At 73.1% G+C, this 57,517-nt stretch carries 43 protein-coding genes, 4 tRNA genes and 1 pseudogene (2 of these 48 cut by a window edge); 20 read left to right on the plus strand and 28 right to left on the minus strand.

Annotated elements, in window-relative coordinates:
- Window positions 1–554, minus strand: partial view of an endo alpha-1,4 polygalactosaminidase gene (locus ACHZ99_RS11195; protein ID WP_420304313.1) — the 5' portion only. The gene continues 286 nt to the left of window position 1, outside the view; 554 of the gene's 840 nt are visible here — the first part of the coding sequence; it begins with the start codon at window positions 552–554; its stop codon lies off the left edge, out of view.
- 7 nt (window positions 555–561) lie between these two features.
- Window positions 562–1,458, minus strand: a complete 897-nt coding sequence (locus ACHZ99_RS11200) for a class I SAM-dependent methyltransferase (protein WP_420304314.1) — start codon at window positions 1,456–1,458, stop codon at window positions 562–564.
- 200 nt (window positions 1,459–1,658) lie between these two features.
- Between ACHZ99_RS11200 and ACHZ99_RS11205 the strand changes: the two genes are divergently transcribed.
- Complete coding sequence (locus ACHZ99_RS11205; RefSeq protein ID WP_420304315.1) at window positions 1,659–2,705, plus strand: LacI family DNA-binding transcriptional regulator; 1,047 nt, start codon at window positions 1,659–1,661, stop codon at window positions 2,703–2,705.
- A gap of 46 nt (window positions 2,706–2,751) precedes the next feature.
- Here the strand turns inward: ACHZ99_RS11205 and ACHZ99_RS11210 are convergent, their stop codons facing one another.
- The 3 genes from ACHZ99_RS11210 to ACHZ99_RS11220 form a co-directional block, all read right to left on the minus strand.
- Window positions 2,752–3,492, minus strand: a complete 741-nt coding sequence (locus ACHZ99_RS11210; protein ID WP_420304316.1) for a hypothetical protein — start codon at window positions 3,490–3,492, stop codon at window positions 2,752–2,754.
- 54 nt (window positions 3,493–3,546) lie between these two features.
- Window positions 3,547–3,933 (minus strand): peptidase inhibitor family I36 protein, encoded by a 387-nt coding sequence (locus tag ACHZ99_RS11215; protein ID WP_420304317.1) that lies wholly within the window; start codon window positions 3,931–3,933, stop codon window positions 3,547–3,549.
- Window positions 3,934–4,051: 118 nt separating this feature from the next.
- Window positions 4,052–4,966 (minus strand): aromatic prenyltransferase, encoded by a 915-nt coding sequence (locus ACHZ99_RS11220; protein WP_420304318.1) that lies wholly within the window; start codon window positions 4,964–4,966, stop codon window positions 4,052–4,054.
- A gap of 840 nt (window positions 4,967–5,806) precedes the next feature.
- Between ACHZ99_RS11220 and ACHZ99_RS11225 the strand changes: the two genes are divergently transcribed.
- A complete protein-coding gene (locus tag ACHZ99_RS11225; RefSeq protein ID WP_420304319.1) occupies window positions 5,807–7,852 on the plus strand; it encodes a 4-hydroxy-3-methylbut-2-enyl diphosphate reductase in 2,046 nt (681 codons plus the stop codon).
- A 59-nt stretch (window positions 7,853–7,911) separates the two neighbouring features.
- On the opposite strand, the gene ACHZ99_RS11230 is transcribed toward ACHZ99_RS11225, so the two are convergent.
- The 3 genes from ACHZ99_RS11230 to ACHZ99_RS11240 all read right to left on the minus strand — a co-directional run bounded on the left by ACHZ99_RS11230 (window position 7,912) and on the right by ACHZ99_RS11240 (window position 10,148).
- Complete coding sequence (locus ACHZ99_RS11230; RefSeq protein WP_420304320.1) at window positions 7,912–8,421, minus strand: DinB family protein; 510 nt, start codon at window positions 8,419–8,421, stop codon at window positions 7,912–7,914.
- 148 nt (window positions 8,422–8,569) lie between these two features.
- Window positions 8,570–9,253, minus strand: a complete 684-nt coding sequence (locus tag ACHZ99_RS11235) for a class I SAM-dependent methyltransferase (RefSeq protein WP_420304321.1) — start codon at window positions 9,251–9,253, stop codon at window positions 8,570–8,572.
- A 100-nt stretch (window positions 9,254–9,353) separates the two neighbouring features.
- Window positions 9,354–10,148 (minus strand): SAM-dependent methyltransferase, encoded by a 795-nt coding sequence (locus ACHZ99_RS11240; RefSeq protein ID WP_420304322.1) that lies wholly within the window; start codon window positions 10,146–10,148, stop codon window positions 9,354–9,356.
- Window positions 10,149–10,251: 103 nt separating this feature from the next.
- Between ACHZ99_RS11240 and ACHZ99_RS11245 the strand changes: the two genes are divergently transcribed.
- Window positions 10,252–11,631, plus strand: a complete 1,380-nt coding sequence (locus ACHZ99_RS11245) for a cytochrome P450 (protein WP_420304323.1) — start codon at window positions 10,252–10,254, stop codon at window positions 11,629–11,631.
- 142 nt (window positions 11,632–11,773) lie between these two features.
- Entirely contained in the window at window positions 11,774–13,309 is a 1,536-nt protein-coding gene (locus tag ACHZ99_RS11250; protein ID WP_420304324.1) for an AAA family ATPase, read from the plus strand.
- Window positions 13,310–13,983: 674 nt separating this feature from the next.
- Here ACHZ99_RS11250 and ACHZ99_RS11255 read toward each other — a convergent pair.
- The 9 genes and pseudogenes from ACHZ99_RS11255 to ACHZ99_RS11295 all read right to left on the minus strand — a co-directional run.
- Window positions 13,984–14,130, minus strand: a pseudogene (locus ACHZ99_RS11255) (Txe/YoeB family addiction module toxin); the annotation flags it as partial.
- 842 nt (window positions 14,131–14,972) lie between these two features.
- The gene (locus ACHZ99_RS11260) at window positions 14,973–16,973 is read right to left on the minus strand and encodes an N-6 DNA methylase (RefSeq protein ID WP_420304325.1); all 2,001 of its coding nucleotides are present in this window, start codon (window positions 16,971–16,973) and stop codon (window positions 14,973–14,975) included.
- A complete protein-coding gene (locus ACHZ99_RS11265) occupies window positions 16,970–17,572 on the minus strand; it encodes a restriction endonuclease subunit S (protein ID WP_420304326.1) in 603 nt (200 codons plus the stop codon). The genes ACHZ99_RS11260 and ACHZ99_RS11265 overlap by 4 nt, the downstream gene beginning before the upstream one ends.
- 116 nt (window positions 17,573–17,688) lie before the next feature.
- Window positions 17,689–17,832, minus strand: a complete 144-nt coding sequence (locus ACHZ99_RS11270) for a hypothetical protein (protein ID WP_420304327.1) — start codon at window positions 17,830–17,832, stop codon at window positions 17,689–17,691.
- 668 nt (window positions 17,833–18,500) lie between these two features.
- The gene (locus ACHZ99_RS11275) at window positions 18,501–19,406 is read right to left on the minus strand and encodes a nucleotidyl transferase AbiEii/AbiGii toxin family protein (protein ID WP_420304328.1); all 906 of its coding nucleotides are present in this window, start codon (window positions 19,404–19,406) and stop codon (window positions 18,501–18,503) included.
- Window positions 19,406–20,020, minus strand: coding sequence for a type IV toxin-antitoxin system AbiEi family antitoxin domain-containing protein (locus ACHZ99_RS11280; RefSeq protein ID WP_420304329.1), 615 nt, complete (start codon window positions 20,018–20,020; stop codon window positions 19,406–19,408). The genes ACHZ99_RS11275 and ACHZ99_RS11280 overlap by 1 nt, the downstream gene beginning before the upstream one ends.
- 407 nt (window positions 20,021–20,427) lie before the next feature.
- Window positions 20,428–20,500 (minus strand) — tRNA-Glu (locus ACHZ99_RS11285).
- Window positions 20,501–20,651: 151 nt separating this feature from the next.
- Window positions 20,652–22,058 (minus strand): GntP family permease, encoded by a 1,407-nt coding sequence (locus tag ACHZ99_RS11290; protein WP_420304330.1) that lies wholly within the window; start codon window positions 22,056–22,058, stop codon window positions 20,652–20,654.
- Window positions 22,059–22,237: 179 nt separating this feature from the next.
- Window positions 22,238–22,768 (minus strand): gluconokinase, encoded by a 531-nt coding sequence (locus ACHZ99_RS11295; protein ID WP_420304331.1) that lies wholly within the window; start codon window positions 22,766–22,768, stop codon window positions 22,238–22,240.
- 93 nt (window positions 22,769–22,861) lie between these two features.
- Here ACHZ99_RS11295 and ACHZ99_RS11300 point away from each other — a divergent pair, with 93 nt between their 5' ends.
- On the plus strand, window positions 22,862–23,689 hold the full coding sequence (locus ACHZ99_RS11300) for a FadR/GntR family transcriptional regulator (RefSeq protein WP_420304332.1): 828 nt from the start codon (window positions 22,862–22,864) through the stop codon (window positions 23,687–23,689).
- Between the two features lie 124 nt (window positions 23,690–23,813).
- On the opposite strand, the gene ACHZ99_RS11305 is transcribed toward ACHZ99_RS11300, so the two are convergent.
- Window positions 23,814–25,988: an MMPL family transporter gene (locus ACHZ99_RS11305; RefSeq protein ID WP_420304333.1), complete on the minus strand. Its 2,175-nt coding sequence runs from the start codon at window positions 25,986–25,988 to the stop codon at window positions 23,814–23,816.
- Between the two features lie 156 nt (window positions 25,989–26,144).
- On the opposite strand from ACHZ99_RS11305, the gene sigJ reads away from it, so the two are divergent.
- Window positions 26,145–27,080: an RNA polymerase sigma factor SigJ gene (gene sigJ, locus ACHZ99_RS11310; RefSeq protein WP_420304334.1), complete on the plus strand. Its 936-nt coding sequence runs from the start codon at window positions 26,145–26,147 to the stop codon at window positions 27,078–27,080.
- A gap of 145 nt (window positions 27,081–27,225) precedes the next feature.
- Here sigJ and ACHZ99_RS11315 read toward each other — a convergent pair whose 3' ends face one another.
- Window positions 27,226–28,668 (minus strand): M28 family metallopeptidase, encoded by a 1,443-nt coding sequence (locus tag ACHZ99_RS11315; protein ID WP_420304335.1) that lies wholly within the window; start codon window positions 28,666–28,668, stop codon window positions 27,226–27,228.
- 52 nt (window positions 28,669–28,720) lie between these two features.
- Here ACHZ99_RS11315 and ACHZ99_RS11320 point away from each other — a divergent pair, with 52 nt between their 5' ends.
- Window positions 28,721–28,939, plus strand: coding sequence for a hypothetical protein (locus tag ACHZ99_RS11320; RefSeq protein WP_420304336.1), 219 nt, complete (start codon window positions 28,721–28,723; stop codon window positions 28,937–28,939).
- A gap of 135 nt (window positions 28,940–29,074) precedes the next feature.
- Here ACHZ99_RS11320 and ACHZ99_RS11325 read toward each other — a convergent pair whose 3' ends face one another.
- Complete coding sequence (locus tag ACHZ99_RS11325) at window positions 29,075–30,361, minus strand: DUF6745 domain-containing protein (protein WP_420304337.1); 1,287 nt, start codon at window positions 30,359–30,361, stop codon at window positions 29,075–29,077.
- Window positions 30,361–30,687 (minus strand): hypothetical protein, encoded by a 327-nt coding sequence (locus ACHZ99_RS11330; RefSeq protein ID WP_420304338.1) that lies wholly within the window; start codon window positions 30,685–30,687, stop codon window positions 30,361–30,363. Before ACHZ99_RS11330 ends, ACHZ99_RS11325 begins: the two co-directional genes overlap by 1 nt.
- A 200-nt stretch (window positions 30,688–30,887) precedes the next feature.
- Here ACHZ99_RS11330 and ACHZ99_RS11335 point away from each other — a divergent pair, with 200 nt between their 5' ends.
- The 5 genes from ACHZ99_RS11335 (at window position 30,888) to ACHZ99_RS11355 (ending at window position 36,294) form a co-directional block, all read left to right on the plus strand.
- Window positions 30,888–31,844, plus strand: coding sequence for an STM4015 family protein (locus ACHZ99_RS11335; RefSeq protein ID WP_420304339.1), 957 nt, complete (start codon window positions 30,888–30,890; stop codon window positions 31,842–31,844).
- Window positions 31,841–33,019: an STM4014 family protein gene (locus tag ACHZ99_RS11340; RefSeq protein ID WP_420304340.1), complete on the plus strand. Its 1,179-nt coding sequence runs from the start codon at window positions 31,841–31,843 to the stop codon at window positions 33,017–33,019. The genes ACHZ99_RS11335 and ACHZ99_RS11340 overlap by 4 nt, the downstream gene beginning before the upstream one ends.
- Window positions 33,020–33,107: 88 nt before the next feature.
- The gene (locus tag ACHZ99_RS11345; protein ID WP_420304685.1) at window positions 33,108–33,920 is read left to right on the plus strand and encodes an STM4013/SEN3800 family hydrolase; all 813 of its coding nucleotides are present in this window, start codon (window positions 33,108–33,110) and stop codon (window positions 33,918–33,920) included.
- Window positions 33,917–35,293 (plus strand): STM4012 family radical SAM protein, encoded by a 1,377-nt coding sequence (locus ACHZ99_RS11350; protein WP_420304341.1) that lies wholly within the window; start codon window positions 33,917–33,919, stop codon window positions 35,291–35,293. Before ACHZ99_RS11345 ends, ACHZ99_RS11350 begins: the two co-directional genes overlap by 4 nt.
- Before the next feature lie 14 nt (window positions 35,294–35,307).
- The gene (locus ACHZ99_RS11355; protein WP_420304342.1) at window positions 35,308–36,294 is read left to right on the plus strand and encodes an STM4011 family radical SAM protein; all 987 of its coding nucleotides are present in this window, start codon (window positions 35,308–35,310) and stop codon (window positions 36,292–36,294) included.
- On the opposite strand, the gene ACHZ99_RS11360 is transcribed toward ACHZ99_RS11355, so the two are convergent.
- Window positions 36,255–38,414 carry a glycoside hydrolase family 6 protein gene (locus tag ACHZ99_RS11360; protein ID WP_420304343.1) on the minus strand — a complete coding sequence of 720 codons (2,160 nt, stop codon included), beginning with the start codon at window positions 38,412–38,414 and terminating at the stop codon, window positions 36,255–36,257. The two genes, ACHZ99_RS11355 and ACHZ99_RS11360, sit on opposite strands and share 40 nt — an antisense overlap.
- Window positions 38,415–38,754: 340 nt before the next feature.
- Between ACHZ99_RS11360 and ACHZ99_RS11365 the strand changes: the two genes are divergently transcribed.
- Window positions 38,755–40,185, plus strand: a complete 1,431-nt coding sequence (locus tag ACHZ99_RS11365) for a sulfotransferase family protein (protein ID WP_420304344.1) — start codon at window positions 38,755–38,757, stop codon at window positions 40,183–40,185.
- On the plus strand, window positions 40,182–41,378 hold the full coding sequence (locus tag ACHZ99_RS11370; protein WP_420304345.1) for a glycosyltransferase family 4 protein: 1,197 nt from the start codon (window positions 40,182–40,184) through the stop codon (window positions 41,376–41,378). Before ACHZ99_RS11365 ends, ACHZ99_RS11370 begins: the two co-directional genes overlap by 4 nt.
- A 99-nt stretch (window positions 41,379–41,477) precedes the next feature.
- Here the strand turns inward: ACHZ99_RS11370 and ACHZ99_RS11375 are convergent, their stop codons facing one another.
- From ACHZ99_RS11375 to ACHZ99_RS11395, 5 genes are all read right to left on the minus strand, one after another.
- On the minus strand, window positions 41,478–44,810 hold the full coding sequence (locus ACHZ99_RS11375; protein WP_420304346.1) for a S8 family peptidase: 3,333 nt from the start codon (window positions 44,808–44,810) through the stop codon (window positions 41,478–41,480).
- Window positions 44,811–45,003: 193 nt separating this feature from the next.
- Window positions 45,004–47,115 carry an ATP-binding SpoIIE family protein phosphatase gene (locus ACHZ99_RS11380; protein ID WP_420304347.1) on the minus strand — a complete coding sequence of 704 codons (2,112 nt, stop codon included), beginning with the start codon at window positions 47,113–47,115 and terminating at the stop codon, window positions 45,004–45,006.
- 52 nt (window positions 47,116–47,167) lie between these two features.
- On the minus strand, window positions 47,168–48,439 hold the full coding sequence (locus tag ACHZ99_RS11385) for an RNA polymerase sigma factor (protein ID WP_420304348.1): 1,272 nt from the start codon (window positions 48,437–48,439) through the stop codon (window positions 47,168–47,170).
- Window positions 48,440–48,442: 3 nt separating this feature from the next.
- On the minus strand, window positions 48,443–48,904 hold the full coding sequence (locus tag ACHZ99_RS11390; protein WP_420304349.1) for a YciI family protein: 462 nt from the start codon (window positions 48,902–48,904) through the stop codon (window positions 48,443–48,445).
- Window positions 48,901–49,398, minus strand: coding sequence for a VOC family protein (locus ACHZ99_RS11395; protein ID WP_420304350.1), 498 nt, complete (start codon window positions 49,396–49,398; stop codon window positions 48,901–48,903). Before ACHZ99_RS11395 ends, ACHZ99_RS11390 begins: the two co-directional genes overlap by 4 nt.
- Window positions 49,399–49,503: 105 nt before the next feature.
- On the opposite strand from ACHZ99_RS11395, the gene ACHZ99_RS11400 reads away from it, so the two are divergent.
- The 4 genes from ACHZ99_RS11400 (at window position 49,504) to ACHZ99_RS11415 (ending at window position 52,213) form a co-directional block, all read left to right on the plus strand.
- Window positions 49,504–50,388 (plus strand): amidohydrolase family protein, encoded by an 885-nt coding sequence (locus tag ACHZ99_RS11400; RefSeq protein ID WP_420304351.1) that lies wholly within the window; start codon window positions 49,504–49,506, stop codon window positions 50,386–50,388.
- Between the two features lie 140 nt (window positions 50,389–50,528).
- Window positions 50,529–50,606, plus strand: a tRNA-Asp gene (locus tag ACHZ99_RS11405).
- A gap of 55 nt (window positions 50,607–50,661) precedes the next feature.
- Window positions 50,662–50,735: transfer RNA gene (locus tag ACHZ99_RS11410), tRNA-Phe, on the plus strand.
- 161 nt (window positions 50,736–50,896) lie between these two features.
- Window positions 50,897–52,213: a serine/threonine-protein kinase gene (locus tag ACHZ99_RS11415; RefSeq protein ID WP_420304352.1), complete on the plus strand. Its 1,317-nt coding sequence runs from the start codon at window positions 50,897–50,899 to the stop codon at window positions 52,211–52,213.
- Between the two features lie 18 nt (window positions 52,214–52,231).
- Here the strand turns inward: ACHZ99_RS11415 and ACHZ99_RS11420 are convergent, their stop codons facing one another.
- Window positions 52,232–53,278: an ABC transporter permease gene (locus ACHZ99_RS11420; RefSeq protein WP_420304353.1), complete on the minus strand. Its 1,047-nt coding sequence runs from the start codon at window positions 53,276–53,278 to the stop codon at window positions 52,232–52,234.
- A gap of 100 nt (window positions 53,279–53,378) precedes the next feature.
- On the opposite strand from ACHZ99_RS11420, the gene hrpA reads away from it, so the two are divergent.
- The gene (hrpA, locus tag ACHZ99_RS11425) at window positions 53,379–57,404 is read left to right on the plus strand and encodes an ATP-dependent RNA helicase HrpA (RefSeq protein WP_420304354.1); all 4,026 of its coding nucleotides are present in this window, start codon (window positions 53,379–53,381) and stop codon (window positions 57,402–57,404) included.
- Window positions 57,405–57,473: 69 nt separating this feature from the next.
- Window positions 57,474–57,517: transfer RNA gene (locus ACHZ99_RS11430), tRNA-Asp, on the plus strand; it runs 31 nt beyond the window's last position.

Genomic DNA, 57,517 nt, shown 5'->3' on the forward strand with positions numbered 1-57,517 from the left:
TCGCTGAGGAGGGCGGCGTACGCCCGGGCGTGCGCGGCGGTGAGGAGGCGGGGGAAGCGGGTGTACGTGTCCAGGTTGTCGGGCTCGACGGCCTGGTAGCCGCGCTCGGCGCAGCCGTCGATCCAGCGGCCCACCCGCGCCGCGATGCGCTCCCGCTTCGCCGCGGTGCGCAGGTCGAGCACGGCCTCGCCCCAGTCCTCGTCGTAGACGACGTTGCCGTCGGCGTCGCGCAGCAGCAGGTCGGGGTCCCACTCGTCCTCGGCGCCCGGCTGGGCCTGGAAGGCGTTGACGTAGCAGACGTTGTACGCGCCGGGGGCGGGGGCGTCGCCGCGGTCGCGGACGACGACGCGGACGCCGGGGGGCGGGTCGTAGGCGCCGCCGATCTGGTAGTCGAACCCGGCGCCCGCCGGCGGCAGCCGCGGCCCCGGGGTCCCGTCCCCGTCGCCGTCCCCGCCCCCGTCTCCGTCCCGCCACGGCGCGAGGAGCAGGACGGCGGCCACGGCGGCGGCACCGGCGAGGACCGCGAGGACCCGGCGCACTCGTACACGATTCACCGCCCCACTATCGCCTCCGCAGGAACGCGCTCGTCGAGGCCACCCCCACCAGCTCGAACGCGGTGTCCCCGGCCAGGTGGGCGTCCGCCGCCTCCTGCACCCCCGGCCAGGTGCGGTCCCCGTAGTCGTCCACGACCACCACCCCGCCCGGCGCGACGACCTCTTCGACCCACTCCAGGTCCGCGCGCACCCCCTCCGCGGAGTGGTCGCCGTCCACGATCACCGTGCCGTACGGACGGTCGGACACCGCGCGGCGGATGGCGGGGTCGCCGGAGAACCCGCGGTGCAGCCGCACCCGGTCGGCCGGCACGCCGGCCAGCTCCAGGTTCGTCCGTACGACGGCCTCGCTGACCGGCGTGCCCGAGGGGTCCGCGGTGTTGGCGGTGCCCGGCTGGAGCTGCACGTCGGCCAGCGGGTCCACGATCGTCAGCGAGGACCGCCGCCCGGCGCGCGCGAACTGGCGGGTGAGCGCGGCGGAGAACAGACCGTAGAGGGTGCCGATCTCCAGCACGTCGTCGTTCGGCGGGTCGAGGAGCGGCGGGACGGTGAGCTTGCCGAGGATGTTCGGCGTGCCGCCGGCGATGCGGCCGACGCCGCGCAGCTCCACCTCCACCAGCGTGCGGAACGCGGCGACGACGTGCGGGCGGGCGTCCCGCTCCCCCGTCGCCGCCTCGACCTGCGCGACCAGGGTGTCGACCGACCCCTTCGTCGGCATCCGCCCCTTGCGGCCGTCGTGTCCGCTGTCGAAGAGCAGCTCAAGCGTGTACCGGGCGACGCGGGCGTCCCGGAGCTCCTTCTCCAGCGCGTTCACGCGCGCGTGGAGTTCGCCGTCGGCGGTGGCGGGCCTGCGGGCCGCGCGCCCGAGGCGGCGTCCCAGGGGTTGGAGAGGGCGGGAGTTCGGCATACCCGGCACCCCATCAGACGCGCGGCGGGCGGGACAGGGGCGAGCCGGGGTCCGCAGCGGCCCGACACGAAGAGTTCATCTCCCGCTCATCGGATCCCACCGCGCGTCCCCGCCCGGCCACGCGGTGTCCGTACCCGTCCGGTACGAACCTAGAATCGGCCGCAAGGGCGGCGGGCGGACGGGGGAGCGGAGGGAGCGGCATGGCGCGGCAGCGGCCGGGGGACACCGGGGCGCCGACGATGCGTGACGTCGCCGGCCGCGCCGGGGTCAGCACCATGACGGTCTCGCGGGTGCTGAAGGACGACGCCCGCGTCAGCGACGCCACCCGGCGGCGCGTCCTGGCCGCCGTCGACGCCCTCGGCTACCGGCTCAACGCGACCGCGCGCAGCCTGCGCCTCGGCGGCAGCGGCATGATCGGGCTGATCGTCACCAACCTCGCCAACCCCTTCTACTCGCGACTCGCGCTCGGCGTGCAGGAGGTCGCCTCGCAGCACGGGCTCAGCGTGCTGCTGAGCAACACCGGCGAGCAGCTCCAGCGGGAGCGGGGGCTGGTGGAGGACCTGGCGTCGCGCCAGGTCGCGGGCATGATCGTGGTGCCGGCGGGCGGCGGCCAGAGCCACCTCACGCCCGCGGCGCTGCGCGACACGCCGGTGGTGCTGGCGTCCCGGCCGCCGGCGGGGTGGGCGGCGGACCACGTCCTCGTCGACGACTTCGGCGGCGCCCGGGACGCCACCGCCGAGCTGATCGCCCGCGGCCACCGCAGGATCGGCTTCCTCGGCAACCCGCCGGCCATCCACACCGGCGCCGAGCGCTACCGGGGCTACCGCGCGGCCCACGAGGCGGCCGGGCTGACGCCGGACGAGCGGCTGGTGCGGCGCGGGCTGACGGACGTGGCGACGGCGGAGCGGGCGGCGCGGGACCTGCTGACCCCGGACCCGCCGGACGGCGCCCCGGACCCGCCGGACGGCGCGCCCACCGCGCTCTTCTGCACCAACAACCGCCTCACCCAGGGCGCGATCCGCGCCGTCCGCGCCCTCGGCCCGCCCGTCGCGCTCGCCGGGTTCGACGACTTCGACCTCGCCGACATCCTCGGGATGCCGCTGACCATCGTGTCGTACGACGCCGACGAAATGGGCCGGCAGGCCGCCCGCCTGCTCGTCGAGCGCGTCGGCGGCGGCCCCGCCGCCGCCGGGCCGCCGCGCCTGACGGTGCTGCCCACGCACGTCATCCGCTACGGGCCGGACTGACCCGGCGCCGCCGCCGGGTCGCGGCGGCCGGGTCGCGGCGGCGCCGTCAGACCTCGACGTCGTACGAGATGCCGGGTTCCGCCTTCCCGGCGAACCGCAGCGGCACCCGCATCGCCGGGTTCAGGCTGTCGTCGACCGCCAGCAGGCTCGCCCGCAGGTCGGCCGGCGGCGACTGCGTGTAGTAGTCGAAGCCCTCGTCGAGCACCGCGCGCACCCCCGGCGCCTCGCACACGTAGGGCAGCACCCGGTCGTGGGTGGTGTGCTCGATGTGCAGCTCGACGGTCTCCGTGTCGTACGCGGCCCGCAGGAACTCCTGCACGTTGCCCTCCCGCAGGAGCATCCCCACGTCCAGGTCGACGGACAGTGCGGGCAGCAGGAGCGAGGCGCGCAGGAAGCCCTCGTGCGCGTCGAGGTACAGCTCCGCGCCGTCGGCGACGATCGCCTCGCCCAGGCCGTGCAGGTCGGCGCGCAGCTGCGGGGTGAGGCGGACGACGATCGCGGCCCGGCCGGCGAGGCCCATGAAGACCACGCCGCCGTCCTCGGCGAAGAGGCCGTGCCGCACGACCACGGCCACCGGGCCGGTGCCGGGCGCGTGGCGGGCGCGGGTGTGCGCCGCGAGCAGGTCGGTGAAGCTGGAGCCGGTGATGCGCGGCAGCCGGCGCTCGCCGAGGAGCAGCCCGGGCCGGTCGACCGGCACCTGCCGCCGGGGGTCGAGCACGTCCATCGAGACTCCGCCGCCGCCCCCGGTCGTCCCCGTACGCCTGCGGTTACGCGCCCAGAACGCCATGCGGCGACGCTAGCGCGCCCGCGCCGGGAGGGGACCCGGCGCGGGCTGACTTCCTCAGCAGGACATGCCGTTGGGCTCGTCGACCTCGACCGAGCTGAAGAAGTCCCGGAAGGACGAGAAGAAGTTGCCCTTGCCGCCGGGGCTGGTCACGGCCATGCAGCCGGAGTAGCCGGCGTCCGACCAGAGGTTGATCCAGTGGTCCGTCCGGTTCCAGTCCGACTTGGCGCGGTCGTCCATGCCGACGGCGGCCAGGTCCGGGGTGTCGTCCCGGAGCGCGACCATGTCGCCCGTGCCGTCCAGGCCGGAGAACAGGCAGTAGTGGTCGGCCGGACAGCGGTCGTAGCCGTCGGCCGCCGTCGAGGCGGACGCGCCCGGCGCGGCCAGCAGGGCGGCGGCGGCCGCGGCGGCAGTGACGAGGGCGGCGTGGAGCTTCTTGGTCATCTCTCTCCTCGGTGGGGGGGCAGAACCCGGCGGTCGCGGCATGTGGCGGCACATGCCGAACGCCCCCGCCGCCCACGGACGTTCCCGGGGCGGCGGGGGAGCAGGCGGGCGGACGGGGTCAGTCCAGGGCCTCGAAGGCCTTGACCAGCGTCCGCTGGAGGTCCGTGATCTGGTAGTACGAACCGAGCTTGTAGTACTCCTCCTTGGACGTCAGCGTGACGCCGTAGACGAGGGTGCGGTTCTCCCCCGCGTAGGCGTACGGGGCGGAGGTCGCGTACCGCGCGAGCTGCGAGACCTCCGGCTCCGACGTCGTCGGCGCCAGCGTCGGGTCGACGCTGATGACGGCGTACGTGATGCGGTCGACGACGTCGGAGTCGTAGCCCAGCGTCGGGTACACGGCGAACGAGCCGCTGGCGAAGTCCAGCGCCATGTCGGTCGGCTCCACCAGGCCCGTCTCGCGCGAGAGCGACGTGACGTGCTCCGGCTTGAGGTAGTCCATGTCCAGCTCGCTGAAGTACAGGTTGACCTGCTTCTTCGGGTAGTCCACCGAGACCATCTGGACCTTGTCCAGGCCGTAGCGGGCGAAGAGTTCGGCGTTCGCCCGCGCGCTCTCCGGCATCGACGGCACGTCGAGCAGGGCGCTGAGCGGCTGCGGCTCGTTCGTGGGGAACGAGGCGTAGGTCTTCTTGAAGCCGGTGGTGACCATGCCGTCGATGGCGTACATGCCGAGCGGGAATCCGTCGCGCAGGTCGGCGAGGAGGTTGTCGACGGGGTGGTTCGTCTTCTCGGTGAGGCCGCGCTCCAGCGCGGTCGTGAACGGGTCGCCGTGGTCCGTGGGCACCGAGATGCTGAAGTCGAGCTCCGTCGCGCGCCGGCCGCCGGCCATGGAGAAGACGACGACGGCGTCCGCGAGCGCGTCCTGATAGGCGGTCAGCACCGGCCAGATCTTGTCGCGCGCGACCGGCACGTTCAGCAGCCCGGCCGCTTCCTCCATCGCGGAATAGACACGTTCGACGTCGTTAGCCCCGGACATGGAATCCTCCGCTTGTCGATCACGAGCGAGTATGTGGGGGCCAGGTCAGAATTCGTCGGCGCCTCGAAAGGTTGCGTGGCGTGGGCGCCCCGGGAGCGTCACCGACCGTGGCCGCTACCTGCTGCTCCACTTGCCCGAGTATCGGCGGTCCGGCTTGCGCGCGACTGTACGACCGCTTGGCGCCGGCTTGGCGGCGGGCGTGAGCGGCGACGACGGCCCGCGGCACGGCTTCGGCCTGGCATTATGTACCGGCCGCCGCCCCGGGGGGAGACCCAAGTCGGCGCCAATTCAATCCTCAGTGCCGCACAAGTCCCCTGGCCGATGCTGATCGGGTGCCGGGCGCACGCCGACGCGCCGCCGGCTTGTCCACGGGTTCGTCCGAGAGCTTCGTTCCGGCAGGGGGAAGGGGCGATACGTGAGGGTTGCTGCGGCGGGCACGCCGGAAACCGCACCGGAATCCACACGGCACGTCACGCGATGCGCGATCCGCACCGCCGGGGCACGCGCATTCCCCTTCAGCCGCGCCGCGGGCTTACCCGACCGGCCGCCCCCACCCCGGCCGGAGATCCGCGCCCGCCCCCTCCTCCTCAGCCCCGGTTCGTGACCCCGCGGACCGCGCCGGGCGGCCCGCCGCCGCGACGCCGTCGTCGTCGGTGACCACCGGTCCGTACCCGAGCGTCCTCCCGCCCCCCGGGGGTGCGGGTGCGTACCCGATTCGAAGACCGTCGATGTGGATGTCGACGAGCCATGCGCAGCCCGAACGGACGGGACCGTCCCGCAACCGATCCGATCCGCGTCGGCCGCGAAGATGTTCCGTACTAAGGATATTGAGAGGCAAACATGCCAACTCCCCGAGGCAGAGTCCTCCTGGCCGCGCCCCGCGGCTTCTGCGCCGGAGTCGACAGGGCGATCGAGATCGTGGAACGCGCGCTGGAGATCCACGGCGCGCCGGTGTACGTGCGCAAGCAGATCGTGCACAACGAGCACGTGGTACGTGACCTGGAGGAGCGCGGCGCGATCTTCGTCGACTCCGAGACGGAGGTGCCCGAGGGCGCGGTGTGCATCTTCTCGGCGCACGGGGTCTCGCCCCAGGTCCGCAGCAACGCCGCCGGCCGGCAGCTGAACGTGATCGACGCGACCTGCCCGCTGGTGTCGAAGGTGCACCAGGAGGCCATCCGCTTCGCCCGGGACGAGCGGACGCTGCTGCTGATCGGGCACGCGGACCACGAGGAGATCGAGGGCACGTACGGCGAGGCGCCGGACCGTACCGTGATCGTGGAGGACGCGGACCAGGCGCGGCGCGTGGAGCTGCCGGAGGGCACGCAGGCGGCGTTCCTGACGCAGACGACGCTGTCGGTCGACGACACCTCGGAGATCGTCAATATTCTGCGGGAACGGTTCCCCGGGATCGTGGGCGCGGGCAGCGAGGACATCTGCTACGCCAGCCAGAACCGGCAGAACGCCATCAAGGCCATCGCGGTGGAGAGCGACTTCGTGCTGGTCATCGGCTCGACGAACTCCAGCAACAGCGTGCGGATGGTCGAGGTCGCCGAGGCCCTCGGGACGCCCGGCCGGCTGCTGCCGTCCGTCGAGCAGCTCGACCCGGGCTGGCTGGAGGGCGTGGAGACGGTGGGCGTCAGCTCGGGCGCGAGCGCGCCGGAGGAGCTGGTGGAGCAGGTCGTCGCACGGCTGGCGGAACTGGGCTACGGGGAGGTCGACTCGGTCGTGACCGCGGAGGAGAACGTGGTGTTCCGCCCGCCGGCGGGGCTGGAGCGCTCGAAGGGCGAGAGGTCCGGCGGGGCGTCCGGCGGAACCTCCGGCGCGACGTCCGGCGGGACGTCCGGGCGGGACCTGAGCGGGACCACGAAGGGCCTCCTCACCCGGGTCACCGCCCGGATCGAGGACCTGCTGGCGGCGGAGCGCAAGCAGTGGGGCGACGTCGACTCCCGGATGACGCAGCCGATCGACGCGATCGCGCAGCTCGTCTCCGCGGGCGGCAAGCGGCTGCGGCCGACGTTCTGCATCAGCGGCTACCTCGCCGCCGGCGGCGGCGCCGACGGCTCGGAGGCGGAGGACGCGGTCGTCTCCGCGGGCGCCGCCCTGGAGCTGCTGCACGCCTTCGCCCTGATCCACGACGACGTGATGGACAACTCCCCCACCCGCCGCGGCCGCCCCACCGCCCACATGCAGCACGCCGGCATCCACGCGGAACAGGGCTGGGCGGGCGAGTCCCGCCGGTACGGCGAGGGCGTGGCGGTCATCGCCGGCGACCTGGCGTTCGGCTACGCCCACACCGTCACCGAGGACCTGCCGGGCCCGGCGCGGAAGGTGTGGAACCACCTCGGTACGGAGATGATCGTCGGCCAGCAGCTCGACATGGCCCTGGCCGCCGAACTCGCCCCGGACCCGGACATGGCCCGCTACGTCGCGGTCTGCAAGTCCGGCCAGTACACCATCCACCGCCCCCTCGCGCTCGGCGCGACGATCGCCGGCCGCGACGACCTGCACGCGGCCTTCGAGACGTACGGCGTGGCGGCGGGCGAGGCGTTCCAGCTCCGCGACGACCTCCTCGACGCCTTCGGCGACCCGGAGGTCACGGGCAAGCCGGCGGGCCTCGACCTCAGCGAGCACAAGATGAACCTGCTGCTGGCGCTGGCCGCGACGAAGGACCCGGAGGTGGCGCGGCTGGTGGCCGACGGCCAGAACTGGGACGCCGAGCGGCTCCGCGCGGCGATGCTGGCGTCGGGCGTGCGGGAGGAAGTGGAGAAGCGGATCGACGAGCTGGTGGAGACGGCGCACAAGGCGCTGGAGAAGGCCCCGCTGGCGCCGGGCTGGCGGGAGCGGCTGGGCGAGATGGCGATGCAGGTCGCGTACCGCGACCGCTGACGCGGGCTCCGGGCCGCCGCCTCCGCGCGGGGGCGGCGGCCCGGGGGCGTGCGCAACTCCTAGTAGTAGCCCTTCGTGCCGTCGACGAGCTCCCGGACGAGGTCCGCGTGCCCCGCGTGCCGCCCGGTCTCCTCGATGAGGTGGAGGAGGATCCAGCGGAGGCTGGCCTGCTGCCGGGGGTGGCGCGCGACGTCGTCCAGGGAGGCGGCAGCGACGATCTCGTCGCTCCGCGCGCACTGGGCCTCGTAGTCCGCGAGCAGCTGCGCCAGGGTGGCGCCCTCGGTGAACCAGTCGGCGTCCTCGTCGGCGGACTCGTCGAAGGCGGGGTTCCGGCTGCTGTCCCCGCCGAGGAAGATGACGTCGAGCCAGGTGTGCTCGGTCCAGCGCATGTGGGCGACGAGCCCGGCCAGGGTCATCAGCGGCGAGGTGGGGATGACGGAGCGGCGGGCGTCCTCGTCGCTCACGCCCTCGCACTTCCAGCGGAGGATCTTGCGCTGAAGTTCCAGCCAGCCGGTGAGGGCGGCGCGTTCGTCGGCGAGCAGCGGCGGGCGCTGGAAGATATGCGACATGCCGCGGACGCTAGCGCCCGCGGCGGCGGGCTGTCGCCGGGTTTTCACCGGGAGTCCGCCGGGAGGCGCGGGGCCGGGGCCACGCGCCGGGGCTAGGCCACCGGGGTCACCCCGCCGGGGTCACGCCACCCGGGTCACGCCGCCGGGGTCACGCCTCCGGCTTCTGCGCCATCACCACCACCCCCGGACCCGTCTGCCCGTCCCCCGGCAGCCGCAGCTCCGCCACCGGCCGCAGCCCAGCCCGCTCGATCAGGGCCACGTACGCCTCGGGCCGCCACCGATGCGTCGTCCAGCGGATGCCCGCGGTCCCGTACGCCTCCGTACGCACCACGTCCTTGTCCTCCGCCGCCACATGCGTCCCCGTCAGGAAGTGCCCGCCCGGCTTCAGGGCGCAGACGAACAGGTCCAGCACCTGCGGCAGCACGGCACGCGGGAGGTTGAACAGCGACCACCAGCCGAGCACCCCGCCCAGCGACCCGTCGGCGAGGTCGAGGTCGGTCGCGGAGGAGACGGTGAAGCGGCACCGCGGATGCAGCCGGCGGGCGTTCTCGACCATGCGCGGCGACAGGTCCACGCCGGACACGTCGAGGCCGCGTTCGGCGAGGTACGCCGTCACCGTGCCCGGGCCGCAACCCACGTCGAGGACCGGGCCGGAGCCGCCCACGGCCTCGGCGAAGACGTCGACCGCGGCCCGCAGCCACGGGTACCGCCGGATGTCGCCCATACCCGTGGACTGCAACAGGTGGACGTAGTTGTCGGCGACCTGGTCATAGGAGTCGCGGACGGTGTCGAGGTCCGCCGGGCGGTCGACGCGGGGGGCGTGTGCGTGCATGCGGCCAACATAGGCCAGGGGTACGACAGTGCCCCGTCCCGCGCCCTGTCCCGCGCTCCAGCCCTCCAGCCCGCGCCCCGGCCGCGCTCCGCGGGCCGCGTCAGTCCTTCCGCCCCACGCCCCCGTAGATGCCGACCTCCCGGTACGGCGCCGGCGGCTCCGTGTCCGGCCGCCAGAACGGGACCTGCACCAGCCCCGGTTCCACCAGGCCGAACCCGTCGAAGAACGCCTCGACCTCCGCGTACGTCCGCAGGTTCAAACCGGCCGTCGCCTTCTTGTAGACGGCCTGGGCGTCCGTGCGGTCGGCGAAGTCGCCGGTGGCGTGCGAGAGCACCAGATAGCTGCCCGCGGGCAGGGCGTCGCGCAGCGTGGCCGCGATCCGCCCCGGCTCGTCCGCGTCGGTGAGGAAGTGCAGGACCGCCACCAGGAACACCGCGACGGGCCGGTCGAAGTCGAGCACGCCGCGGACGTCGGGGTGGTCGAGGATGCCCTGCACGTCCCGCACGTCGGCGAGCACGATGCGGGTCCCGCCCGAGTCGCTGAGGAGCGCGTCCGCGTGGGCCCGTACGATCGGGTCGTTGTCGACGTAGACGACGCGCGTGTCCGGCGCCGTCTCCCGGGCCGTCTCGTGCACGTTCGGCGACGTCGGCAGGCCGGTGCCGAGGTCCAGGACCTGACGGACGCCGGCGCCGACCACGTGCCGTACCGCGCGCTGGAGGAAGGCCCGGTTGGCCCGGAGGCCGATCCGCGCCTCGGGGGCGGCGGCGACGAGCTCCTCGCCGGCCCGGCGGTCGGCCTCGTAGTTGTCCTTGCCGCCCAGCAGGTAGTCGTAGATCCGCGCCGGGTGCGGCTTGCTGACGTCTATCTCCTCGTAGCGGATGCCCTCCGGCGTCACGCCGCGCTCCTCTCGACGACCCTCAACAGTAGTCGCCCGGCGCGGAATTCGTGGAAGCATACGGCCCAACCGGAACGTGACCCGGACCCACGGAAGGAGCGCCATGCCGGACGACGGCATCGACCGCATACCCGGCCCGCCCGCGGACGGCGACGGCGCCGGTGCCATCGCGGCGGCGGGAGGGCTGCACAACTACCAGCTGGAGCTGCACGCGGAGTACGGCCCGGTGGTGCGGTTCCCGCTGCCGGGCGCGGACGTGGCGGTGTCGGTCGCCGACCCGGTGCTGCTGGAGGCCACCGCGAAGATCAACAAGCGGCCGGAGCAGCTGTTCGCGTTCCTGGAGCCCCTCCAGGAGTCGGGCAACATGCAGACGCTCCCGGCCGCCGAACACACGCCGTGGCGACGCGTGATGCTGTCGGTGCTGGCCGGACGCCCCGCGCACGAGGCGCACTTCGCCCGGTTCGCCGCGCTGACGACGGCGATGGCCGACCGGTGGGCGGCGGACGCGGGGCGCGGCGGCGGGCCCGTCGAGCTCCAGAAGGACCTGAGCAAGCTGTCGTTGCAGATGGTCTGCGAGTTCGCGCTGGGCAGCGAGCTGGCGTCCGAGGAGTCCGCCGCGCGGGTGGTGGCGGCGTTCGAGGACGTGCTCACCGACCAGCTGGCGCGGCTCTACCAGGTGGACGTGGCCGGTACGGAGGAGGAGCGCCGCACCCGCGCCGACGAGGCCCTGGCGTACCTGCGCGGCACCGTCGACGAGGTGCTCGCCGCCCACCGGGCGCGCGGCGCCGCCGAAGGGGCCGAGCGGGCTGAGCGGGCCGAGCGGGCCGACGGCAGCGACCTGATCGCGGCCCTGGCCGCCGCGGGCGAGGCGCCGGCGCGGATCCGCGACACGGTCCTGATGACGATGATGGCCGCCCACCACACCACCGGCGTGGCCATCTCCTGGGCGCTCCACCTGCTGTCCCGCCACCCACGGGAGGCCGACCGCACCGCCGCCGAACTCGACCGGGTCCTCGGCGACCGCACCACCCCCGACTACGGCGACCTCAGAAACCTCCCGTACCTGGACATGGTGCTCCGGGAGTCGATGCGCCTGTACCCGCCGGGCCCGTACGGCGCCCGCGAGGCCACCGAGGACCTCCGCCTCGGCGACTACACCGTCCCCGCCGGCACGACCGTCTTCTACCCGTTCTGGGCCGTCCACATGAACCCCGCGCACTGGCCGGATCCGGAGACGTTCGACCCCGGCCGCTTCACCCCGGAGGCCACCGCGGCACGCCACCGGCTCGCGTACATCCCGTTCGGCATCGGCCCGCGGAGCTGCGAGGGCGCGGCGCTCGCGATGGTCGAGGCGAAGCTCGTCCTGGCGGTCCTGCTGAAGCGGTTCCGCTTCGAGGCGCCCCCCGACCAGACGGTCACGCCGGTAGAGCGCTTCGTGCTGTGGGCCGCGGAAGACATCCGCATGGACCTCACCCCCCGCTGACCCGCGGCCCGGCCGAGGGCCGGGCCGGGGACGCCCGGTGGACCGGGTCCGCGGTCGCCTCCCGTTGTCGGTGGGGTCGGATAGCGTTTGTGGCGTGCGCTACTTCAACACGGCAGGGCCGTGCTCCCCCAAGCGTCACTACATGCTGCCGTCGCAGGAACGGCTGCCGAAGGCCCGCGAGATCGTGGACGAAGGCCAGTACTTCGTGGTCCACGCGCCTCGGCAGACGGGGAAGACGACGGCGCTGGCGGCGATGGCCCGGGATCTGACGGCTTCGGGCGGGTACGCGGCGCTGCGCTTCTCCTGCGAGACGGCCGAGGCGGCGGGGGAAGACATCGAGCGGGCGGAGCTGCTGGTACTCAGTGCGATCCGGCGGTCCGCCGAGGCGGCCCAGCTGCCGGACGAGCTGGCTCCTCCGAGCCCGTGGCCGGACGACGAGCCCGGGGCCCGGCTCGCGCGAGGGCTGATGGAGTGGGTGCGGAGTTGTCCGCGTCCGCTGGTCCTTGTCTTCGACGAGATCGACGCGCTGCAGGGGCAGAGTCTGCGCAGTGTGCTGCGTCAGCTGCGGGACGGGTACACCGATGTGCGCGATCTGTTCCCGCACTCGGTGGTGTTGTGCGGGCTGCGTGATGTGCGTGACTACAAGGCGGCCTCGGGCGGCGATCCGGGGAGCCTTGGGACGTCGAGCCCGTTCAACATCAAGATCGCGTCGCTGCGGATGGGCGACTTCTCCGAGGCCGACGTCGCCGAGCTGTACACGCAGCACACCGCGGAGACCGGCCAGGAGTTCACCCCGGACGCGGTGCGGCGCGCGTTCGGGTGCACCCAGGGCCAGCCCTGGCTGGTCAACGCGCTGGCCTATGAGATCACCAGGCGGATGCGGGTCCCGCGGTCCGAGCCGATCACGGCCGAGCACGTGGACGAGGCGAAAGAGCGGCTGATCCTTGAGCGCGCGACGCATCTGGACTCGCTGGCCGCGCGCCTGGGCGAGGACCGGGTGCGGCGGGTGATCCAGCCTCTGATCGCGGGCGAGCTGCCGCAGGAGGCGAGCACCTACGACGACGATCTGGCCTACGTGCGCGACCTGGGCCTGATCGCTACGGATTCACCGGTGCGGGTGGCCAACCCGATCTACAAAGAGGTCATCGTCCGCGTCCTGGGCACCAGGACCGAATCGGTGATCACCGCGGCCCCGGGCAGCTTCCGGCTGCCGGACGGCCGGATCGACATGGACAAGCTGCTGCGTTCCTTCGCCGAGTTCTGGCGGGAGAACGGGGAGATCCTGGCCACCACCTCGACCTATCCCGAGGCGGCGGCACAGCTGGTGATGATGGCCTATCTGCACCGCATCGTGAACGGGGCGGGCTTCATCGACCGGGAGTACGGGGTCGGCCGCCGCCGGGTCGACCTGCTGATTCGCCAGCCGTACAGCGCCGCTGACGGTTCGCGGGCGGTGCAGCGCGAGGCGCTGGAGCTGAAGGTGTGGCGCCAGGGCCGCCCCGACCCGCTGTCCGAGGGGCTGGCGCAGCTGGACGACTACCTGGACCGCATGGAGCTGTCCACGGGCACCCTCGTCGTCTTCGACACCCGCCCTCAGGCCGCCCCGGTCCACGAGCGCACCGCCTTCTCCCAGGAGAGTACGCCCTCCGGGCGCACCGTCACGCTGCTGCGCGCCTGACGGCGGGGCAGGAGCCCGCCGCCCGGCCGACAACCAACGCGAACTGCACGGGTGGAGCTGCAAGATCAACCAGCGCCGGAGCGCCGCGCCCCCGCACCGTCGGCCTCGGACCGCGTGAACCCCCACGGCCGGTCCGAGCCGGACATGAGCAGCCCTCGGGGCCGGACTCGTCGGACCAGCAGACGAACGACGCCGTGCAGAGCAACGAGCACTCTCTGACGAGAGTGTGTCCAGGATTCAGGTGCCCCCAACGGGATTCGAACCCGAGATCGTCACCTCGCTGACCTGCGACGATGCTACCAACCCGCACGGGAGAGCCCTTTTCGCGCCAGCTCGATCCCCCTGGATCCTGCTCCATCCCGGTCCCGTGCGCACACCGCCACCATGCGTTGCACCAGCAACTCGCCCGGACGAACGACCGCTCCGGCATGCGGATCGAGAACCGCCGCCCAGCCTGTTCGCGCAAACTGCGCCATCTCGACGGCGGGCCGGAGAGCACGCCCGACACCGGATGCGAGGCGGGCCCGACGCCGATCAGAGAGCTTCGGCGGTCTCGTGGCACCGGCTATACATTCTCATGTACAGCCGCGCCGCGGGCGGGCACCTGTGGACCGTCAGGATCGGGCCGGACATGCCGCACTGACTGGAGAAACCTGACCGATGCCCACGGGACCTCACCTCTCGTAGTGGAAGCGGCATGCCACGACGTGGATGACGTCGTCCTCGTCGATGCGGTACACCAGTCGGTGTTCGGAGTTGATGCGCCGCGACCAGTAGCCGGAGAGGTCGTTCCGCAGCGGCTCGGGTTTGCCGATCCCCTCGTCGACCACACCCGCGAGAAGGGTCGGCTGAACGCCAAGCGGCAGGCCCGCCTGGCGGCCCGGGTGCGGGAGCTGGCCGACGGCTTCACCGAGGCGATGACTCTGCCCGGACTCGCATCTGCCCGGAGCCCGGCTCAAACGAGGGCTGGCTCAGTGGGCACGGGGCTGTCCGCGTCCGCTGGTGTTGTTCTTCGACGAGGTCGAAGCGCTGCGCGGGGAGAGTCTGCGAGTGCGCTGCGGCAGCTGCGGGACGGCGGCACCCGAGACCGGTCAGCGGTTCCTGCTGCGCACCTTCTGGTGCGCCCAGGGGCGGCACGATGATGGCTATCTACACCGGATCGTGAACGGTGGGGACGGCAACCGCCGCCGCCGATGTTTCAGGCCCCAGCGGAAGGGCCGTGGAGCTGCAGTTCCGCAGCCAACCCAATGTCACTCTGAGTTGAGAGAAACTCACGCTCCATAGAATTAATGTCCGCACTTGTTCAGATTCATAGTGCTCCCAACGGGACTCGAACCCGAGATCGTTACCTCTCTGACCTGCGACGTTGCTATCAACCCGAACAAGGCAGCCCGTTTCGATCCCTCTCGATCCTGCTCGATCCCGGTGACTCCCGGCCGCGTACGCACACGTGCGCACGGCGGTGTATGCCGTTGCGGGAGCAACGCCGCCCACCCGACGGGACACCATCCACACGCATCATGCGCCGCCGGGGCGGCAGCACCGGGTGGGTCAGCTTCACCCCGCGCCGGCAGAGGGTCAGGCCCCGCCCACAGCCAGGCCGGGCTGCGATGACAGCGACCTGGGGAGTACCCGAGATTGCGGCGTCAGGTCGGTGGGCCGGTCAGGTGTACCCAAGCTGCTCCAAGCGGGCTGCAAGCCGTACCCCAGTTGCCTCGCTTTGCCTCTCCAAGTCCGTGAGTGAAGTTTCATATCGGTCGCCCCATGAGCGGTAGATATCGACGAGCGTCTGCCGCTCCGCGGCGACGAGCTTCTCCACGCGAGAGCGGAGTTCCCTACCAAGAGCATCGAACACTCGTTCGCCTGTCAGGTCCTGGGGGAGGCGCGAAGACCGGACATCGCTGGCGGTAGCCCATCGGTCGATAACCCCGGAAAGACCTCGGAGGTCCAGGCTTCTGAGGTCGTCGTGCCGGTCTGACCACCAGGCCGCGAAGGCGCCGGTCAGCTGGTACCTGTCTAGAATCCCCGCCGGGAGGAGTTCCTCACGGAAGGAAGCCATGAGCTCGGGACGCAACATCAACAACCTTGCTGTTCCAGCGTGTTCGGCAATATGTGATGACGCTTCCTCCCACCACGAATGGCAGCGGTGGAGGAATTCCTCCTCCCGGACAGCAGCGAGGGCCGGGATGCGCGCTGCGGTCGCCTCGCAGCCGTCAGGCAGGAAGTCGAGATAGTCGGAACTCTTCGGCATGAACAGGTCATCGAGGTGGATACCGAAGGCACCGAAATGCCCCATTTCCGCATCAACTTCGCTTCTTGGTACCCCGCCGAAAAGCGCCGCACGGACATCCAGCTGCGGCTCAGCAAGTGGACTGGCATCGACATAGCGCCGGATGTTTAGGTTGAAGTCGTTGTACGCGATTTCGTCCAGCGTGACCACTCGGGAGAATCCGGGGATGTCCGCCCACTCGCGGAATGCCCCCACGATCTTCTCTACATTCTGCGGCTCCAGGTGGTTCTGAGACCGCCCTGTTACTACTTCGCGCTCGGCATTGATGAACAGCACCCGGCCGCGCCGATCTGCCGGTGGCCCGTTCGTGCCCCGCAGCACCAATATGCAGGCAGGGATGGCCGTACCGTGAAAGACATTCGGTCCAATACCGATTACCGCTTCGAGCCGGGCGCCCTCCACGATCCCGCGGCGGATCTCCTCCTCAGCCCCACCGCGAAACAGCACACCATGTGGAGTGACCACCGCTCCGATCCCGTCCGGGTGGAGTGTGGCCAGCACATGCTGGACGTTCATCAGATCGGCCTTGGCTCGCGGCGTCCAGCCGTACTTCATCCTCTCGGGATGCCTAACCTCCTTCTCGGAGTAGTTCATCGAGAAGGGAGGATTGGTGAGTACACGGTCGAAGCGCCTGAGATGTCCGCCCTGCAGTGAGTGGAGTGGGTCGGCCAGGGTGTCGCCGCGGAGTACTGACCCGTCCGTGATGCCGTGCAGCAGGAGATTCAGCCGGGCCGTGGAGCACGTCGCGCCGTTCACCTCCTGCCCGAAGAGGGCGAGGTCCGCACCCTCCCCGCAGTGCTCATCGACGTACCGCCTGGCCTCGATGAGCATGCCTCCCGAGCCGGCGAACGGATCGTAGACAGACTGTCCCTGCTGAGGCCGGACTAGGCGCACCATCAGTCGGACCACAGAACGGGGCGTGAAGAACTCCCCACCCCGTTTGCCGGCGCTGTCAGCGAACGCACTGAGGATCTGGTCGTAGGCAGAACCAGCCACATCGCCGAATTCCAGATCGTCGTCCTTCAATGGAAGGTGGTCGAAGTGATCGACCAGTGCCTTCAACTCGGTACGGCCAAGCCTCCTGTCGAAGTCGAGGGCTTCGAACACCCCCTCCAGTACCTCAAGGTTGCTCTGCTCGAGTTCCCACAGGGCCTTGTTGAGTACGTCGCCCAGCGCCTTGCCCTCATACCCAGCGATGTGGGGCCAACGGGCACGCTCAGGTACGCGAAGAACGCCGGGCTGGTCTGAGGCCCGCTTGAGGAGCAGCATTGCGGAAATGACATCACGGTACTGCGATGCATCCATCCTGCCGCGCAGGATGTCGGCGGCGCCAAAGAGGGAGCGCGCCAACTGGGCGGCAGTGAAGGGGGTCATGTGCACCTCGTTCCTCCCATCAGCTCTCCGAACATGGCAGGCCGCAGCGCCTCAAGGCGATCGGCCATCTGCCGCAGGCTCCTGATTCGCGCGTCGACATCGGCCAGGGCTTCGACTGCCGATTGCTGCCGGTCAAGGGGTGGCAGGGTGACCGGCAACTCGTTGAGCATCGCCGAGTTGAGCGAAGGGACCGTTCCCGGGATGGATTGTCCCAGCAGAGCCCGTTGCACGGGTGGATAGGACAGATACGACACGAGGTAGGTGGGGAGGACAAGTTCACTCCGGGGCCTGATACGCAGACAGGACGAGCCGTAGAACCACGTAACTTGTTCTGGCCCGATCAGCGCCAGCCGACCGAGGGCCCCCTGACGCACAGTGAGGAGGTCACCCTCCCGTAGCGCGAACCGGGAGAGCCGCTCAGCCTCGCCCTGCGGCACCCGGCGGATCCGCCGGGTGTCCACAGTGTGGTGATCGGTGAGATCCGACGGTGAGATCACCGGTACCCCGTCAGGGCTGTCGTGCAGGCTTTCCAGCAAGGACCCAGACGGACCGGCCGTCACCTCACAAATGCTTCTGAGTGGGACTTGGTCCCAGGTCATGGACGCGTCCTCTCCGTGTGCAGTCCCTCCGGCTGTCCGCCGGGCACTCACGCTTCGCCATGCTCCTGCCTGCCGGCGGCGGACGGGACGCGTACGCCGCGCCCGCCGCACGCCCGTCAGGCTACGCGCATCCAGTACCGCATCACTGCCCGCACCAGCTCCGCCACGGCGGCAGCCAGCAGAGCCGTGAAGACCACGATCAGCGCCGCCATGCCATGCCCCACGAAGGAGGCAGCGAGCACAGCCACGACGATGATCACTACGAGCGGTACCACGCCCGCTCTGGCCCGAGGCGGGAGGGAACGTGCATGATGGGTATCGATAATCCTCACGAGGGTTTCCCTTCACTCTTCGCACACTGTGCGCGGGTGGTTGAGCCGCATCCCCCGCCGGGCCTGGAAACCATGCGGGGTGGTGCGGCGGTTCATGTATCGAACGCTGTTGCCACGGTGTCGCACCGAGGGCGGCACACTCTTCCCTTGCGGCATCGCACACGAAGCTCGGATCATGCCCGGCCCTCGATACCGCCAACGCTACATCCGCGAAGCTAGCTTCGCAATCCTCTCCGCGCCAACTGCCCCACGGGGCATGGCGAGTTGATCTGCTTCTCCATGTGCGACATGACCGCGCCCCATTACATACCCCGTGCGTGGCTTCCGAGATCGTCAGGGTGAGACCCGGCCGCCGCCGCGGCCTTCCCGGAGTGGCTGGGATGATCAGCCCAAGGCGTGCGCACGCCTTGGGCTGAGCCGAACCGGTTCGCTTCGCGGCACCCCGCGAGAGGACTCGGACGAACACCCCCTTTGCATCCTGCCTGATCCCGCTCGATCCTTCTCATTCAGAGGCCCGTGCGCACGTGTGCGTGCGGGCCTCGGACGGGTTGCATGCGCTGCCTCGACGTGCCGGCTCGGGACATGGTGCGCTTTGTTCACGTCCAGGTGCGGGTGTCCGCGCTCCATGTGCGCGTGGTGGTGCCGCTTGTGAGGAGGGGGTCCGCGAAGGCGATCACTTGGTGGACGACGTCAATGAAGTATCCCGGGTAGCTGTTCGCGGCGGGGCCCTGGCGGCGGCGCCAGGCGGAGTAGGAGGTCTGGCGCCGTTCAGCAAGGTCGTTGATCGCGTTGCTGAGTGGCCTCAGGGGGATGCCGCGGTGCGTGGCCGTGGCGGTCAGTGCGGCGGCGACTTCGCGGCCGTCGAGGTCGTTGAGGGTGATCAGGCGGTAGAGGTCGGCGTAGTCGCGATCGCGGGTGTTGAGGTCGCCGAGCGAGAGCGCCGTGGTGAGCTTCTCGGCGATGACGGTGGCGAGGGGGTAGCCGAGGATCTGGAAAGTCTCCGACGTGAGCTGTTGGGGATAGTCGATGGTGCGTGGGCTGGGGGTGACGGGGTCGCCGAAGCTGACGTCGAGCTGGAGTTTGAGGCGGGCGCGCGCGATGGAGGCCGCCATGGACAGGCGTAGGCCGTGGTATTCGTCCTCCTCGCGGATGGGCACGGTCTTCAGCGTCGTCGGGTCGAAGGCGACGCCGTCGTCGGCCTCGGTCCCGGTGGCGGCGATGGCCGCGATCCGCCGGACGATCTCGGCCTCCCCGCCGGGGAGGGACCGGCCGAGGATGTCGATGTCGCGGGTCGTGCGGCGGGCACCGAAGTGGGCGAGCAGCAGGCCGCCCTTGAGGACGAAGTGCTCCCGGCCAAGGGGCGAGGCCGCGAGGCGGTAGAGGAATCGCTCAAGGACGTATCCGACCATGATCTCGTCGGTGGAGCGGCCTGTCCGGCGGGCCAGGTTGCGCAGATCGTTGTAGACGCGCCCGGCGGGGGTTTCGCGGGTCGGGCCCGGCATCAGGCGAGCACCGCCTCGACGGCGGGGCGGATGGTGGAGAGTGCACCGAGTTCGCGGGCGACGTCCTGGAGCTCGCGAGCGCCTCTGCGGCTGTCGCGGCGAAGGTAGCGGCCGAGTGCCGACAGGGCCAGGGGCTCGCCGATGCGGTGGCGGTGGCGCATGGCGTCTACGACGCTGCGGGCGGCGCTGTACACGGGGATGGTCTCTCCTGGGGCTGCTTCGAAGTGCTCGATGCCGAGGTCGAAGGTCTGCGCGGAGTACTGGGCCACGACGGTGGGCGGGTAGGAGATCGTGGGACGGCGGCTGCCGCGGGGTACGGCGATGTGCACGGCGGTGGGGATGTCGTCGATCAACTCGTGCAGGGCGAGGGCGGATTCGCCGCACACGACTGCGCCGGGCGCCCGGGCGCATACGGCCAGGAGGTCCGCGTGGGCGGTCTCGGGCGCGTCTGCCCTGCGGTAGACCCCGCGGGAGAGGTCGTCCAGGACCCCTTCGCCGACCAGGGAGGACAGGTCGCGGGAGGAGAGCTGGGCCTCGCGGGCCTGTGCGGTGGTGAAGGTGGGGGGCAGTACGGCCAGCCGTCGTGCGATGCGGGGCTTGTTCACGGCTGACATGTATTGAATCGTACCCCTCATGAGAGGTGATGGGTGCCATTCAGTACGCCACACGGCATCCTCGCGAGGCTCGGCGCCCGGAGCTGCAAGATCAACCAGCGCCGGAGCGGAGCGTCGCGACCCCGCACCGTCGGCCTCAGCCTGCGTGACCCCCGACGGCCGGTCCGAGTCGGACACGAGCAGCCCTCGGGATCGGACTTGACCGACACCTCCACCCCAGCTGACACCGAAAGCCGTGCACACACGCGCGCACGGCTCTCGCATTCCGCGGGTCAGCCGCCTCGCGGGCACCCCCACCTGCGTGATGTCCGCAACGGACGGGCCCGGGGGCTGCATCGGACCAGCAGACGAACGACGCCGTGCAGAGCAACGAGCACTCTCTGACGAGAGTGTGTCCAGGATTGAGGTGCCCCCAACGGGATTCGAACCCGTGCTACCGCCTTGAAAGGGCGGCGTCCTGGGCCACTAGACGATGAGGGCCGACCGCCCCGCGGGGGCGGCTGGACCAGCCGCGCTCGGGGGCTCCAGCAGGATATGGGATGGCGGGTGAGATCGCCAAAACGATTCCTTCCGGGCCCCGCGTCCCCGTGGCCCGCCGCCGGTGGGGCGGCGCGGGCCACGGGGAGGGGGATCAGGCGATGACGAAGAGGAGGGAGGCGAGGCCGAAGGCCGAGAGGCCGATGGTCGTCTCCATCACCGTCCAGGTCTTCAGCGTCGTCTTCACGTCCATGTTGAAGAACCTGCCCACCAGCCAGAAGCCCGAGTCGTTCACGTGGCTGGCCGTGACCGAGCCCGCCGCCGTGGCGAGGACGATCGCGGCGAGCTGGACCGCGTTGTAGTCCGCCTCCAGGACGGCCGGCTGGATCAGTCCCGCCGCCGTGGTCAGGGCGACCGTGGCGGAGCCCTGGGCGACGCGGAGGGCGGTGGCGACGACGTACGCGACGACGATCACGGGCAGGCCCAGGTCGCTCATCGCGTCGGCGAGGGCGTCGCCGATGCCGCTGGCCTCCAGGACGCCGCCGAACATGCCGCCGGCGCCGGTGATGAGGATGATCGCGCAGACCGGTCCGAGTGCGGAGTCGAGGAGCTTCTCGATCGTCGCCAGGCCGCGGCCGCGGCGGGTGCCCAGGACGTACGACGCGACAAAGGCGGTCACCAGCAGCGCTACCGGGGTGGAGCCGAGGGCGCGGGCGACGTTGTACCAGGACTCCGTGTCCTCCACCCAGCCCGCCGCGCGGGCGGTGTCGAGGCCCGTGTTGGCGAAGATGAGCACCAGCGGGAGCAGGAGCAGCGTGATCACCGTGGACGCGGGGGGCGGGGCGTCCTGCTTTTCCTCCTGCGGGCCGCCGGTGAGGATGTCCGGGACCGCCAGGACGATCTTCTCGCCGATCCACACGCCGTAGAGGTAGCTGGTGACGTACCAGATCGGGACGGCCATGAGCAGGCCGACCAGCACGACGAGCCCGACGTCCGCGCCCAGCAGCTCGGTCGCGGCGACCGGGCCGGGGTGCGGCGGCACGAAGACGTGCATGATGGAGAACGCGCCGGCGGCCGGCAGCCCGTAGCGCAGCACGCCGCCGCCGAGGCGGCGGGCGACGGTGAAGACGATCGGCAGCATCACGACGAGGCCGGCGTCGAAGAAGATCGGGAAGCCGAAGATCAGCGACGCGAGGCCGAGCGCGAACGGCGCGCGGTCATCGCCGAACTTCCGGATCATGGCGTCCGCGAGGCTCTGCGCGCCGCCGCTGACCTCCACCAGCCGGCCCAGCATCGCGCCGAGGCCGACGAGCAGCGCGACTTCCGCCAGCGTCGAACCGAAGCCGTCGGCCGCCACGGGGACCACCTGTTCGGCGGGGATGCCGGCGGCGAAGGCGGTGAGCAGGCTGATGGTGATCAGCGCGAGGAAGGCGTGGACGCGCAGGTAGATCACCAGGAAGAGGAGCACGGCGACGGCCGCGCCGGCTATCGCGAGCAGCGGGCCCGCGTCCATCGTCTGGTTCCAGTTCTCGACCTCTTGGGCCAGGGGCACCGTCGTCATCGGAAAAGCTCCATCGCTTCTCGGGTACGGGGACGGGGGGGAAATGGGGGACGGGGGACAGAGGGGATGGGGGCAAAGACGGGGGTGGGGGGAGATGGGGACTGGGTCGCGGGCGTGTCGCCGGTACGGGGCGGGGGCGGGGGCGTTCGTGGAGGGACGGGGCGGCCGGGGCCGCTCGGCTAGACCGTCCGGGCCGTCAGTCCCAGCCGGCGCAGCGCCTCCGTCGCCACCTCCTCCGGCGTCCCCGCGATGTCCACCGCCACCCCGTCCTCGTCCGCGGCCAGCGGCTCCAGGTCCGCCAGCTGCGAGCCGAGCAGCTCCGGCGGCATGAAGTGGCCGGACCTGCCGCCCAGCCGGCGGGTGAGGGTGTCGCGGTCGCCGTCCAGGTGGACGAAGCGGATGCGGGGGCCGGCGTCGCGGAGGACGTCGCGGTAGGCGCGTTTGAGCGCCGAGCAGGTGACGATCGCGTTCTCGCCGGAGTCCGCCCAGGCGGCGAGCCACGCGGCGATGGCGCGGAGCCAGGGCCGGCGGTCGGCGTCGGTGAGGGGGGTGCCGGCGCGCATCTTCTCGATGTTCTTGCGGGGGTGGAAGTCGTCGGCCTCCGCGAACGCCCAGCCGAGCCGGTCGGCGAGGAGCCGGGCGACGGTGGTCTTGCCGGCCCCGGACACGCCCATGACCACCAGTCCGGTGTGAACTTCGGGCGAGGACATGACGGCCTCCTAGAATGGTGTTACCAATCGCCGGGAAAGGTAGCACCAATGCCGGAGAGAAGGGAAGGGCCGCGCCCGGGATACCCTTCAGCGGTGGAGCTAGGGGACGTCGGCCGAGGTGAGCGGGCGGGCACCGCCGTGCCCGGGTCCGCCCCTGCCGCCCCGTCGACACCGGCCGCCCCGTCCGCCCCGCCCGGCACCCCCGCCGCCCCCGACGCCGTCGTCCTCCACAGCTCCGTCCTCGACACCCTCGGCGAGGAGATCACCGGCGGCGCGCTCCCCGAGGGCCACGTACTCACCCTGGAGCGGATACGCGAGCGCTTCGGCGTCTCCCGCACCGTCGCCCGCGAGACCATGCGGATCCTGGAGTCGATGGGCCTGGTCCGCTCCCGCCGCCGCGTCGGCATCACCGTCCAGCCCCGCGCCTCGTGGAACGTCTACGACCCCCGCGTCATCTGGTGGCGCCTCTCCGGCCCCGGCCGCAACGCCCAGCTCCGCTCGCTGACCGAACTGCGCATCGCCGTCGAGCCGCTCGCCGCCGGGGCGGCCGCCCGCAGCGCCTCCGCCGCCGAGCGGGAGCGGGCCACCGAGATCGCCGCCGACCTGCGCGCCCTCGGGGAGGCCGGCGACCTCGACCGGTTCCTGGCGGCGGACGTCGCCTTCCACACCCTGCTGCTCCAGGCCAGCGGCAACGAGATGTTCGGCGCGCTGGCGGACGTCGTGGCCGTCGTGCTCCAGGGCCGCACCCAGCTCGGGCTGATGCCGCACCACCCCGAGCCGGAGGCGCTCGACCTGCACGAGGCCGTCGCGGACGCGGTCGCGGGCGGGCGGCCGCGGGACGCGGAGAACGCGATGCGCGAGTTGCTGGCGGAGGTGCGCCACGCGATGCTCCCGCTGTGGGAGCCGCGCAGCCGCGGGTGACCTTCCGTACGCGTACGACCATCCGTGCCCGTACGAAAAGGGGCCCCGCGGCCGTCGTTCGACGGCCGGCGGGGCCCCCTCGCGGGTTGTGCGCGCTGTCCGGCTCCTGCGAGCCGGACACCGCTCAGTGCTTCTCCAGCTCCACCTTCGGCAGGATCTTCGCCAGCGGCGCCGGCAGCCACCAGGCGCGGCGGCCCATCAGCTCCATCGCCGCCGGGACCACCATGCACCTGAGGATGACCGCGTCGACGAAGATCGCCACCGCGAACGCCAATCCCGACTGTTGCAACAGCCGCGTCGGGCTGAGGACGAAGGCCGCGAAGATCACGATCATGATCGAGCCCGCCGCCGTGATCACCGTGCCGGTGTGCGCCAGGCCCTCCCGGACGGCGCGCGAGGGGTCGCCGTCCTTGGAGTTGACCCATTCCTCGTGCATCCGGGAGATCAGGAAGATCTCGTAGTCCATCGAGAGGCCGAAGACGATCGCGAAGACCATCACCGGCACGTACGCCTCGATGGGTCCGCCCTCGAATCCGAGCCTGCCGTCCTGGAAGACCAGCTTCATCACGCCGAGCGCGGCGCCGATGCTGAGGAGGTTCAGGAACGCGGCCTTCAGCGGGATGAGGACGGACCGGAACACCGCCATCAGCAGGATGATCGCGAGACCCACCACGATGATCATGAAGAGTGGCATCCGGTCGGCGAGCTTGCCGGCGTAGTCCTCGGACGCGGCCGTGGCCCCGCCGACGAGGTACTCCGCGCCGTTGTCCTGCGTCAGCCCCGGCAGCACGTCGTCGCGCAGGGTGCCGACCAGCTCCGTGGTCTCCTCGGCCTGCGGCGAGGAGGCGGGGTAGACGAGGAGCATCGCGGCCTCGCCGTCCGGCGTGGGGATCGGGGGCGCGGTCGCCGCCACGCCCTCGGTCTCGCCCAGCGTCTGCGCCGCCGCCGCGGCGGCGTCCTCGGCGTTGCCGTCGCCGCCTTCGGTCACGACCAGCAGCGGGCCGTTGAACCCGGGGCCGAAGGCCTCGGTGAGCAGGTCGTACGACTGCCGGCTGGTGGAGTCGCTCGGGTCGTTGCCCGCGTCGTTGAAGCCGAGGCGGATGTTCAGCGCCGGGAAGGCGAGGGCGCCGAGGATCACCGCGGCCGCCAGCAGGGCGGCCAGCGGGCGCTTCTGCACCGCCGTCGCCAGCTTCCGCCAGCCCTCGCCCTCCTCGGGCTTGCCCTTGGCCTTGCGCTTCTCGGCCCGCGCGAGGAACTGGCGGGCGAAGCGCTTGCCGAAGATGCCGAGCAGCGCGGGCAGCAGGGTCAGCGAGGCGATCATCGTCATCAGCACGGTCAGCGCCACCGACAGCGCCATGCCCTGAATCGAGCCGAGGCCGAGGGCGGTGAGGCCGAGCAGCGCGAGGATGACGGTGCAGCCGGCGAAGAAGACCGAGCGGCCCGCGGCGTCCATGGCCGTGATGGTGGCCTTTTCCGGTTCGACGCCGCGCACGAGTTCGGTTCGGTAGCGGGCGAAGATCAGCAGCGCGTAGTCGATGCCGACGCCGAGGCCGACGAGGAACATGACCGGTGGCGTCCAGGACGCGATGGTGAAGATGTGCGACGCCAGGAGGATGATGCCGACCGTCGAGCCGACCGCGAAGAGGGCGATCATGATGGGCAGGCCGGCGGCGATGAACGTGCCGAACATCATCACCAGGATCACCAGCGCGGCGACCAGACCCACCATCTCGCCGACGCCGGTCTCGCCCTCGGCGAGCAGCCGGACGGCCTCACCGCCCAGTTCGACCCGGAGTCCCTCGCCCTCGATCTCCTGGGCGACCTCCTGGATGCGTTCGGTGTCCTCGACCGGCATGTCCACCGAGGGCACTTCCAGCTGCGCGGTGGCGTAGCCGATCGTGCCGTCCTCGGAGACCGCCGTCGGGTTGTCGTAGACGCTCTGGACGTCGCCGACGTTGGGCAGCTTCGCGACCTCCGCGAGCATCGGCTCGACGCGGTCCTGGACGCCGGCGAGCCCGCCCTCGTTCTGGAAGACGATGTCGATCGTGTCCCCGGCGTGGCCCGCGCCGTGCTCTTCCAGGACGTCGGCGGCGGCCTGCGCCTCGGTGCCGGGGAGGGAGGTGTCGTCCTTGTACGCGTCACCCGCGGCGGTGGCGATGCCCCACACGCCGACCAGGACCGCCACCCACAGGATCACGGCGAGCCATTTTCGGCGGTGGGCAAAGCCCCCGACCCGCACGAACACCCCCTTCTGAAGGGGCGGCTCTGAGCTTTGTTCTCGGTTCTCGGTAATCGTCATGATCTCTTCCCCGGAGGGTCGTCAAGCGTCCCCGGGGTGGGCCCCGGGCTTCCGTAGCCTGTTGACGACGTAGCCTTCCGAGGTGTGACATGGACACTCGTCGGATAGGGGCCGTGTCACAACGTGACCGGTTTTCGCCCAGTACGGGACAGGGGAATGACGAAGCGGGACGCACGGGACACCGGACGCAACACCCCACGAGACACCGCCCGGGACACCGAGGAGCTGCTCGCGCGGTCCTTCGAGGCCAACCGCCCCCGGCTGCTGCGCGTGGCGTACACGATGACCGGCTCCCTGGTGGAGGCCGAGGACTGCGTGCAGGAGGCCTGGCTGCGGCTGCGCCGCCTCGACGACCCGGGCACCGTCCGCGACCTCACCGCCTGGCTGACGACGACGGTCAGCCGGCTGGCGCTGGACGCGCTGAGCAGCGCGCGGGCGCGGCGGGAGCAGTACGTCGGCACGTGGCTGCCCGAGCCGCTGGTCGCGGACGACTCGCACGACCCGGCCGACCGGGTGACGCTGGACGAGTCGGTGAGCATGGCGCTGCTGGTGGTGCTGGAGCGGCTGTCGCCGGCCGAGCGCACCGCGTTCGTGCTGCACGACGTCTTCAGCGTGCCGTTCCCCGAGATCGCCGAGGTCGTCGGCCGCTCCGCGGCGGCGGTACGGCAGCTGGCGTCGCGGGCGCGGCGGCAGGTGGAGGACGGCCGGCCGCGGACGCCGGCGACGGAGGCGGAGCAGCGGGAGCTGGTGGACGCGTTCACGGCGGCGTGCCAGGACGGCGACCTGCCGGGGCTGATCGCGCTGCTCGACCCGGACGTCGTCCTGCGCGGCGACGGCGGCGGCAAGGTCGCCACGCTCCAGCACATCGAGCGGGAGGCGGCGCGGGTGGCGCCGATGATCCTGGCGCACTCCGACACCGTGGGGCCGCTGGATATCCGCCCGGTCGAGGTCAACGGCGCGGCGGGGCTGACGATCCGCGGGGCCGACGGGCAGCTTTCTGTCATGTCGTTCACGGTGGACGCGGGGCGGATCAGCGCGATCGACATCATGCGCAACCCCGACAAGCTCGCGATGGTCCCCGACCTGGACTGAGCCGGGAGGGGACCCCCGACCCGGAAGCGTCTCCGGGCGCAGCGGACACCACGTCGGCTGCACGGTCCGGAAGGCGTCGCACCTGGACCGGACGTACTCCATCCGCAGCGACGTGACGTTCTGACCGTCCGCTGAACCGGGCCGCTCACCTGCGCGGCACCGGGAAGGCCACCGGGCTGCGGTGGCCCTCCCGGTTCACCGCGCGGACGCCGAAGAAGAGGTTGTCCTTCGACTTCCGCACGGTGTGCCGGGTCACGTCGCCCACCGGCTCCACGTGCGTCCACTCCGGCTCGGTCGTCTCCCGCCACACCACCTCGTAGCCGGCGAGGTCCGGCTCCGTACCGCGGTCCCACACCAGCTCGGTGTCGTTGGTCAACGCGGAGGTGTCGATGCCGGCGCCGGTCGGCGTGCCGGGGGCCTGCGCGAGGGTCCAGACGGTGGCGAGGTTGACCCGCGCCACCCGCGCGATGTAGCCGAAGTCGCAGAACTCGGGCAGGTCGCCGTACTGCTTGCCGTCCTCCACCCGGACGTCCTGGTGCTGGTGGGCGTAGTCCTCGGCGGGCTCGGTGAAGCGGGCGGCGGGGAAGCGGCGTTCGAGGAACGGAATGTGGTCGCCGCCGCGCAGGTAGCGGTCCCGGCGGTAGATCACGCGGACGTCCATGCCGGTGGCGCGGTTGTCGGCCACGTCGCGGACGAAGCGGGCGAGCTGGCGCGCCGGGGAGTCGTTCTCGCCGCCGACCGCGCGGCGGACGTCGGCCTCGTCGGGGGTCTCGGCGGTGGGGACGCCCTCGGCGAAGAGCCGCACCGTCCGCGGGTCGCGGGTGCCGTCGTCGGCGGTGGAGCTGCCGACGATGTCGTTGGTGAACATGCCCTGCACGCGGGCGCCCCGGAGCCGGAGCTGCTCCGCCAGGTGCGCGGCCCCGTAGAGCCCTTGCTCCTCCCCCGCCACCGCGGCCAGCACGATTGTCGCGGCGGTGCGCCGGCGGGCCAGCACGCGGGCCAGCTCCATGGCGACGGCGACGCCGGAGGCGTCGTCGTCGGCGCCGGGGGCGTCGGAGGTGGCGTCCATGACGTCGCTGGCGCGGGAGTCGTAGTGGCCGGAGACGACGTAGACGCGGTCGGGGTCGGTGTCGCCGCGCAGGGTGGCGACGACGTTGGTGATGCGGGTGGGTTCGGGGATGCGGCCGGCGGGCTGCTGGACGTACGACTGGAGCTCGACGGTCATCCGGCCGCCGGAGGCGGCGGCGTGGTGGCGCAGGCGGCGGTGGATCCAGTCGCGGGCGGCGCCGATGCCGCGGTCGGGGTCGTCCTGGGCGGAGAGGGTGTGCCGGGTGCCGAAGGCGGCGAGGCGGCGGACGTCGGCCTCGATGCGGTCGGCGTCGACCTCGGCGAGCAGGGCGCGCAGTTCGCGGCCGGGGCGCTGGGCGGTGGCGGGCGGCCGGTCGCCGCCGTGGCCGGAGGGCCGGTCGCCGGAGGCCGCGGCGGCGGCCGGGGCGGCGGCGGCTCCGGCGGCCGCGGTGGCGGCGGCACCGGCGGCGCCGGCCGCCAGGACGGTTCTCCGGTTCGTACCTCGCGGTTGCGGTGACACGGGGTCTCCCCTCCACGGCGGTGGCGGTGGCATGTCAACTTCGCCTGTTGCCATGCTCGTCGACGCCGTGGCACCTGACAACACCGCGCGGCGGTGCCCGATCACGTTGCGCTCGGTGTCGGCGTCGAGGACGAGCGCCGGACCGTGCGCGTACGCATCCCCGCCGGTCGATGGCGTGCCGGCCGGAGCGGTCGTCGGCGTGCCCGGGCGCTGTGAGGTCTGCGGCGGCCGGGCGGCCCGCGCCGGACGCGATGCGGTGGCCGGCGCGTGAGCGGCTGCGGGTGAACCAGCCGGGGCGGCGTGGGAGGTGGTTGCGGCGGCACCGGACCGCGGCCGTCCCCGCGGGCGTACGGACCGGGTGCCTGCCCGGTCCGTACGCCCCGCGGCGGCGCGGCGGCCCCCCGCGTCAGGTCTCCCGCACGGGCACGTACTCCTCTTCCCGCACGCCGAACGTCCAGGCCACGCCCTCCCGCGCCGTGCGCGTACGCGGCGGGACGCGCAGCCAGTACGTGCGGCTGGTGCCGTCGGGCTCCGGGGTGGAGTTGACCACCTGGACCATCGCCACCGGCTCGTCGTCCGCGCCCACGTCCAGGCGCCACAGCACGCCGGTCCCGTCCCGGTGCACCGGCTCGGCGCCGGACTCGTCGAGGTAGCGCTCGAAGCCGTAGAACTCCAGCATGACGCGGCGCAGTTCCGCGTTCTCCTCGGCCCGTATCCGCTCCGGGGTGAGGTCCGACAGCTCGCGGAGGAACTCCGCGGGCACCGGCATCCCGCGCCAGGCGTGCAGCGCGAAGCCGTCGGGGTACGCGAGCGCGGGGCCGTCGCCGCGGTCGAGCCGGCCGGCCTCGTCGCGGTGCAGCTCGGCGGGGCGCTCGCACACCACGGCCACGTGCTCGTACGGCCACCACCAGCCCGCGGCCCGGGCCACCGCCGCCAGCGCGGCGACCTCCGGCGCGGTGTCCTCCGGCGCGGCGGCCCGCGACCAGTCGGGGTCGGGCTCGTCCGTCGAGGACCCCGCGGCAGCCGGCCCGTCCGGGCGCGGTCCCGCGGCTCCCAACGCCGCGAACCACGCCGCGTCGTGCTGCCCCAGCACCGCGTCCAGCAGGACCTGGCGGACCGCCGCCTCCGCCTCGGACACCTCCCCCTCCGGCACCTCCGACTCGGGCACCTCCCCCTCCGGCGTCCCCGCGAGCCGCTCCACCACCCCCGTACGTATCCGCTCGACCAGCATCGTCGACGACTCCCACAGCGGCGCCCCCGTCTGCGCCCAGTGCGCCGCCCAGCCCGCCGGGCCCAGCTCCGCGAAGACCCGCCCCCGCGCCGCGGCCCACGGCCGGGAACGCACCTCCTCCCGCACCGCCCGGCCCCGCTCCTCCGGCGCCATCCCCCGCACCAGGGCGGCCCCTTCGCACGGCGAACCGGCCCACACGATCCGCGCGGGCTCCGCCAGCCCCGCCGCCCGGTACGCCGCCCGCACCGCCGCCTCCGCGGCGGGCCGGTCGGCGGGGCGCGCGGCCACCGCGGCGTCCCGCCACGACGGTTCGTCCGACCCGCGCCCGGCCCCGGCCGACCCGCGCAGGGCCCCGTCCAGCTCGCGCACTCCCCCGTCCTGCTCGCGCACTCCCCCGTCCTGCTCGCGCACCGCCCCGTCCGGCTCGCGCCGCGCCACCGTCACCGCCGCACCTCCCGCCATCAGTCCGCCACCACCCTGACCGCGCCCGGCACGTACTCCCGCTGCCGGATCACCCGGAACCAGCCCTTCGGCAGCGGTATCGCCCCGTGTTCCTCGTGCACGACCCGTCCGCCCTCCGGCAGATGCAGCAGCGTCGTCCCGAACGGCCCCGGCTCCCGCAGCAGCCGGCCCGGCCCCATGACCGCGTGCGCGTGGCCCGTGACCTCGCCCAGCGCGAGGACCATCCGCCCGCGCCCGTCCCGCGGCTCCTCGGGCAGCCGCGCCGCCTGCTCGGGCAGCGCGTCCTCGGCAACCGGCACGATCAGCACGTCCCCTTGTCGGTACACAGCCGTCTCCCCATCCCGCAGCTCACGTAGCGCCACGTGGCGCCTTGTGTGCTCCACGTTAGGACGAGGCACTGACAACGCCCCCGACCTGCGGTCTCCACCGCCGCCCGGCCTCAGCGCGGCCGTTGTCAGCCGCGGTTGATAGAACATTCGCGCGCCGCGACGCCGCGGCGCGGCCGACCACCCCTGGGGAGTGCGAGATGTACGCCGAACACGTCACCGAGCTGTACGGCCTGCCCGTGCGGAACTTCCGCCACGACGACGACTCCCCCGACCCGCTGCCCGACGACCCCGGCAGCGTCGCCTGGCGGCTCGCCACGGACGCGTGGGACAGCAGCTTCGACGACTTCGAGGAGAACTTCCGGCGGTTCCTCGACGCCGTCGACCCCGGCGCCGTCCGCGCGCTGGTCATCGGCCCGTGGGGCGAGGCGTACGAGAACGACTCCCGTGTGGTCGTCAAGTTGCTGGCCGGCGCGGCCGACCGGTTCACGGCGCTGCGCGCCGTCTTCCTCGGCGACCTGGTGGCGGAGGAGGCGGAGATCTCCTGGATCGAGCAGTCCGACGTCACGCCGGTGCTGCGCGCGTATCCCGCCCTGGAGGAGTTCGCCGTCCGCGGCGGTACGGACCTCTCCCTCGAAGCCGTCCGGCACGACGCGCTGAAGTCCCTGCGCTTCGAGGCCGGCGGGCTGCCCGGCGGGGTCGTGCGGGCGGTCGCGGCCGCCGAGTTGCCGGCGCTGGAGGAGCTGACGCTGTGGCTCGGCGTCGGGGAGTACGGCGGAGACGCCACCGTCGCGGACCTCGCTCCGCTGCTCGCCGGCGGCCGGCTGCCGGCGCTGCGCCGCCTCGCGGTGTGCAACAGCGAGATCGAGGACGAGATAGCCGTCGCCGTCGCCGCCGCCCCCGTGGTGGCGCAGCTGGAGGAGCTGGACCTCTCCATGGGCGTGCTGACCGACACCGGTGCCGAGGCGCTGCTGACCGGCCAGCCGCTCACCCACCTCCGGCGGCTCCGGCTGGCGCACCACTACCTGACCACGGCGATGATGCGGCGGCTGACCGCCGCCCTGGAGCCCGCGGGGGTCGGGCTCGACCTGTCCGAGCAGCTGACCCCGGACACGTACGACGGAGAGGTGTGGCACTACACGGCGGTGATGGAATGACGTATCGGCCGCGGTTCGCGGTCGCGGGCAACCCCGGCAGCCGCCGGGTGACGCTCTTCGCCGCCGCGGCCCGCGCCGCCGGGCTGCCGCGGCCGCGGGTGCTGCCCTGGTCGGCGCTGCTGGCGTCCGGCCCGGGAGCGGGCGGGGGCGTCGCGGTGCGGCCCGGCGAGGTGCTGCGTGTCGACTCGCCGGGCGAGGACGCGGAGGTGGACCGGCTGCTGCGGGGTGACGTCGAGCCGGCGCGGGTGGAGGGCGGCGCGCGCTGGTACGGCCGGTTCACCGCGGCGGTACGGGACGTGGCCGCCGGCGCCGTAGCGGCGGGCGCGGACGTGCTGGACGACCCGGAGGAGCTGGCGGTCCTGTTCGACAAGCGCCGCTGCCACGGACGGCTGGCGGCGGCGGACGTGCCGGTGCCGCCGTCGCCGACGTCGGCGGCGGACGCCCCCGGTCCGTACGCCGCCGCGCCGTCCCTCGACGGCTGGGACGGCCTCCGCGACCTGCTCGCCGCCCACGGTCTGCGCCGCGCCTTCGTCAAACCGGCGCACGGCTCCTCCGCCGCCGGCGTGCTGGCCCTGGAGTTCCCCGGCCGCGGCCGGATCCGCGCGACCACCTCCGTCGAGCCGGCCCCCGACGGCCGGCTCTACAACTCCCTGAAGGTCCGGCGCTACACCCGCGAGGCGGAGGTCGCCGCGATCGTCGACGCGCTCGCGCCCGACGGGCTGCACGTCGAGCGGTGGCTCCCCAAGGCGCAGCTCGGCGGCCGCTCCTGCGACCTGCGGGTCGTCGTGGTGGCGGGCCGGGCGACGCACGCGGTCGCGCGCACCGGCGCCTCCCCCATGACCAACCTCCACCTCGGCGGCGCCCGCGGCGACCTCGGCGCCGTGCGCGCCGCGGCCGGGCCGCGCTGGGCCGCCGCCCTCGCGCACTGCGAACGGGCCGCGGCGTGCTTCCCCGGCACGCTGTGCGTCGGCGTCGACCTGCTGGCGGCGCCCGGCTGGCGGCGGTTCGCCGTCGCCGAGGTCAACGCCTTCGGCGACCTGCTGCCGGGGCTGACCGGCCTGCCGGGCGGCGGCGCCGAGGGGCTGGACACGTACGCCGCCCAGGTCGCGGCCGTACGGGACAGGTACGCGGCCGTACGAAGCGAGGAGCACCGCCGTGCGCCCGCCCCCGCCTGACGCCCCGCCCGGCGCCGCGTCCGACGCGCCGCCCGTCGCCGCGCCGGACGCCCCGCCCGACGCCGCCGGCGCCGCGCCCCAGCCCGACATGAACCACGTCGTCGGCAGCCACGACATCCTCTTCGTCACCCTCGACACCCTCCGCTACGACGTCGCCGCCGAACTCGCCGCCGCCGGCCGCACCCCCCGCCTCGCCCGCCGGCTCCCCGGCGGCCGGTGGGAGCGGCGGCACGCGCCCGGCAGCTTCACGTACGCCTCCCACCAGGCGATGTTCGCCGGCTTCCTGCCCACCCCCGCCGGGCCCGGCGGCGGGCCGCACCCGCGCCTGTTCGCCGCCCGCTTCGCGGGCAGCGAGTCCACCGCGCCGCGCACCTACGTCCACGACACCCCCGACCTCGTCTCCGGCCTCGCCGCCGCCGGCTACCGCACCGTGTGCGTCGGCGGCACCGGCTTCTTCAGCAAGGAGGGCGCGCTGTCGTCCGTGCTGCCCGGGCTGTTCCAGGAGAGCCACTGGCGGCCGGAGTTCGGCGTCGCCTCGCCGACGTCCTTCGAGGCGCAGGTGGCCTGCGCCGAGGAGGTCGTCGCCGGGCTGCCGCGCGCGCAGCGCCTCTTCCTCTTCGTGAACGTCGCCGCCCTGCACCAGCCCAACTGGTTCCACCTGCCCGGCGCCACCCGCGCGGCCGGCGACTCCCGGGCCAGCCACGCCGCCGCCCTGGAGTACGTCGACCGCCACGTCGACCGGCTCTTCGCGGCCGCCGCCGCCCGCCGCCGCTGCTTCGCCGTCGTCTGCTCCGACCACGGCACCGCCTACGGCGACGACGGCCACCACGGCCACCGCCTGGGCCACGCGTCCGTGTGGACCGTCCCGTACGCCCACTTCTTCCTTGAGGCCGCCCCATGACCCAGGTCAGCACCGCCGAGCCGACGAGCCCGTACGAGTCGTACGTCTACGCCTACCCGCACAAGACCGCCTACCGCGAGCTGGACCCCCGCCCCGCCCTGCGCGACCTCTGGGCGGCCGAGCCCAAGGACGCCCTCGCGCTCTACTTCCACATCCCCTTCTGCGAGGTCCGCTGCGGCTTCTGCAACCTCTTCACCCGCATCGGCGCCCCCGACGGCCTCGACACCGCCTACCTCGACGCCCTCGAACGCCAGGCGGCGGCCACCCGCGCGGCCCTCGGCGACGGCGACGACGGCGACGGCGGCCCCCGCTTCGCCAACGCCGCCTTCGGCGGCGGCACCCCGACGTACCTGACCGCCGCCGGCCTCGACCGCCTCTGCGACATCGCCGAGCGGCGGATGGGCGCCGACCTGCGGGCCGTCCCGCTGTCCGTCGAGGCGTCGCCGGCGACGGCCACCGCCGACCGCCTCGCCGTCCTCGCCGACCGCGGCGCGACGCGCCTCAGCCTCGGCGTGCAGACGTTCGTCGACGCCGAGGCCCGCGCCGCCGTACGGCCGCAGCGCCGCGCCGACGTGGAGGCGGCCCTCGGCCGGATCCGCGCGGCCGGGATCCCGGTGCTGAACATCGACCTGATCTACGGCATCGACGGCCAGACGGAGGCGACCTGGCAGCGCTCGCTGGACGCCGCGCTCGCCTGGCGGCCCGAGGAGCTGTACCTCTACCCGCTGTACGTCCGCCCCGGCACCGGCCTCGGCGGCCCGCCGCGGGACACCCCCGACGCCGCGCCGGACGACCGCCGCGCCTGGGACGGCCAGCGCCTCCGCCTCTACCGCCACGGCCGCGACGTCCTCCTCGCCGCCGGCTACGAGCAGGTCTCCATGCGCATGTTCCGCCGCGCCGGGATCCCGCCCTCCCCCGCCGACGACCACGCCTGCCAGACCGACGGCATGGTCGGCCTCGGCTGCGGCGCCCGCTCGTACACCGCGCGCCTCCACTACTCCTTCGACTACGCCGTGGGCACCCGCGAGATACGCGCGCTCATCGACGCCTACGTCGCCACGGAGGACTTCACCCGCGCCCAGTACGGCCGGGCGATCCCGCCCGGCGACGCCCGCCGGCGGCACCTGCTGCAATCCCTGCTCCAGGCCGCCGGCCTCGACACCGCCGGCTACCGCGCCCGCTTCGGCACCGACCCCGCCGCCGACTTCCCCGCCGAACTCGCCGGCTTCGCCGCCCGCGGCTGGCTCGACGACACCGCGCCGCCCGGCCGGCTGCGGCTCAGCGCGACCGGCCTGGCGCACTCCGACGCCGTCGGCCCCGCCCTCTTCTCCCCCGCCGTACGGGCCGACATGGCCGCGTACGAGCTGCGCTGACGCGGAGGCCGGACGTGGACCTGACGCTGCTCTACCGCGGCCCGCTCGCCTCCTGCGACTACGACTGCCCCTACTGCCCGTTCGCCAAGCGCCGCGACACCCCCGCGCAGCTGCGCGCGGACCGCGCCGCGCTCGCCCGCTTCTCCGCGTGGGCGGCGGCGAACACCGAGGACCGGCTTTCCGTGCTGTTCACCCCCTGGGGTGAAGGACTGGTGCGGTCCTGGTACCGCCGTACGCTCACGGAGCTGTCCCACCTGCCGCACGTGCGCCGCGTCGCGATCCAGACGAACCTCAGCTGCCGCACGGCGTGGACGGCGGACGCCGACCGCGACACGCTCGCGCTGTGGTGCACCTACCACCCGGGGCAGGTGCCGTACGAGCGCTTTCTCGCCAAGTGCCGCGCGCTGTACGACGGCGGGGTCCGCTTCAGCGTCGGTATCGTCGGCCTCCCCGCGCACCTGCCGGACGCCCGGCGGCTGCGCGCCGACCTGCCGGAGCCGGTCTACCTGTGGGTCAACGCCGCCGAGGGCCACGGCTACACCGACGCCGAGGCCGCCGGCTGGACCGCCCTCGACCCCCTCTTCCCGTACAGCCGCAGGCCCCACCCCAGCCGCGGACTGCCCTGCCGCACGGGCGAGTCGGTCGTCTCGGTCGACGGGGACGGCACGGTGCGCCGCTGCCACTTCGTCCCCGCCGAGCTGGGCAACCTCTACGACGGCTCGTACCGTGCGGCGCTGCGCCCGCGCGCCTGCCCGCGGGCGGTCTGCGACTGCCACATCGGCTACGTCCACCTCGAAAGCCTCCCCCTCTACGACGTCTTCGCCGGCGGCGTCCTGGAGCGCGTCCCGGCGCCCGCGCCCGGGACGCGAGACGCCCCCACCCCGGTGGTGGGCCGGGTGGGGGCGTCGGGCCCGGACGGGAGCGTCCGGCGTGGGCGGGCGGGGGAGGGTCCGCCCGCCCGTCAGGGGGCGGTGCCCCAGACGAGCGAGCCGGCGGAGTAGACGCCGACCCGCGGGTTGTCCGCCCAGGCGGTGTTCGTGTCGCGGCTGTAGTCGTCGGACTCGTCGAAGGCCGACCAGTCGGTCTTCGCCAGCCGCAGCTGGATGTCGCCCGTGGACGCGCCCGGTGCCAGCGTGCCGGAGGAGAAGCCCACCTCCAGGTACCGGTCCGCGCCCGGCGTCGCCGAGCCGGACGCGCTCACGCCGTGCGTGACGTTCCCGCAGCCGACGACGGCCCAGTCGCACCACGTGCCGAACGACGTCGCGCCGGAGTCACCGCTGAACCAGTAGCGGAGCTCGACGGTCGACAGGTCCACCGCCGTGTCGCCGGTGTTGACGAGCTGGAGGACCGCCCGGATCTGGTTGTCGGTCTCGGCCGAGTCGGTGCTCCGGTACTGCGCCTTCAGCGTCCCGTCCCCGCCGCCGCCGTCATCGGGGCCGGTGGTGGCGGTCACCGCGGCGCTGCGCTCGGAGGCGTTGCCGGCGGCGTCCCGGGCGCGTACGGCGTACTCGTACGACGTCTCCGCCGCGAGCCCGCTGTCGGTGTACGTGGTCCCGGTCGTCGAGCCGGCCAGGGCGCCGTCGCGGTAGACGTCGTACGCGGTGACGCCGGTGTCGTCGGTGGACGCGGTCCACGACAGCGAGACGCTCGCGCCGGTCGTCCCGGTGACCGCGAGGTCCGCGGGCACGGTCGGCGCCTCGGTGTCGTCGCCGGGGCCGGGGCCGCCGCCGTCGACCGGCGGGTAGGCGTTGGCGACCAGCTCACGGAACTGCGCGGAGAACCAGTGGCCGGCCACCGGCGAGTCGGCCAGCGCGCCGGACGGGTTGTTCCCGTTGCGTGCGTTCCCCTCGTACGTGGGGTCGCACATCCGGTCGAAGCCCTTGCCCTCGTCGTTGTCGATCGGCTCGCTGGAGCCGTCCGACTCGCCCGGGGGCTTGGCCCACACGTAGGCGTCGATGCCCGGCTCGGGCGCCGTGGTGGGCCGTTCACCGATACCGGCGCCGGACTGGTTGCACCAGTTGCCGGGGTGGATACGTCGGTCGATGCGGCTGCCGTCGACGTACGCGTTCGCGGAGGTCTCGGGTCCGGGCCCGGTGGGCCGGTCGGGGCCGCCCCAGCCGTTGCGGGAGGTGTCGATCAGCATGCCGATGCCGGGGTCGAAGCCGCCGCGGGAGACGAGGAGGTCGCGCAGCCCCTGCGCAAAGCCCAGCTGGTCCACGTACTGGTTCCAGTCGACCCAGTCGGTGTTCCGCACGGTGGTGCCGCCGACGCTGTCGGTGACGTCGTAGTACGGCTCGTTCAGGGCGCCGTAGTTGGCGGTGTTGACGATGAAGCCGTGCACGTCGTCGACGGTGGCGCCCTCGGAGGTGGCGGCCAGCGCGAACTCGTCGACGGCCGGGGCCATGTTGGTGTCCCAGCCGAGCCAGCCGTGGTGGGCGGCGTCGACGTAGTTGTAGACGTTGGGGATGTCGCCCAGCGTGTTCAGCGCGTAGCCGACGCCCTTCTCGTAGTTGCCGAGCTCCTTCATCTCGATGCAGGCGTCGGTGGAGCCGTCGGTGCCGCCGGCGTTGGTGACCATGTTGGGCAGCGAATCGGGCTCGATGAGCGTGACGATACGCAGGTCGGCGTACTTGGGATCGGCGAGGATGCCGGCGATCGGGTCGATGTACTCGTCTTTGTAGACGTCGAGTTGCTCGGGCTCCAGCTCGCCGTTGGAGGCGAGGGCGGCGCAGTCGCGGCCGGGCAGGTTGTAGATGACGACCTCGAAGAGGTCGGCGCCCTGGGCCAGCGCCTCGTCGAGGTGCCGCTCCAGGCCCCACTTCCCGGCGGTGCCGCCGATGGCGGCCCGGCGGTCCATCCACACGAACGTGGGCTGGTCGGCGATGGCCTCGCCGCCGTCGGCGGCGGCCTGCGCGGACCACTGCGGGTTCACGTACGGGGTGGCGCCCACGTAGGGGTTGTCCACCCGCTCGGCCGCCGCGGCGGGCGCCGCCGTGCCGGTCAGCGCCAGGGCGGCGCCGACGGCGAGGGCGGCGAGTGCCGCCGTGGGGCGCCAGAGTCTGAGTCTCGTACGCGCCCGGCTGCCGACGCCTCTTCGGCCGGTGCTTCTTCGCGCTGTCATCGGGGTCTCGTGCTCCTCTCGGATAGCGGAACCGGTGGCGGGATGCAGCGGGAAGGCGTCCCGCCACCGGGGCTTTGCGTGCGTACGCGGCACGTGGGGGAGTGCCCTCGATCGACGTGCAGAGTGCTTACTGCGTGCAAGGCTTGAAGCTATGGGAGCGCTCCCACAGTCAGGCACGCCCGCGTCCCTGTCAACCCCTCGCGCACACCCCGGTTCCGGCGGACCCGTCCCACCGGGGCCGTTCCCCCGTACGCAGATCTGAAAAATCCGGACGAGCGCAACCCATGGCCCGCCGCGTCGTTTTCCGGGCCGGAACACCTCTCGCACGGACGGGTGGAGAATGCTGCGGCAACTGAACAGAACGCTCGGCCGGCTGACCGGCCTGAGGCTCCAGCGCGCCGCCACCCCGCCGCGCCGGAAGAAGTCCCGGGCCGCCGCCCGGACCGCCCGGCCCGGCCGCCTGCCCGACTACCGCCCGCCGGCCGACCCGGGGGTCGACCGGCTGCTGCGGCGCCCGGTCTTCGTCATCACCCCGGTACGCTCCGGCGCCACCCTGCTGCGCATGCTGCTCGGCGGCCACTCCCGCCTGCACGCGCCGCACGAACTGCACGTGCGCCGGCTGGAGGTCGGCACCCGCACCGACCTGGCCGTCGCGGCGATGCGCGAGCTGGACCTGCACCGCGCGGACCTGGAGCACCTGCTGTGGGACCGCGTGCTCCACCGCGAACTGGTCCGTTCCGGCAAGGAGATCCTGGTCGAGAAGACGCCGAACAACGCCTTCGCGTACCGGCGCATCGCCGCCTGCTGGCCCGACGCCCGGTTCGTCTTCCTGCTGCGCCACCCCGCCTCCGTCGCGCAGTCCTGGTACGAGGCCGACCCCTCCCGGCGCACCCCGGAGGAGGCCGCGCTGGAGGCCCTGCACTACGTGCGCGCCACCGAGCGCGCCCGCCGGGAACTCCCCGGCCACCTGGTCCGCTACGAGGACCTGACCGCCGACCCCGAGGGCGTCCTCACGGGCGTCTGCGACTTCCTCGGCGTCCCGTACGAGCCGGAGATGCTCGACTACGGGGCGCGGGAGGAGGGCGAGCTGCCGAAGGGGCTGGGCGACTGGAAGGAGAAGATCCGCAGCGGGCGCGTCCAGCGGGGCCGCGCGCTGCCCGCGCCCGACGAGGTGCCGGAGCCGCTGCGCGAGATCAGCGCCGCGTGGGGCTACCTGCCCGGCCCCGCGGACCCGGCCGACCCCGCCGGCCCCCCTGATCCCGCCGACCCCGCTGATCCCGCCGGCCCCGCCGACCCGGCGGCGGCCGCCGCCGCCGCGCCGTGCGCCGAAGTCACCGAGGTCTGGCCGCGCGACGGCCTCATCCGCATCGTCGGCCGCCTGACCGGCACGGCCGCGGCGCCGCCCGCCCCGCGCTGGCAGCTCGCCGTGTCCCTCACCGGCTCCCCCGAACGCCGCCTCGACTACCCCGCGGCGCTCGACGGCGTTACCTTCGAAGTCAGCGTTCCCGTGGCCGACCTGGCGCCCTCCGGGATCGCGCTGCCGGCGAAGTGGGACCTCCACCTCACCGCGGACGCGGATGTGCGGCGCGTACGGCTCCAGGCAGCCCGGGACCTCCGAGACATCGAGCCGAAGAAGAACATCGTGGTCTTCCCCGCCCAGTCCGTCGCGTCCGACACCGACACCGTCCAGGTCAAGCCCTACTACACGGTCCGGGACAACCTCTCCATCGCCTGCCGGCTCCGCGACGACCTCTCCCGGAGGCTCTCGTGAAGATCCGCTACCTGCTCCTCAACGCCTACGGCAAGGGCGGCACCATCCGCACGGTCTTCAACCAGGCCGGCTCCATGGCCGCCGCCGGCCACGACGTCGAGGTCGTCAGCGTCGTACGCCGCCGCAAGTCGCCCCGGTTCCCGCTGGACCGCCGGGTGCGGGTCACCGCGATCGTCGACACCTACGGCTCGCCGCCCGCGCCCGAGCCGTCCGCGTGGACCGCCCGGTTCGCCGGGCAGGGCCGGCCGTCCCGCTACGTGCCGCGGGGCGAGATCGCGCGCGAGCACTTCACCCGGGACGTCGAGACGCGGGTGATCCGCTGGATGCAGCGGCTGCGCGGCGGGGCGCTCGTCACCACCCGCCCCGCGCTCAACATCCTCGCCGCCCAGCACGCCAGCACCGACGTCCTCCGGGTCGGCCAGGAGCACATGAACCTCGGCACCCACCCGCGGGACGTGCGCGCCGCCATCCTCCGCCACTACCCGCGCTTCGACGCGGTCGCGGTGCTCACCGAGCGGGACCGCGAGGAGTACGCGCACCTGCTCCCCGGCACCCGCGTCGTGTGCATCCCCAACGCCGTCCACGCCGGCCGCAAGCGGCAGTCGTCGTACGCGAACCGCATCGTCGCCGCCGCCGGCCGGCTGAAGAGCCAGAAGGGCTTCGACCTGCTCATCCCGGCGTTCGCCCAGGCGGCCGCCGTCCGCCCCGGCTGGCAGCTGCGGATCTTCGGCACCGGCGACAAGGAGGCGCAGCTGCGCGGGCTGATCGAGACGCACCACGTGTACAACAGCGCCTTCCTCATGGGCTTCACGCCGCACCTCGACGACGAGCTGGCCAAGGCGTCGGTGTTCGCGCTCAGTTCGCGCTTCGAGGGGCTGCCGATGGTGATGATCGAGGCGATGACGCACGGGCTGCCGGTGGTCAGCTACGACTGCCCGACGGGCCCCGCGGACGTCATCACCGACGGCCGGGAGGGGCTGCTCGTGCCGCCGCGGGACGTCGACGCGTTCGCGGTGGCCCTGGGGGAGCTGATGGACGACGAGGGGCTGCGCGCGGACATGGGCACGGCGTCGCTCGCCAGGTCGCGGAGGTACGCGCCGGAGGCCGTGCACCCGCGGTGGGAGGAGCTGTTCACGACGCTGGCGGCGGAGGCGGGGCCGCGGCGCAGGCTCGTGCGGGCGGCGGCGGCCTGAGCGCGGGAGCGGGCTCCCGGCCGACGGAGCTGCCCCCGGTCCGTCACCGGACCGGGGGCAGGTTCCGTTCGGGCCGCTCACTGCCCGTTCAGGTACGCCTCACCGGGTCCGGTAGGCGTCGAAGATGCGCATCGAAACGGTATTGCCCTGCTTGTCCGACGCCTTCGCCTTGAACGACACGGTCCTGCCCGCGGCCGGGTTGGCCACGGTCACCCTGCCGTCCCGCACCGTCAGCTTCTTCCAGTGCGCACCCCGGTCGGTGGAGACCCACACGGACAGCCACTTCAGGTTGTCCCCGGCCGCCGAGCCCAGCACCTTGACCGGCACCTTCACCCGCTCCCCCGCGGGGGAGGTGCTGGCGGGCGACAGCTTCGGCGAGTAGCGCACGACGGACAGCGGCAGCGTCCGCGGGCGGTCGGTCCTGGCGGACGAGAACTTCCAGGTCGCGGTCACCTTCGTGGAGGTACGGGCGACCGTCGCCGGCCGCGTCGAGGAGGTCGTGAGCCGGTAGTCGGCCGCGCCCGACGGGACCTTGAACTGCGCGCCGATCGGCAGGTCGGCCACCGACCCCAGCTTCTCGCCGTTGCGGTACAGGGAGGTGTCCGCGTTCTCGTACAGCGAGTAGCCCCAGTGCTTCGGGTTGTCGAGGTAGACCGGGATCAGGGTGTCAATCGTGTTGCCGTCGCGGGTCGCGCCGAGGCCGTCGGCGAGGACGGGGCCGACCACGTCGGCGTTGAAGGTCTCCTTGTACGTGCGGCCCCCGGCGTAGCTGCGCCCGTTCGTGCCGTACGCGATGTCCTCCCACTCCGCGCCGAGCTGCCAGTACTCCAGCTCCCAGTCGATGAGGGGGCTGCCGCGCAGGTACAGCGTGCCCCGGTACGGCAGGCCCCGTTCGGCGGCCGTGGAGCCCGAGCCGCCGGCGATGAACGGCGTGGCGAACAGCAGCCCCCGCCGGCCCTCGGCCGAGGAGCCGAGGGTGAGGTCGAGCTTCGCCAGCTCGCTCTGCGGGGTGTCCCGGTTGAGGCCGTTCCACATGGTGGTGCGGTGGCGCTGGCTGTAGACGGTCTGGTACTCGGTGCGCTCGCCCTTCGCGAAGTACACCTGCACCTGCTGGTACAGCTCGCCCTCCGCGGTCTTCGGGCCGAGGTGCGCTGTGCGCACGTCGGTGTCGCCCGGTACGGCGGAGAACACCCCCATGCCCGTGTCGGCCGTGGAGACGTCCATGCTCAGGTCGACGGCCGTCCGCTCGGCGGACGCGTCCGGGACGGTGACGTCGATCGGCCGCGCGGTCCGGGCGTCCACGGTGACGGTGGAGTCCCCGGTGACGTCCAGGCGCGGCTGGTTGATCCAGTCGTACTCGGTCAGCTCCTCGCCCTCGAACTTCGCGATGTCGGCGCTGACCAGGTAACGCCCCTTGGGTACGCGCACGGTGGCGGTCTCGCCGTCGAAGAACTCGAAGACGCCCGCGTTGCTCTCCTCCATGCCGGTCAGCAGCGCGAAGCCGGCCGCGGTCGGCTGCCCGTCGCGCCCGAGGAACTCGACGGTGACGTCGTACGACTCCACCTCGCGCTCCACGCCGCCGGGGGTGACGACGCGCTGGCCGCCGCCGGCCGCCGTGACGAACACCGAGAACACGCCGTCGGTGTCCCCGGCGCCGGCGTCGGCGGTCACCGGCACCTCGGCGGTGCCGCCGGCCGGGACGGTGACCTCGTCGGCGCCGAGGGTGAACATCCCCTCGGGCGCGGCGCCGCCGCCCGGCTGCACGGTGGACGTCGACAGCGACAGCGTGACGTCCTCGGTGCCCAGGTTCCGGTACGTGATCCGCTTCGTCACCGGCTCGTCGTCGTCGTGCGGCCACGCCTGCCTGCCGAAGCTCAGCGACGCCGGCTCGGTCACCACCGACTGCCCCATCGCCTGGTCCGCGGCGATGAGCCCGGCGCCCTGGCCGTACGCGCCGCGCTTGGCGGCGGGCTTGGCCGACGCGGACAGCGCGGCCTTCAGCCGCTGCCCGGTCCAGTCCGGGTGCTGCTGCGCGAGGAGCGCGGCGGCGCCCGCGACGTGCGGGGTCGCCATGGACGTACCGTCGATCGTCAGGTAGCCCGTGGGGTTCTGGCCGACCTCCCGCTCGATGACGCTGCCGGGCGCGGCGGCCGCGGTGATCGCCACGCCGGGGGCGGTGACGTCGGGCTTGACGGCGCCGTCGCCGATGCGCGGGCCCCGCGAGGAGAAGCCCGCCAGCCCGCCGTTCGGGCCGACGGCGCCGACGGTCAGCGCGGCGTCGGCGGAGCCGGGCGAGTCGATGCTGTGGGACGCGCCGGAGTTGCCGGCGGCGACGGCGAACAGCACGCCCTCCTCGGCGGAGATCCGGTTGACGGCCTCCTCCAGCGGGTCGACCTCGGGGGTGTCGCCGCCGCCGAGGCTGAGGTTGATGATGTCGGCGCCCTGGCCGACGGCCCACTCGAAGCCGGCGAGGATGCCGGAGTCGTCGCCGAAGCCGTCGTCGTCGAGCACCTTGCCCGCCAGCAGCTTCGCGTCGGGGGCGACGCCGGTGAACCTGCCGTCCGACATCGCGCCCGTGCCGGCCGCGATGGACGCGACGTGGGTGCCGTGCCCGAAGCGATCCTCGGCGTCGGGCGAGGGCGTGAAGTTCTCGCTGGCGACAACCTGGCCGGCGAGGTCCCGGTGGGTTTCGTCGACGCCGGTGTCGAGCACGGCGATCTTCACGCCGTCGCCCGTGTAGCCGGCGTCCCAGGCGGCCGGGGCGCCGATCTGCGGCACGCTGACGTCCAGGCTGGCGCGGCGTACGCCGTCCAGCCAGACGCGCCGTACGCCGGCCTCGGCGGCCAGCGGCTCGGCGGCGGCGTCGCCGCCGCGGACGCGGGTCAGCGCCTTCCACGCCTTGCCGGCGTCGCTCTTGGCGGTGGTGACGGCCTCGGCGTTGAGCCGGGGGAAGCGGTGCTCGACGTCGGTGCCGTCGGCGGCGCGCAACCGGTTCCGCGCCTCGGGGCGCTCGCCGCGGTAGTCGACGATGAACTTCAGGCCCGCGCGCTGCTGGCGTACGTACTCGGGGCGGGCCTGGAGCGTGACGTCGAAGAGCCGCCGGTCCAGCGTGCCGTCGCCGACGAGTTCGGTGGCGTCGCCCGGGACGACGTAGGTGTGGCCCTCCGACTCGAAGGTCCGCACGGGTATCCCGTCGCGGCCGGGGCCGCGGTCGACCGCCACGGCGTCGCCGCCGGCGCCGACCCGTACCCGGTCACCGGTGATCAACGTCACCCAGGTGCCGCCCTGTTTCCCGTACCGCGCGGATCCCCCGGCCGCTCCGTCCGCCGGCGCGGCGGACGCCGGCGGTGCGGCCATGAGGCCCGCCGTGAGCGCCGCCGACGCCGCGGCGGCTAAGGCGGTGAATCCCGCCCGCTTGATGTGTGTGCGCACTAACCCCTCCCGATGCCTGGAGGGGCCAGGAGTCCCCGTAGGCCCCCCGACCCCCGTTTACTCCATCATCCGCCGATCGGCGCCGAACAGTTCCCCGTGTTTCGGCCATCCTTCCGGCCGGGCGCCGCGGACGCGCTGGTCAGGGGCGTACCGGCGGAATTGTTCCGCGAGGGGTTTTGTTCGGCAGCCACAACTACTGGCGCTCGCCGGCCTGTTCGCCCGGCTCGTGCTCGCGGAACTCGGCCCAGATCGCCTTGCCGTCCCCCCGCGGCTCCACGCCCCAGCCGTCCGCCAGCTCCTGAAGCAGCAGCACCCCGCGGCCCGACGACGCCATCTCGCCCGGGTGCCGGCGGTGCGGCAGGTTGCCGTCCGCGTCGGCGACCGTCATGCGCAGCAGCCGCCGGCCGGGCGGGCCGGTGACGTCGGCCAGGACGCTGGCGGTGCTGTCCGTGTGGATCATGACGTTCGCGATCATCTCCGAGAGCGCCAGCTCCGCCGCGTCGATCTGCTCCGCGGTCGCCCAGTCGTGCAGCAGGCTGCGCAGCTGGTGCCGGGCGTCGGAGATGCGCTGCTGCTCGGCCTGCGGCACCGGCAGGTACATGTGCCGCTCCGACTCCGGGTGCGCCCGCCGGGTCGCGCCCGCGGTGCGCAGCAGGACGAACGCGATGTCGTCCTGGCTGCGCCCGGAGTGCGGCCCGCGGTCGGCGTACGAGGCCGGGCCGGTCACCGCGTCCACGAGCGCGTCCGCGACCGTCTCCAGCCCCGCGCCGAGCGTCGCCCCGAACGCGGCGCCGAGCCGCGCCTGCCCGCTGTACAGGTCGTGGCCGCCGGTCTCCACCAGGCCGTCGGTGCACAGGAGCATGGTCTCGTCCGGTTCGAGCGTGTGCTCGGAGAGCGGGTACTCCGGGTCCGCCTCGATGCCCAGCGGCAGCCCGCCCTCGCTGGGGTGGATGATCATCGCGCCGTCCGGCAGCGCCACCGCGGGGTCGAGGTGACCGGCCCGGGCCACGGTCAGCGTGCCCGTCAGCGGGTCGGCCTGGAGGTAGAGGCAGGTGGCGAAGCGGGCGTCGGCGGGGTTGTCGGACTGCTGCTCCCCCAGCCGGGTGAGGAAGCCGGAGGCGCGGGCCAGCACGGCGTCCGGGCGGTGGCCCTCGGAGGCGTACGCGCGGATCGCGATGCGCAGCTGGCTCATCAGCCCTGCGGCCCGCACGTCGTGCCCCTGCACGTCCCCGATGACCAGGGCCGTCTGCCCGGACGGCAGCGCGAACACGTCGTACCAGTCGCCGCCGATCTGCAGCCCGCCGCCGGACGGGACGTACCGCGCCGCCACCTCGAAGCCCGGGACGCGGGCGACCGCCGGCATCATGCTGCGCTGCAACCCCTCGGCCAGCTCCCGCTCCGACTCGTTGACGTGCGCGTCCGACAGCGCCTGCGCCAGCATCCGGGCCACCGTCGTCAGCACCGACCGCTCGTCCGGCGTGAACGGCACCTCGTCCTCGAACGCCGCCATCCACGCCCCGACCGTCCGCCCCTCCGCCACCAGCGGCAGGAAGGCCCACGACCGGCGCGGGGTGCCGGCGGAGACCCGCCACGACTCGGGGTAGCGGCGCGCCAGCTCGTCGCGGCCGGTGACGTACACCGCGCGTCCGGTGCGCGCCGCCTCCTGCGCGGGGAACGCGGTGTTCAGCGGGCGGTCCCGGTAGGGCTCGGTCTCCTCGGGCCGGTAGCCGTGGTGGCCGATGAGGAGCAGGTCGTCGCCCTCGATCGCGAAGACCGCCATCGCGTCCGGCGAGAAGCCGGGCATCGACAGCGACCCCGCCACCCGCAGCACCTGGTCGGTGGAGCGGGCCTCGGCGAGCGCGCGGCCGGCGGAGAGCAGGAACGCCTCGCGGGACAGCCGCCAGTCGCTCGTCCCCAGCGGCCGGTCGCCGCCCGCGGGCGGCCGCGGCGGCGGGGCGACGATCTCCTGGACGGTGCCGACGATCTCGGTCTGCTCCTCCCGCGCCGTCGGCAGCGCGCGCATCCGGCAGCGCACCACCCGTACGACGTCGCCCTCGGCGTCGACGACGCGCAGCCGGCCCTCCGCGAGGGTGCCCTCGGCGAGGGCGAGGTCGAGGATGCCGGCGAGTTCGATGTAGTCCACGCCGTGCAGCCGGGCGCGTACCGCGGACGCGTGGACGGTGACCCGCGCGGGCGGCAGCCCGAGGAGCCGGGCGGCCTGCTCGTCCAGGACCACGCCGTCGGTGTGCGTCGCCCAGCGCCAGACGCCCGTACCCAGCCCGGATAGCACCTCTTCGGTACGCATTGTCCACATTTTATGCTTCAGGGTGGCGGGGACGGCGTTTCGCTCCCCGGCGTCACGCCCGGCTCAGCCGCTCGCGGACGGCCGCCCGCTCGGCGGGGTTGGCGGTGAGGTCCAGCGCCCGCCGGTCGGCGGCGCGGGCCTCGGCGGGACGGCCGAGCGCGCGCAGGAGGTCGGCGCGGGTGGCGTGGTAGAGGTGGTAGCGGCTCAGGTCGGCGGCAAGCGCCCCGGTCTCGGCCAGGGCGGCGGCCGGTCCGGCGGTGTAGCGCAGCGCGACGGCCCGGTGCAACCGGGTGACCGGCGACGGCGCCAGGTGCAGCAGCATGTCGTACAGCAGCACGATCTGCTCCCAGTCCGTCTCCGCCCAGCTGTCCGCCTCCGCGTGACAGGCCACGATCGCCGCCTGCAACTGGTACGGGCCCGGCCGCCGGCGGCGTACGGCCCGGGTGAGCAGCCGGGCGGCCGCCTCGATCTCCCGCCGGTCCCACAGCGACCGGTCCTGATCCCGGAGCCGTACGAGGCCGCCGTCCCGGAAGCGCGCGGCGCCGCGGGCGCGGTGCAGCCGGATGAGCGCGAGCAGCCCGGCCGGCTCGGGCTCGGCGGGCATCGCGCCGTGCAGCAGGGCGGCGAGCCACTCGGCGTCGTCGACGAGGTCGCGGGAGTGGGCGCGGTCGGCGGTGGAGAGGTAGCCCTCGTTGAAGAGCAGGTAGATGACCGCGAGCACCTCGGTGAGCCGGGCGGCCTGCTCGTCGGCGGCCGGCACCCGGTAGGGGATGCCTGTCTCGGTGATCCGCCGCTTGGCCCGCGAGATGCGCTGCGCGACCGTCGCCTCCCGGACCAGGAAGGCGCGGGCGATCTGCGCGGTCGTCAGCCCGCAGACCACGCGCAGGGTCAGGGCGATGCGGGCCTCGCGGGGCAGGGCGGGGTGGCAGCAGGTGAAGACGAGCCGGAGCCGGTCGTCGCCCGGGCCCTCGCGGCCGTGCGGCCAGTCCTCCTGCCGGACGAGCTGCGCCAGCTTCTCCCGGTACGTCTCCTCGCGGCGCAGCAGGTCGAGGCCGCGGTTGCGGGCGACGGTGTAGAGCCAGGCGTCGGGGCGGTCGGGGACGCCCTCGGCGGGCCAGCGGCGGAGGGCTGCGACGACGGCGTCCTGGACGAGGTCCTCGGCGGTGGCGAAGTCGCCGGTGAGGCGGATGAGGGCGCCGGCGAGGCGGGCGGCGTGGTCGCGTACGACCCGGTCGAGGGCGCCGTGGGCGTTTTGGGCGCCGTGGGCGGCGGAGCCGGGGGCCGCTGCCCGTACGCCCGCGGAGGGCTCCGGCTCGCCGCCCACGGGTCAGGCCACCGGGCGGGAGTCCGCCGCGGCCCCGGCGTCCGCCACTGCCCCGGCGTCCGCCGCAGCCCGGGAGGCCGCCGCGCCCCGGGAGTCGGCCGCGCCTCGGGAGTCCACCGGGACCGGCACCTCCACCGGCCGGATCTCCACCACCGGGCACCCGGGCCAGCCGGCGGCCATCCGCAGCGCCTCGTCCAGATCCGCCACCTCGACCTCCGCGTAACCGCTGACCACCTCCTTGCCCTCCACGAACGGCCCGTCCACGACCACCGGCTCACCGCCGCCCAGCCGCACCGTCGTGGCGGAGTCCGGATCCCGCAGCTTCTGCCCGCCGCGCATCTTGCCGGCGTGCTCGGCGAACCACTCGTCCACGCGCTCGAACAGCCGCGCCCGCTCGGCCGGGCCCAGCGAGCCCAGCTCCTCCTGGAACTCGGGCGTGTCCACGAACAGCAGCACGTACTTCACGACGCGCCCCCCTCCCCCTCGCCGGCCCCGCCCTGCATCGCGGCCATCCGCCGCATCGCCTCGTCCGGCGCCACGTCCTCGACGTGCGTCGCCACCGTCCACCCGTGCCCGAACGGGTCGATCAGGAACCCGTCCCGGTCGCCGTAGAACTGGTCCTCCGGCGCCCGCTTCAGCTCCGCGCCCCGCTCGACGGCCCGCGCGACGACGGCGTCGACGTCCTCGACGTACACGTACAGAAACACCGGCGAGCCCGCCAGCCCGCCGGACGGCGGCTCCTGCGTCCCCAGCTCCTTCGACGCCTCCTCGACCATGACGGCGGAGTCGCCGATCTCGATCTCGGCGTGCACGACGCCGCCGTCGGGACCGGGGAAGCGCACGCGCTCGGTGGCGCCGAAGACGTCGGCGTAGAAGTCCAGCGCCTCGGCGGCGCCCCGGATGACGAGGCAGGCGGTGACGCGCCGGCTGCCGTCCGGGATGTAGTGCGGTCGGGTCATGGTTCTCTCCTCACCGGGAGCCCTTCTGCCGGACCCCCCGCCTGTTGGACGATCGGGCGGGGCACGATTTCGACACTACGGCGGAACGAACCGGAGAAGCACCCTGTGACCAGCATCGACGCCGAGCAGCAGCGGGTGGCGGCGTTCCGCCGCTCCCTGGGGCTGGAGCACCTGATCGACGTGCACACCCACTTCATGCCGCCGCAGGTGCTCGCGAAGGTCTGGGCGTACTTCGACGCCGCCGGCCCGCTGGTCGGCCGCCCGTGGCCGATCACGTACCGGCAGGACGAGGCCGAGCGGGTGAAGCTGCTGCGCGGCTTCGGGGTGCGCGCCTTCACGTCGATGCTGTACCCGCACAAACCGGGCATGGCGCGCTGGCTGAACGACTGGTCCGCCGACTTCGCCGCCCGCACGTCGGACTGCCTCCACACGGCGACGTTCTTCGCCGAACCGGGCGCGGCGGACGACGTACGGCGGGCGATGGCCCAGGGCGCGCGGGTCTTCAAGTGCCACCTCCAGGTCGGCGCGTACGACCCGAACACCCCCGCGCTCGACGAGGTCTGGTCCCTCCTCGCGGACGCCGCCCTCCCCGTCGTCACCCACTGCGGCTCCGGCCCGGTCCCCGGCCCCCACACGGGCCCCGCCCCGATCGCGGCCCTGCTGCGCCGCCACCCCCGGCTGCGGCTGGTCGTGGCCCACCTGGGGATGCCGGAGTACGAGGACTTCCTGACCCTCGCCGAACGCCACGACCACGTCATGCTCGACACCACGATGGCCTTCACCCCCTTCGCCGAGTCCGCCGCCCCCTTCCCACCCCGCGCCCGCCCCCGCCTGTCCGCCCTGCGGGACCGCGTCCTGCTCGGCACGGACTTCCCGAACATCCCGTACCCCTACGCGGACGCCCTGGCCGCCCTGGCCGCGCAGGACCTCGGCGACGACTGGCTCCGCGCGGTCTGCCACGACAACGCGGCCCGCCTCTTCGGGCTGTAGGGACCCCTCCGCTTCGTTTAGGGGACCCGCCCGGGGTTCTGCTACGCTGATCCAGCGACGTCACGGCCCGTAGCCGACGACGGAGAATCCCGGTAGGGAACACGCATCATCCTGTGCGAGACTGGCTCTCGCGCAAGCCTGGTCCTGTGGAGCAGTTTGGAGTGCTCGCCACCCTGTCAAGGTGGAGGCCGCGGGTTCAAATCCCGTCAGGACCGCCACCCTCAGGCACGCCTGAGGGGCCACCCGACTGGGGACCCCGGTCCCCGGCCACCGGGCTGGGTAGCTCAGTTGGTACGAGCGTCCGCCTGAAAAGCGGAAGGTCGCCGGTTCGACCCCGGCCCCAGCCACATGAAGCCCCCTCTTCGGAGGGGGCGTTTTCGTGCCCGGGGACGCCGGCCGGCAGGGCGAGCGCTCCGCCCGTCGGGCGGGCTGCCTGCGCAGGCCCTGCCGGGGCGGCGGGGTCGGTACGCTCGGACGAGCAGCGGTGGCCATCCGAGGGGGGCGGCAGGTGTCCGGTCTCGATGCCGACGACCCGCGTGAGGTGGGGGGCTATCTGATCGAGAGCCCGCTCGGCGCCGGCGGCATGGGGCGGGTCTACCGCGGGCGTTCGCCCGGGGGGCGCGTCGTCGCGGTGAAGGTGGCGCGCGCGGAGTTGGCGGCCGATCCCGGGTTCCGGGCGCGTTTCCGCGGCGAGGTCGAGGCGGCCCGGCGGGTGGGCGGGTTCCACACCGCGCAGGTGGTGGACGCCGATCCGGACGCGGACCCGCCGTGGGTGGTCACGGCGTTTGTCTCCGGGCGTCCGCTGGATCAGCTGGTCACGGCGGACGGCCCGTTGAGCGAGCGCGCGTTGCCGGCGCTGGGGGCGGCGCTGGCGGAGGCTCTGCAGGCCATCCATGCCTGCGGTCTGGTTCATCGGGACCTGAAGCCGTCCAACATCATCGTGGGCGAGGACGGGCCGCGGGTGCTGGACTTCGGTATCGCGCGGGCCCTGGAGGAGACCCGGCTGACGATGACCGGCCAGGTGATCGGCACCCCCGGGTACCAGGCTCCCGAGCAGGTCACGGGGGGCCGTGTGGGGCCGGCGTGCGATCTGTTCGCGCTGGGGGCGGTGCTGGTGTACGCGGCCGGGGGGCGGGCCTTCGGCACGGGGTCGCCGATGGCGCTGATGTACCGGGTGGCGCACCAGGACGCGGACGTCTCCGCGCTCCCCGAGCCGATGAGAGCCCTCGTCGCCCGTTGTCTCCATCGCGATCCTGCCGCCCGGCCGACCCCGGCGGAGGTCCTGGCCGCCTGCACCGGCGGGGGCCGGACGCACACCGCCCACCCGGTCCGTGGCGGAAGGGCTCCGGTCCCTCCCGCGCGCCACGCGGGCGCCGCCGGCCACGCGCCCACGGAACCCGACTTCCGGCCCTTCTGGTTCGCCGTCCCGGTGCCCCGTGAGCTGGTGAGCGCGGAGGGCCGCGCGCTCTCGCCCCCGGAAGAACTCAAACCCGGGGTCTGGTATCTCGCCGTCGCGCGCGCGGGAGACGCCCTCCTCGTACAGACCAGCACCGGCCGCCGCGGGCTCCTCACCGACACGGCGCACATCCAGATCGGAGACAGCGACGCGGTCTCCCCCGATCCGGACTTCCGGCCCTTCTGGTTCGCCGTTCCGGTGCCCCGCACCCTGGTGGACGAGGATGGCTCTCCGCTCTCCCCGGCGGAGGAACTCCAACCCGGCGAATGGCACCTCGCCCTCGCGAGCGCGGGAGACGCACTCCTGGTACGCACCGCGACCGGTCAGCGCCGGCTGCTGCCCGACACCGCCGGTATCCAGCGCGGCTGACACGGGCGCGCCCTCCGGTCAAGCCTCCTCCGCCGGCGCGGCCTCCCGGCCGCCCGGGTGGCGGTGGCGCCAGGTCCAGAAGACCGCCGTGCCCACGACCGCCCACCCCGCCAGCACCAGGTACGGGAACGGGTGCTGGTGCCCGGCGAAGTACACCGCCGTGTGCTGCGCGTTCACCGACGCGCCCGGGGGCAGCCAGCGGCCGATCTCGCCCAGCGGCGACGGCAGCAGCGGCCACGAGACGGCGCCGCCGGACGACGGGTTGCCGACCAGCACCATCACCACCCACGTCGGCAGGATCGCCCACCGCCCCAGCAGGGTGTTGAACATGGTGAAGACCATTCCCGACGTGAACATCGTCAGCGCCAGCGTCAGCCACGACTGCGGGAACGGCAGCCGCACCACCCCCAGCAGCAGGTCCACGACCGCGTAGATCGTGAAGCCGCCGAGCAGCGCGTACGCCGCCGTGAACGCGATGCGCTCCGCCGGGTTCAGCGCGTGCGCGTGCACGCTCAGCTGGATCGCGCCCATGAAGCCGACGATCACCGCCGCGAGCGAGATGTAGAAGAGCGCGAGCCCCTGCGGGTCGCCGGACTGCATCGGCTTGATGTCCCGTACGGTCAGCGGCACGCCGGTCCGCTTCGCGACCCGCGGCGCCTCCTCCTGGAGCAGCCGCGCCACCGACGCGCCCGCCGCGCCGGACAGGTCGACCCGCATCCGGTCCGGCGTCACCCGCAGGACCGCGAAGACCCGCTGTTCCTCGACCGCGTCGCGGGCCCGGGCGTACGTGTCGTACGGGCGCAGCTCCACCGACGCGTCCGTGGCGTCCTCCAGGCCCCTGATGAACGCCCGGGCGCCGGGCTCGGCGTCGACGTCGCCGACGACCGCGACCGGCAGGTCGTGCGGCGTGGGGTTGGCCATCGCGGCGGTGTACGAACCGGCGAAGAGCCCCGCGACGGCGGCGAGGAGCAGGACCAGCACGACCGGGGTGAGGAACGGGCCGGCGCGGAAGGCGCGGAACCGCTCGGGTACGGGGCGGGGGGTCGGCGGCTCCTCCTCGGTCACAGACGACCAGCTTAGTGTGATATACGGCTTTTGACCTGTTCAGTCCCCCACCCGAAATGGTTCGCCCCCGCCCCCACCCGGGTGAGATCCTTGACTCCGTATGTCCACTTCCGCCGCCCCCAGCTTCGCCGACCTCGGCGCCCGCCTCTCCGCCCTCACGCTCCGCGACGAGCAGCGGCTCGGCCGCCGCCTCGACGGCGCCCGCCGCGTCCGCAAGCCGGAGGCGCGGGCCGCCGTGCTCGCCGAGATCGCCGCGGCCGTCGACGCCGCGGAGCTGACCGCCGAGCGCCGCCGCGCCGCGGTGCCCCCCGTGTCGTATCCGCCGGAGCTGCCGGTCAGCCAGAAGAAGGACGACATCCTCGCGGCCATACGCGACCACCAGGTCGTGATCGTCGCGGGCGAGACCGGCTCCGGCAAGACGACCCAGATCCCGAAGATCTGCCTGGAGCTGGGCCGGGGCGTCCGCGGCCTGATCGGGCACACGCAGCCCCGCCGCATCGCGGCCCGCACGGTCGCCGAGCGCGTCGCCGACGAGCTGGGCACGCCGCTCGGCGAGGCGGTCGGCTGGAAGGTGCGGTTCACCGACCAGGTCGGCGGCGACACGCTGGTCAAGCTCATGACCGACGGCATTCTGCTCGCCGAGATCCAGACGGACCGGGAGCTGCGCCAGTACGACACGATCATCATCGACGAGGCGCACGAGCGCAGCCTGAACATCGACTTCCTCCTCGGCTACCTCGCCCGCCTCCTGCCCCGCCGCCCCGACCTCAAGGTCGTCATCACCTCCGCGACCATCGACCCGGAGCGCTTCTCCCGGCACTTCGGCGACGCGCCGATCGTCGAGGTCAGCGGGCGTACGTACCCCGTCGAGGTGCGCTACCGCCCGCTCGTCGAGGAGGGCGAGGACAGCGACACCGACCGGGACCAGACCACCGCGATCTGCGACGCCGTCGACGAGCTCCAGGCCGAGGGCGACGGCTCCGGCGACATCCTCGTCTTCCTCTCCGGCGAGCGCGAGATCCGCGACACCGCGGACGCCCTCGCCCGGCAGAAGCTCCGCAACACCGAGGTCCTGCCCCTCTACGCCCGTCTCTCGCACGCCGAGCAGCACCGCGTCTTCCAGCGCCACGGCGGCACCAGACGCGTCGTCCTCGCCACGAACGTCGCCGAGACCTCCCTGACCGTCCCCGGCATCCGGTACGTCATCGACACCGGCTTCGCGCGCATCTCCCGCTACAGCCACCGCACCAAGGTCCAGCGCCTCCCCATCGAGCCCGTCTCCCAGGCCAGCGCCAACCAGCGCAAGGGCCGCTGCGGCCGGCTCGCCGACGGCATCTGCGTCCGGCTGTACTCGGAGGAGGACTTCCTCGCCCGCCCCGAGTTCACCGACGCCGAGATCCTCCGGACGAACCTCGCCTCCGTCATCCTCCAGATGACCGCCGCCGGCCTCGGCGACATCGAGAAGTTCCCGTTCATCGACCCGCCGGACAGCCGCAACATCAAGGCGGGCGTCCAGCTCCTCGAAGAGCTGCACGCGCTCGATACGGCCCGGAAAGACCCGAAGAAACGCCTCACCGACACCGGCCGCAAGCTCGCCCAGCTGCCCGTCGACCCGCGGCTGGCGCGCATGGTGCTGGAGGCCGAGCGCAACGGCTGCGTACGCGAGGTCATGGTCATCGCCGCCGCCCTGTCCATCCAGGACCCGCGCGAGCGCCCCGCCGACAAGCAGCAGCAGGCCGACCAGCACCACGCCCGCTTCCGCGACGAATCCAGCGACTTCGTGACGTTCCTCAACCTGTGGCGCTACGTGCGCGAGCAGCAGAAGGCGCTGTCGTCGTCCGCGTTCCGCCGCATGTGCAAGCGCGAGTTCCTCAACTACCTGCGCATACGGGAGTGGCAGGACATCTACTCGCAGCTGCGCACGATCGCCCGCGGCATGGACATCCACCCCGCGGACCAGGACGCGGCGCCCGAGCTGGTCCACCGCTCGCTGCTCGCCGGGCTGCTCAGCCACATCGGGCTGAAGAACGCCGGGGGGGAGGGCGGGAGAGAAGGAGCCGCGAAGAACGAGTTTCTGGGCGCGCGCAGCGCGAAGTTCGCCGTCTTCCCCGGCTCGGCGCTGTTCAAGAAGCCGCCGCGCTGGGTCATGTCGGCCGAGCTGGTCGAGACCTCCCGCCTCTGGGCCCGGGTCAACGCGAAGGTCGAGCCCGAGTGGGTGGAGCCGCTGGCGCAGCACCTCGTCAAGCGCACGTACAGCGAGCCCCACTGGGAGAAGGACCAGGCCGCCGTCATGGCGTACGAGCGCGTCACCCTCTACGGCGTGCCGCTGGTGGCCCGGCGCCCGGTCAACTACGGCCGCATCGACCCCGAGACGTGCCGCGACCTGTTCATCCGGCACGCGCTGGTCGAGGGCGACTGGCGTACGCACCACAAGTTCTTCGCCGCCAACCGCCGCCTCCTCACCGAGGTCGAGGAGCTGGAGCACCGGGCCCGCCGCCGCGACATCCTCGTGGACGACGAGACCCTCTTCGACTTCTACGACCAGCGCGTCCCCGAGGACGTCGTGTCCGGGGCGCACTTCGACTCCTGGTGGAAGAAGAAGCAGCGCGAGGATCCGGAGCTGCTCAACTTCGAGAAGTCGATGCTGATCAACGAGCGGGCGGAGGGGGTCACCAAGGACGACTACCCCGACGCGTGGCGGCAGGGGAAGCTGAAGCTGCGGGTGACGTACCAGTTCGAGCCGGGCACGGACGCGGACGGCGTCACCGTGCACGTACCGTTGCAGATCCTCAACCAGGTGGCGCCGGAGGGCTTCGACTGGCAGATCCCGGGGCTGCGCGAGGACGTGGTCACCGAGCTGATCCGCTCGCTGCCGAAGCCGGTCCGGCGCAACTACGTCCCCGCGCCGAACTACGCCAAGGCGTTCCTGGAGCGCGCCGTGCCGGTGCAGGAGCCGCTGACGACGGCGCTGGCGCGGGAGTTGCAGCGGATGGTGGGGGTGCCGGTCGCGGCGGAGGACTTCGACTGGGGGAAGGTGCCCGAGCACCTCAAGATCACCTTCCGGGTGACCGACGAACGGCGGCGGCAGCTGGCGGAGTCGAAGGACCTGGAGGAGCTGCGGCTCCGCCTGAAGCCCCGGACGCGGGCGGCGATCACGAAGGCGTTCGACGAGGCGGCGGGCGGCGGGAGCGGCGGGAAGGCCCGTGGCGCGGCGGCGGAGGGCGACGGCGGCGGGCCCGCCTTCAACCGGCGCACCGGCCTGACCTCCTGGACCGTAGGCGCGCTCCCCCGCACCTTCGAGACCCGGCGCGGCGGCCACACCGTCAAGGCGTACCCGGCGCTGGCCGACGAGGGCGAGACGGTCGCCGTCCGGCTGTACGACACGGAGGCGGAGCAGTCCGCCGCCATGTGGGCCGGCACCCGCCGCCTGATCCTGCTCCAACTGCCGTCCAACCCCGCGAAGTTCGCCAACGGCACCCTCTCCAACCAGGCGAAGCTGGCCCTCTCCCGCACCCCGCACGGCAGCGTGCAGGCCCTCTTCGAGGACTGCGTCACCGCCGCCGCCGACCGGCTGATCGCCGCCCACGGCGGCCCCGCGTGGGACGAGGAGGGCTTCCGCAAGCTCTTCGACGCCGTACGGGCCGACATCGTGGACGCGACGATGCGGACCATCCGGCAGGTGCAGGAGGTGCTGGCGGCCTGGCACTCCTGCGAGGGGCGGCTGCGGGCCGTGCGGAGCCCGGTGCTGACGGAGTCCGCGGCGGACGTACGCGAGCAGCTGGCGTGGCTGGTGAAGCCGGGCTTCGTCACCGAGCACGGCGCGGGCCGGCTGCCGGACCTGCTGCGGTACCTGGTCGCGGCGGACCGCCGGCTCCAGCAGCTCGCCACGCACGCGGAGCGGGACCGGGCGCGGATGGCGAAGGTCAAGGAGATGCAGGACGAGTACGCGTGGCTGCTGGAGCAGCAGCCGCCGGGGCGGCCGGTGCCGAAGGCGGTGCGGGACGTGCGGTGGATGATCGAGGAGCTGCGGGTCAGCTACTTCGCGCACGCGCTGGGGACGGCGTACCCGATCTCCGACAAGCGGATCGTGAAGGCGGTCGACGCGCTGGTGCCGCCGGCCCGGTGAGCCGCGGGAACCGGTTCGACCGGGGACCTGAGCTGCTGTAGAGTCGGGCACGCGCGTTCGCGCACGCAAGGTCCTGTGGAGCAGTTTGGAGTGCTCGCCACCCTGTCAAGGTG

It is taken from the genome of Streptomyces sp. MAR4 CNX-425, assembly GCF_048656465.1.
GTDB lineage: Bacteria > Actinomycetota > Actinomycetes > Streptomycetales > Streptomycetaceae > Streptomyces.

Coding starts and splice junctions, on each gene's coding strand:
- ACHZ99_RS11200 (WP_420304314.1), bottom strand. CDS start 1,458: ATGCCGAACTCCCGCCCTCTCCAACCCCTGGGACGCCGCCTCGGGCGC.
- ACHZ99_RS11205 (WP_420304315.1), top strand. CDS start 1,659: ATGGCGCGGCAGCGGCCGGGGGACACCGGGGCGCCGACGATGCGTGAC.
- ACHZ99_RS11210 (WP_420304316.1), bottom strand. CDS start 3,492: ATGGCGTTCTGGGCGCGTAACCGCAGGCGTACGGGGACGACCGGGGGC.
- ACHZ99_RS11215 (WP_420304317.1), bottom strand. CDS start 3,933: ATGACCAAGAAGCTCCACGCCGCCCTCGTCACTGCCGCCGCGGCCGCC.
- ACHZ99_RS11220 (WP_420304318.1), bottom strand. CDS start 4,966: ATGTCCGGGGCTAACGACGTCGAACGTGTCTATTCCGCGATGGAGGAA.
- ACHZ99_RS11225 (WP_420304319.1), top strand. CDS start 5,807: ATGCCAACTCCCCGAGGCAGAGTCCTCCTGGCCGCGCCCCGCGGCTTC.
- ACHZ99_RS11230 (WP_420304320.1), bottom strand. CDS start 8,421: ATGTCGCATATCTTCCAGCGCCCGCCGCTGCTCGCCGACGAACGCGCC.
- ACHZ99_RS11235 (WP_420304321.1), bottom strand. CDS start 9,253: ATGCACGCACACGCCCCCCGCGTCGACCGCCCGGCGGACCTCGACACC.
- ACHZ99_RS11245 (WP_420304323.1), top strand. CDS start 10,252: ATGCCGGACGACGGCATCGACCGCATACCCGGCCCGCCCGCGGACGGC.
- ACHZ99_RS11250 (WP_420304324.1), top strand. CDS start 11,774: ATGCTGCCGTCGCAGGAACGGCTGCCGAAGGCCCGCGAGATCGTGGAC.
- ACHZ99_RS11260 (WP_420304325.1), bottom strand. CDS start 16,973: ATGACCCCCTTCACTGCCGCCCAGTTGGCGCGCTCCCTCTTTGGCGCC.
- ACHZ99_RS11265 (WP_420304326.1), bottom strand. CDS start 17,572: ATGACCTGGGACCAAGTCCCACTCAGAAGCATTTGTGAGGTGACGGCC.
- ACHZ99_RS11275 (WP_420304328.1), bottom strand. CDS start 19,406: ATGCCGGGCCCGACCCGCGAAACCCCCGCCGGGCGCGTCTACAACGAT.
- ACHZ99_RS11280 (WP_420304329.1), bottom strand. CDS start 20,020: ATGTCAGCCGTGAACAAGCCCCGCATCGCACGACGGCTGGCCGTACTG.
- ACHZ99_RS11290 (WP_420304330.1), bottom strand. CDS start 22,058: ATGACGACGGTGCCCCTGGCCCAAGAGGTCGAGAACTGGAACCAGACG.
- ACHZ99_RS11295 (WP_420304331.1), bottom strand. CDS start 22,768: ATGTCCTCGCCCGAAGTTCACACCGGACTGGTGGTCATGGGCGTGTCC.
- ACHZ99_RS11305 (WP_420304333.1), bottom strand. CDS start 25,988: ATGACGATTACCGAGAACCGAGAACAAAGCTCAGAGCCGCCCCTTCAG.
- sigJ (WP_420304334.1), top strand. CDS start 26,145: ATGACGAAGCGGGACGCACGGGACACCGGACGCAACACCCCACGAGAC.
- ACHZ99_RS11320 (WP_420304336.1), top strand. CDS start 28,721: ATGCTCGTCGACGCCGTGGCACCTGACAACACCGCGCGGCGGTGCCCG.
- ACHZ99_RS11325 (WP_420304337.1), bottom strand. CDS start 30,361: ATGGCGGGAGGTGCGGCGGTGACGGTGGCGCGGCGCGAGCCGGACGGG.
- ACHZ99_RS11335 (WP_420304339.1), top strand. CDS start 30,888: ATGTACGCCGAACACGTCACCGAGCTGTACGGCCTGCCCGTGCGGAAC.
- ACHZ99_RS11340 (WP_420304340.1), top strand. CDS start 31,841: ATGACGTATCGGCCGCGGTTCGCGGTCGCGGGCAACCCCGGCAGCCGC.
- ACHZ99_RS11345 (WP_420304685.1), top strand. CDS start 33,108: ATGAACCACGTCGTCGGCAGCCACGACATCCTCTTCGTCACCCTCGAC.
- ACHZ99_RS11350 (WP_420304341.1), top strand. CDS start 33,917: ATGACCCAGGTCAGCACCGCCGAGCCGACGAGCCCGTACGAGTCGTAC.
- ACHZ99_RS11360 (WP_420304343.1), bottom strand. CDS start 38,414: ATGACAGCGCGAAGAAGCACCGGCCGAAGAGGCGTCGGCAGCCGGGCG.
- ACHZ99_RS11365 (WP_420304344.1), top strand. CDS start 38,755: ATGCTGCGGCAACTGAACAGAACGCTCGGCCGGCTGACCGGCCTGAGG.
- ACHZ99_RS11380 (WP_420304347.1), bottom strand. CDS start 47,115: ATGCGTACCGAAGAGGTGCTATCCGGGCTGGGTACGGGCGTCTGGCGC.
- ACHZ99_RS11395 (WP_420304350.1), bottom strand. CDS start 49,398: ATGACCCGACCGCACTACATCCCGGACGGCAGCCGGCGCGTCACCGCC.
- hrpA (WP_420304354.1), top strand. CDS start 53,379: ATGTCCACTTCCGCCGCCCCCAGCTTCGCCGACCTCGGCGCCCGCCTC.